The organism is Pseudomonas sp. YuFO20 (assembly GCF_035064975.1).
GTDB classification, from domain to species: Bacteria; Pseudomonadota; Gammaproteobacteria; order Pseudomonadales; family Pseudomonadaceae; genus Aquipseudomonas; species Aquipseudomonas putida_AE.
Window position 1 is genome coordinate 56,987 of the sequence record NZ_JAXDEO010000017.1, and the last position, 56,546, is coordinate 113,532.

Here is a 56,546-nt window from a genome sequence, read left to right on the forward strand (position 1 = left end):
CGATGACTTCCCACACACGACGCTGCAGGTCTACATGGCCAGCACCGGCATTTTCAAGGTTGTTCAGCACCTGGAAGAATCCGCGGGAGCCCTCCTGCGCAAGCAGTGACCGCCATTGGGTCTGCCTGGCCGGGAGCTGCTCAGCGGTCAGGTCTGTGATCCAGCGCTGCAGGGCTGCCGGGTCCTGGGCGTCAGATCCGACTTCCTCTCCTGGCGCCACAGGGGCTTGATACTCGAAGACGCCCGGTCGCCTGTCCCCCCACAAATCAGGTCGCTCGCCTTCGAGGCGAGCCCAGTAGTCGCGCAGTTGTTGCCGGGCCACCTCAGACAAAGGATTGCCACCAATCAGGGTGAGGTTGTTGAGTCGCGCCGCCTGATCAAGTTGCCCGGCAGACGGGGCGATAACCGACTCTGGAAATGCCGTGATCCGGTTGTCTCGCAAATCGATGGCATCCAGCATTGGCTGGGCACCCAGCCCGACTGGCCAGGTCTCAACATCGGTGGAACTCAACGAGAGCGTGCGCAAATCCGTCATCGAGCTGAAGTCAGGCATCATGCCCAAAGGGTTGCGCGACAGGTTCAACGCCCGGAGTGTGCTGCGCCTTGCCAGCAGTTGGGCGGTCTCGGGGGTCAGCCGAATGCGGTTGTCATGCAGAAACAAGCGAGTCAGCCCATGCATTTCATCCAGCGCCGCGGGTATTGCCGTCAGGCGGTTGTTCGACAGATCCAGCCAGCGCACACGTCGGAAATGCGCAAGGAATCCCTCTGGTGACACGCTCAGGCCCATGTTGTTGAGTTTGAGCGAACCCACATGGCTGAAATCAGCCTCAAGATCGGGAACGCTATCGAGTGTCTGGCGACTCAGATCAAGCTCAAAACCCATCGGTGTTCCGTCGTGAGCATTCCTTTGCGGGGCTTGCCGCCTCCAGCACCGGCGAATGCGCTCCGCAGCGATGTATCGATCTGCACGCTCGGACAGCCCCGCAGGAACCTCACCGGCCCGAATGTAACGGCGAAGTGCGCCGCCTCCCGAAAACGCCCAGGCCGACAACTGCCGATTCAAGGTCCCATACTCCCTCTCAAGACGGGCCAGTTCGAACTCTGCCTCGCGCCCATGAGTTTGCAGAAATTCGGCAATCTCGAACTCGTCGAAATCAGGGTACAGTTGACGAATTCTGGCGCTCATCGAGTCGAGCACCTGGAATGCGCCGGGAAGACTCCCTTCCAGTAGTTCAGGCCTCAGCGCTTGCAGCCGCTCTCGATAATCCTTGAGCTGCTCCCAGCCTTGACGAGTAAACGGGTTGCCCTCAAGCAGCGTGACACGATTGACCCTGGCGTTCGCTTCCAGCCGCTCCCCCACCATGGAGAGCATTGCCGGGGGCACTTCAGTCAGCTCGTTGTTTCGCAGGTCAAGCTTTTGCAGGTCGGGCAAATTTTTCGTTCCCTCAGGCCATAGGTCTATACCCGTGCCATTGAGGCTGACCTTCCTCAGCCGAGGCATCGTGCTCAAGTCCGGCGGGAGGCCCAACGGGTTTTTCAACAAATCGAGTTCTTCCAGAGCACTCAATTTTCCGAGCACCGCAGCATTGTGTCGATTGAGCCGAACCCGGCTGCCCCTGAGGCTCAGACGAGTCAGGCCTTTCATCTCACCGATCGCTTCGGGGAGTTCGCTGAGCAAGGACATTCTCTCCAGCTTCAGCGTCTTGAGCCCGGTGAACCCCTTGAGAAAGGCATTGAGGTTGCCAGCACCTGTACTCGTCAGCGCCAGCGTCTCGACATGAGGGAAACGGGAACTCAAGGACGGCAGCTCTATGGAAGAGTCGATGGTCAGCGTCGCACCGCTCTGCCGCCGCCAGCAGCGCTTGATATTGCTGGCGACCTGACGCTCTCGTCCGCCCGGGATTCGCCCTGCGACAGCAGGACTGCTTTGTGCCGCAACACGGGCTTGAACCCAGCTATTCAACTCTTGCTTGAGTGTCGCGTATTCGGCTTCACGTCGAGTCAGCCCGCCTCGAACGTCTTCGCCCAGTGACCGCAGGAAGGCTTCGACCTCGACCTCATTGAAATCGGGATACAGCTTGAGCACCCGCGCCCGCGGCGTTCGGAAAAAGCTGGCCACCTGTTGCCCGGAAGGCAGCGAGGGACCTACGCCACCGAGCAACTTCATGCCCGGTTCGACGCTCGGCTTGAACACTCGGTGCGACTGAAGAACCTCCCTGAACTGATCTCGCGGCAAGGGTGCCTGCTGCACGGCAAGCTTCAATCGATCAGCCTCTTCCAACTTGTAGCCCAATGCTTGCAGCTCTTGTGCCGTCAGGGCCTGCAAGACAGATGCATAAAGATCGGTAGAGGACGAATGGGCGAACCGGCTGTTTTCATCCACAACCAGTACCGCGCGTGTCGGTGTCTCTGGCGCACCAATCACGTCCAGCAATGTCCCTAGCGGCCCATACTCGCGCAGCTCGAAGCGTACATCCTTCGGCCAGCCAGATAACGTCTCAAGACTGCGCAGGGCCAGACGCTCACTGTCGACTCCGGATGAAGTCTCGAGGTAAAGGCCCTCATACGCATGGGCCAAACGCAGATCCAGGCGGGCCCATTCGGCTTGTTGATAAATGCTGCGAGGCAGAGGCCCGGATTTATCCAAAGCCAGCAGATCTTCCTCAGTCGCACCCTCCAATATCTGTTCCACGACGATCGCGGGCAACTGCGGGAAAAAAACTTTGATTCGTTCCACTGAGCTGTCGGCGCTGGCCTCCTGCTCCCGGTACAAGGACTCGAACAATGAGCGTTTTTTATTCTGTACCGTGCGAGCGATTTCCTTGCGCAGCTCAACGGCCCGCTGATCCAGCGTCAGATCCGATGCCCCCGGAACGCTTTCGATGTCGACCTTTTGCGCATTCAACATGTCCAGCAACGAGGTGAGTACGGTGCCCTTCGCCGCCGCCCGATCACTCACAACGAACGTTAGCCTGCGTGTCCCTTCGCTCTGCACTATCGGGTCTTGCCAGAGGATCTGTGACTGACTGTCCAGGACTTTGATCGGGGGTGTAGCGGGCAACAATTGCTGACTGCGCATGACCCTGAACTGCATGCTCAAATCAGCCTTGGCGTAGACCTGGGGGTCATCGCTGCCGATCTGTTTCCGGAAGGCTTCGAGGTCCCGGTCGATTCGAAAGCGCGTGAGGGTATCGGACAGCTGCGCAGTTGGCCGCCCTTGCTCGACATGCAGCTGACGCAGCTGATCGGGCTCCACGCCACTGGTGACCCGTACCTGTTCCAGTTGCGCATCTGTGAACGCCTGCGCACGATAGCCCAGGCGTCGCATCAGGATCGGCCCGTCCCAGCTCAAGGGTTCTTCGGCCTCGTGGGTCCAGGCGCCAGCACCGTTATGTTCAAGCCGTGGTGCATAGGCATCCGGGCGGCTCGGGTGCTGGATACGGTATTGCCCATCGCCCGCGTCCTGCCTGACGACAAAATGATCATCGCCCAGCGCCAGGATGTCCTGATTGTTGTGACGGTGCAGGCCCAGCTCGTTGGGCTTTGAATCCGCCGCCAGCTTGAGGGGCGCTTTGTAAAGCCCGAGGTCAGGCTTCCACAACCGTTGCTTGCCAGTCGGCAATGTAACGGGCTGCAAACCCTCGACCAAAGGGTCGGGCTTGACGGCTGCCAGCTTGCCGAGGCCTTTGCCCGCGCCATGCATCACGGCAATCAGCGCAAGGTTTTCTGCCACGTCGATCAGATGCGCCAGGGCGGCGCGATGATCACCCTCGCTCCATTCGATCAGCCCTTCAAACGTCTCGTTCATGAGCTGAGCGGTCATGACGCCCATCATGACTTCGCCCAGCACCGGAACGAACATCGATACACCGTTCAATAGCAGCATGCCGACCTCCAGCAATACCGCCATTTCCTGCGCCCGTACACTGGCATCCACATCCGCGGAGGGGACCGCGTAGTGACGGGCATCGGCCAGGATCTTGTCACGGCTCTTCTCAAAGAGCTCACCCCATAGGTCACCATTGGGGCCCCACAACCCTCGCTGGGAAAAACTCGAAGTACGCGTGTAGGGGTCTTCAATCGGTTCCTGTTTCGGCGTTTTTTCCGGTGGCAACTCCTTGGGTGCGTACAACACAGAAAACGGATTGATCGCATCAAACCCTTTCAGCCAGGGAGATCGCAGCGCGGCCTGCGGATCCGCCAGCGCGTCTTTGGCCTTATGGGTGAACTGACTGAAGTAATAAGGGCGATCGGCATAGGCCACGAACTGGCTGAAAAAGCGTTGGTATTCAGTCGAACCGTCGTCCCCGGAATTTGAAGCATCCCGGGCCGTGAACTGGCGCTTGAGCTCCGTATCCATCTCATGAGCCTTGTAGCGTTTGAGCGGATGCTCCGGATCATGGGGCACGTAAAGAATCATTTCATCGGAGTATTTGTATTTTTCGCTGATGAGAAAAAGGACACAGCCCGTCATCTTTTTCTTCATCAGCCCCAGGTCACGAAACCACACTGGTTTGCCGTCCACCTCGGGGCTCATCTCCCCGCTGATGACCGACAGGATCATTGCGTAATCCTTGGGCTCAATGTCGTTTTTCAGCAAGGCCAGCTCGGCAGCAGCCCTCATCGCATCTTTTTGGCTGGTCACAAACTGTTCACGCAGATGCGCCACTGCCAGCGGATTTGCCGGTTGCAAAAAGTCCGTCAGGTAAGCCTGATACTTCGCCCCGATATCCAGTTCCCGACACAGCGTCAGAAACTGCACCACCGTCAGGGCGGTGGTCACCTTGGCGAGTTCGCCTGGCGTCGACTCAGCAACAAAACCCGAGGAGGAATGAAAGTGACCGGCCGCACACTCATCCTCTTCGAAGTTGTGCATCGCCGCTTGCAGCAGCGGCAGAGTCAACACCTCGAACGTACCGGCCTCGTATCTGAAAACACCTAGCTCCAGGGGCTTTTTCAGTTGCACAAACGTCTTGCTGACGTCCAGTTCCACAGCGAGCCGGTCCTTGAGCGCATTGACCAACAAGGGTTCGGCGAAGGTGTTGATGTCTTGCATCCCCGACATAGTTTTATCAAGCAGGCTCTGGGACGCCATACTGGTCTCGAAACTCGCGCTCAGGGCCCGACGCTGCGCCTCGGATGCCGCCAGATACCATTGGGGAAACATGACCGGAGCGTTTTTTGCTACCTCTCGCCGCTCAGGCGAGGCGTTCACCAACCAGGCCGGGATGGTCTGGGTGATGAAATCGGCGTGGACACTTTGTTGATCACCAGTCGGTGACTGCACCGCCGTTTCCGGGGTGCTTTGGTGGTTGCTTCGCATGGTACATATCCTTATGTACGACTTGGTGGGCCGGCACGAAGGTCGTCAGTCTTCATGCCGGGACAACCTTCAGGGTTTCACGGTGAAAGGGATTTCGACCCGTTGCAGTTTTGCCCGGTCCATCGCCTGTTGGGTCAGGGTCTTGAGCAACGTCAGCCTCTGCGCATTGAGCAGGTTCATTTCCGTTTCATACTCCTCGGTGGTCATGACGCATCCGGGGGCGATCGCACTTTCCGGCTTGCCGAGTTCTGCCGCAAGCACCCTGATTTCCTCTTTCAACCGGGCTTTTTCCTGCACGGTAAGAGACTCGGTCGCCCGTTTCTCCAGCGCCATGTAAAACTCGGTCGTCGCATCGAGTCGACGCCGGATGACCTTGAATGCAGCGCGATTGGAACCCTGGATGTAAGAGGCCCAGAAGGGCTGTTCGACAATCGAATCGCGCAGCAGATCGCCCTCCTCCAGCGCCAGCACACGGGCGCAGGCATCATCGATCATCGCCTGGGTGACACCCGACAGGGCTCTGAATTGCAAGTCCCGCGACTGCCACGGCAAATCCAGTCGACTGGCGAGATCCGTCATGTACGCCAGGTGAGTCTCGACTTCATCGATGGACCCGGTGACCACTCCTTGCGCATCGAGCCGCATGAAGCTGTCACCGCTCTCCAGTCGCCGGGCAATTTCCTTATGGGCGATGCGGCTCAGCTCATCCAGACGGGATTTGCCCCTGGCCAGCGACACCAGTTCGGCTTCGACCAGGCTCGGATTGGCCAGCTCGTAGGCTTCGTGAATCAGCACTTCAAGGCCCATGGCATTGAACAGCGCCGCCCCGGCGTCGACACAGTTGATCGGCTCTCGCGCCATAGTGAAAATCTGCTTGCGCAGTTCGCTGTTCTTTTCCATGGCCTCCAGCATTCGCCAGAGCTTGGCCGTCAAATCCACCCTGAAGGCTCGGTCATTTTGAAAGTGGCTGGATTGGGTGAGCAGTCTGATGTGATCGAAAAACGGTACTGAACCGATCTCATCTTCCACCTCATTCCATATTGGCTGGCGGTCAACCCATTGCGCTCGCGTCATGCCTGCCTCCCAGTCGAGACTGTCGCGCACGCCACGGGACGGATAAGGCCGATCAGGGTCCAGGCCCACGGAGTGGGTGTAATCCCTGAGCTGATTCAGGTTTTCTGGCGATAGCCACTCCGGCTCTCGGTTCAACAACGTCCTCGCCAGCAACTCCGCCTCCCCGGAACCGGGTACCACCTCAGGCACAACGCTGATGACATTGCGCTGCAGGTTCACGAACAAATGCCGCAAACGCGGCAAGGAAAACAGGCCCGCGGGCCAGGTATTGATCCCGGTGTCCGCCAGGATCAACGTGTGCAGCAAAGGCATACGACCGATGTCCGGCACCCGGCCCAGAGGATTGCCCCGCAGGTCGATGGATTCGAGCCGGATGAGGTCGCGCAGCGCGTTCGCGGCCTCTACCGTCAATTCGATCCGGTTGTGGCCCAGGTACAGCGCGATCAGCGATTGCATGCGACCTACTGCAGTTGGCAGGCGGGTCAGGCCATTGTTGTTCATGTTCAGGGAACGCAGTCTTGGGAAATGCTCGATAAACCCGGCATGGGCATCGGTCAATCCGGTATCAGCCAAATTCAGCTGGGTGACATGCTCAAAACTGGCTTGCAGCCTGGGCATCGTTTCCAGATGCCGCCCCATGGGCATGTTGCTTAGATCAAGGATCCATCCACGCTGGTTTCCCATGGCGTCGAGCTCCACGGGGCAGTTGCGTTGCCAGCAACTTCTGATCGCCCTGTAGACACTATTGCGCGACTGCCATTGTGAAACGCCATCCGCGCTCAGGCTGAACGAGTCGAGGGGTGAATCCAGCCAGCGTCGAAAGCTGCTGTTGAGTTGATTGAACTCGGCTTCAAGAGCCCCCACTCGCTCCTCGGGTGTGCTGCCGCTGTCGCTGTGCTCCAGAAAGGTTTGAATGTCGGTTTCGCTCCAGCCGGGGCGAAGCGACTGGAGCCGTTCTTGCGCAGTCAGGTGGCCGCCGACTCGACGAAGTTGTTGGGAGAAGCCTTGCATACCCCCCCGCAACTTCATGGTATCGGGATCGTACTTCGGTTTTCGCAAAGGATTGTCCGCCAGGATCGACCTGAACCTGTCGTGGCTCAGTGGAGAACGCAGAACGGATTGCTTGAGGGTTTCCCATTGATTGATCTGATAGCCCAGCGCTTCGCGTTCGGCATCGGGCAAGGCATGCAGGGCAGCGGCAAAGAAGTCATCCGGGCCGTGAAGCTCATGATCGTCTGCATTGCGCGCCTCATACAGACCCTCTTCGTTCTTGACCAGCACCTTGCGGATGGGGGCGTCAGCCGCGCCGATACTGTCATCCAGCGCGCCTGTCGCGGTACCGTTGCGCACCTCGATACGCACGTCTGCAGACCAGCCCGGCAGCGACTCAAGCGTTCGCAGAACCAGGCGCTCAGTGTCCGGGTTTTGCAGTTCATCGTGGAAAAGCCCCTCATAAGCGCGGTTCAGCCGCACCTCCAGCAACGCCGCCCGAGCCTGATGTTTGAGATGCAACGGTACGCGCTTGCGCTCGGCCATCACCGCCAGTTCCTCTGGCGAGGCTTGCGCCAACAGCTCCCTGGCGACACTGGTCGGCAGTTGCGGGAATGCGTCCTGAAGCCAGGCCACGTTAGCGTCGGTCCCGACCTCTGCGTGCTTGTAGAATGACTCGAAGAGTCGCTTTTTCTGCTCCTCTGAATACATGGCCAGGCGTTCCTGCAAGGCATCGATTTGCACCTGCCTGTCTTCGCCGATATCCCGACCGAGTACCTGCTGGATCTCCTCTTCGCTGAAAGCGTCCAGCACGCGATCAGATAATTCGCCGGCCTTCAATTGCGCAAAAGTCAGCTTCACGCGGTGTGCAGGCACAGTTTTCTGGTTGCCGTGCACGATGGAATCGCCCCACAACTCCGGCCCGCGGAACAGCTCGATGGCTTTGTACTCGGGCCATCGCGGCAATTCTGTCATCAAGGGTGGCAGGTGATCCGCCCATTGCGGCGCGACCTGATTGAGCCGTATTTGATCCACCAGCGTGCGCACATCGGCATACGCCTTGAAGCGCTTGAGGGTGTCGGCCAACAACGCCGGTGGCGGCTGTGTCTCTACTTGCAGCTTGCGCAGCACATCTTCCTGGACACCGCTGGCGATACGGATCTGTTCCAGCGTCTGATCGGAAAATGCATCGACAGAAGGGCCCAGACGCCGCATCAGTTCGGTCTTGTCCCACTCGACCGGGCGATCGAGCTCGGTGTGCCAGGCACCGGCACCGTTATGTTCCACTCTTGGCTGATAGGCTGTCGGCCGGTTCGGGTGCCTGAGTCGCGGTTGACCGGTCTGCGGATCTTCCTTGACCTCAAGATGCCTGCCACCCAGTGCCAGGATGTCCTGGCCGTTGTGTCGATGCAGTCCTCGTTCGTTGGGTTTGGAGTCGTTGGGCAACGACACTTTGTGGTCGTAGGGACTCAGATCAGGGTTCCACAGACGGGTTTTGCCATCAGGCAGCTCGACCTTTTTCAGTTGGTCGATAAAAGGCGACACTTTGACCGCCACCGGCGTGCCGCCCGGTAGCACATGCCCGGCGCCCATGAGTGCCAGTTGAGCAAAATTGATCAGAACCGCGGTGAGATGAGACGCGGCCTCGTCCTTGTCGCCTTTGCTCCAGTCTTCGATTCCCTCCAGGGTCTCAAGCATCATTTGCCCAACCATTACCGCCAGCACGGCTTCGCCTAATCCCGGCACCAACATGGCGCCGAAGTTGAACAGGTTCCAACCGATGTCCAGGTAACTGGTCAGGCGTTTCCAGCGCGCGGTGGCGTCTTCATCGCCCGTGGGCACGGCGATCTGTCGCGCATCGGCAATCGCCTTGTCTCTGCGCCAGGCACAGAAATGCCCCCAGAAATCGCCTTCGATCAGGTTGGTGATGGGTTCGGCATCCGGGTTCTCGACGGCGGTCTCGCGCCACCACGGGCCCATGTCCAGCGGCTCGCGCTGTGTCCAGGTAAAGGTGCTGAAGCGCTCGTTGACCCGTGCAAAGAAGCGCCCTTTGTCCTTGTGCGGCACGAACCGACTGAAAAACTCCTGGTACTGCGCCGAGCGCAACTGGCTCGTCAGTTCCTTCATGAAGTCGGTGAAAGAGTCGTATTGCCTGAGCGGATGATCCGGGTCGCCGGGGATGTAGGCGATCAATGTCCCGTCCAGCCGACTTTGTTCATGGATATCGTTACGGCGAACCATTTCCTCGACCACCCCGGTCGGGCCATTGGCAAAAAAGGCCTGGAGTGTCTTGAACTGGTCAAATTCATACCCCGGCAAAATTTTCAGGCGACGAGACCAGTCGATCAGGTGTTGCAGCTGCTCCGGAACCAGCTCCTCGATAGCCTGTTTTATTAGCGTGGGATCGGCCAGCGCACTGAACAGCACAATGCCCGTCAGCCGCGCGCCCAACAATGAGAGCCGGTGACAGTGCAATGGCCGGCCCTGGTACAGGATGCTGTCCTGGTCATCCCGCAGCTCGATCAGTTTTCCGAAGGTATAGGAGTCGATATCGTTTTTTAATAGCGCAATGAGCATGGACTCACTGAAAGCAGCCCTTTCATGGGCCATGAACCGTTGTTCAAGTAGTTGTCGATCAGCAGTGACAGCTGGCTTGAGCAGAGACTTGATGTGTTGCTGATACTGCGCGCCGATATCGAGTTTGCGACACAACGCGGTGAACTTTTCGACACTGCATTCATGGCGCTGAAGTTCCCCCTCAGAGTCTTTGATGAAAATGCCTGAACCGTCGCGAAAGGCGCCTTCGAGGGTTTCAGACAACTCGAAGTTATGTAGGGCGGCTTCCAGCAACGACGATTGCCTGAGCCGGCTGGCCTGGGTGTCGATGCCAATGCCGAGCGGGGCGGGAACATAGAGGCGCAATGAAGTCGTGCTGACATCCAGTTCGAAGTTCAGCTCGTCGCTGAGGGCTTGGGTCAGTAAGGGCTTGGCAAACTCATTGATGTCGGTTTGCAGATTACCGACCGCATCAGAAACAACATCCTGTAAACGCCAGCGCTCCTGTATGAGTTGTTGCAAGTATTGACGATCAATCGCCGATGCCTTGATGTACCAGTCCGGGAAACCGGGCTTCAGTTGCGTTATCGACGCCAGCCTTGAAACCGGAGCATTTTTTATCAGGGCTGCCACTTTCTCAGCGAAATAATCCGAATGAAGTACAGTCATTTTCGCAAATCCTTATGCGATTAGTAGTGCCCCAGCTTATTCAACCGCCTCTAAAACAAAAGATTAAAATCCTGCTGGAACAACCCAGAAAAGACCCAGGACAAGATCGAATTCGAGAACCGGAAAAATAAATAGGTACCACCCTATCGCCCCCGGACCTGATCCATCCCTCAGCGGTAGTTTTTGCCCGGCGGTAAAGAGGCTAAGATCCCCCCTACATTCCCAGCAGGAAACCGGTCATGCGCCTCCCCGACTTCATCAGGCAACACGTGGACCGTATCGTTGATGAATGGGAACAGTTCGCCAGTACCATCACGCCGGCGGCCGAAAACATGGACAGTGCAGCCTTGCGCGACCATGCCAAGGCGATTCTGTTGGCCGCCGCGCGTGACATGACCACCGCGCAAACCGCCAGCGAACAGCTGGCCAAGGCCAAGGGTGAAGGCGCCGAGAAAACCCCGAGCCTGGACGAAGCCGGTGCCAGCCATGGCGAGCTACGGCATACCGTGGGTTTCGACCTGGTGCAGATGACCAGCGAATTCCGCCACCTGCGGGCCTGTGTGATTCGCCTGTGGGTCGACAGCCTGGAATCACCGGACCTGACCTATTTCCAGGACATGATCCGCTTCAACGAAGCCATCGATGAAGCACTCGCCGAATCCACGGCCGCCTATGCCGAACAGGTGAACCGCTCGCGGGATATCTTCCTGGCGATACTCGGCCACGACCTGCGCGCGCCGTTGCAAGCGGTGAGCATGTCCACTGAATTGCTGATGCGTAAAACCACGCTGGAAGGCGATGCGCTGACCTGCGCGAACAACATTACGCGCAGTGCCCGGCACATGGCGGTGATGGTCAGCGATCTACTGGAGCTGGTACGCAGTCGACTGGGCAAGAGCCTGCCAATCGATCCCAAGCCCATGGACCTTGCCGATGCCGCACACGCGGCGATTGCCGAAGCCTGCGCCGGTAACCCGGAGTGCGATCCAACGGTCAGGGTAGAGGGAGATACTCGAGGGGTCTGGGATGCCGGGAGGCTGGGTCAGTTGCTGCAAAACCTGATTGGCAATGCGTTGCAGCACGGTGCGAACAAACGTGATGTGACGGTCACGCTCAACGGCGAGCCCGCCGCGGTTCGCATAACGGTCCATAACTACGGAGCGCCGATTCCCGCGAACGCCATCGGCACGATCTTCGATCCACTGGTGCGCAGCGCCGACGAAGAGCTTGGCCAGCCGTCGACCAGCCTGGGCCTGGGGTTATTTATCGTCAAGGAAGTGGTGGATGCGCATCAGGGAACGATAGAAGTCAGTTCCAACGAGGCCGATGGCACGTTATTCACTGTAGTGCTGCCACGCAATCCCCTGTAGGAGCTGCCGCAGGCTGCGATCTTTTGATCTTCAACGTTCTATCAGCCGCCAAAATGCAACGGCAAAATCAAAAGATCGCAGCCTGCGGCAGCTCCTACGGGAGCGGGGCACTATCAGATCTGCCAGTTCCCCATCCCGGTCATAGCGAGTAGAAAGAAGACGAATATCCCTCAAGCGCAACCAGGGAAGGTTTCTTCATGAGCCGCTCAAATCTCGATACCCCCAAACAGCAACGTACCGTCCTGTTAGCCACCGATCAGCAAAACTCGGTGTTCAGCGAAATTGTCAGTGGCAGAAACAATCCCATGGCGTATTCCGCTTATGGGCATCAGTCAGCCGAACATGAGGTTGTGTCGGGCCTGGGGTTTAATGGTGAATTGCGCGAGGCATCCCGTTGGTACTTTCTGGGCAATGGTTATCGGGTCTATAACCCTCGGTTGATGCGCTTTCATAGCCCGGACAGTTGGAGTCCGTTTGGGGCGGGTGGGTTGAATGCGTATATGTATTGTGAAGGGGAACCGGTGATGGGGTCGGATCCGACGGGGCATTTTAACCCCTCGAAGTGGTGGGGAAATATAACAAACTTTTTCGCGGGATCAACCAACCGACTGGTTTTAACACCTCCAAGACGTACGTCTTCTACGGTCGAGCTGATTCCTATAGGTAAATCGCCTCAAGTCCTCACTGAAATTAGCTTGCCGCTGCCCTCAGTCCCTCCCGCCTTGCCTGGTCCCCCCTTAAATAGATCTCTTAAGCCGACGAACCCTGCAACACGGAATGTTCCAATTGATCGTCAAGGACCACTAAACACCTATTTTAACCCTGTCACCCGCCCTCTTCCTACTCCTCCAGATCAAATTGAAAAAGGAGTTGATGTAGGTCGTGATGGTGTGGAGCTAGTGGAGCTAGCGGACCTTAGTAAGCATTTGAAACGCCGGCAGCAACCAGTGAGCCTGCAAAAACTCAGCAAATATTTTAGAAGCCAGAATTAGGAGCAAACAACGAAGACCCCGAAGGCAAACTACTCCACCACCAACCGCCCCAACCGCTGCCTCAACATCCGGTTCTCCGCCCGCAATTGCTGGACCTCCTCGAGCAAATCCAGCGCCAGCGCAACCCCTTCCCATTCCAGTTCCAGATCGCGCCGCAGCTTGGCGGCGCGTCTGGCCAGGGTCAGTTCGTAATCGGTGAAGCGCCAGTCCTTGGGCTGCCCGCCCTGAGGTTCGAGGATGCCGTGTTCGACGATTTCGATCACGTAGACGTCCGACAGGTCGGTCGCCTCACAGAATTCTGCCAGGTCCAGTTGAACGATCAGGGGGCTGCTCATGATGGGCTACTCCGTCGCTGGGTTCAGAAGTTTTCTCGCGGGTTGAAAGCGGCTTTCTTGGCCAGTTCCTGCCACAACGCCTTGACGTCATCGTCTGCGGCCTTGGGCATCACGGCCTTGAACTGGATGAACAGGTAACCGCGTTCGCCGGCCTTGTTCATCAGACCGTGGCCCTTGGCGCGCATGCGTTGGCCGTTCTGGCTGCCCGCCGGGACCTTGAGGTTGATCTTGCCGGTCAGGGTCGGCACGGCGACTTCGGTGCCCAGCGCCAGTTCCCACGGTGCCAAGGGCAAGGTGATGATCAGGTTCTCGCCTTCGACGTCGAATTTCGGGTGTGGCGCAAAGCGAATGGTCAGGTACAGGTCGCCATTGGCACCACCGCCGACTCCCGGAGCGCCCTGGCCCTTGAGGCGAATGCGTTCACCATCGGTCACACCCGCCGGGATCTTCACGTTCAGGCTTTTGCTGGTGTTGCTCACATGCTGGCCGGCCGGGTTGTACTGCGGCACCTGGAAGGTGACCTTCTTCGACTCGGTCGACAGGGTTTCTTCGAGAAAAACGCCCAGTTCCATCTCCACGTCTTGCCCTCGGCGTCCGGTGCTGCGACGTGATTCCGCCCCGCCGAAGCCAGGGCCACGATTACCAAAGATCGAGCTGAAGAAATCCGAGAAGTCACCGGTGTCCTGGCCACCGCCGCCAAAACCGCCACGGCTCTGCCAGCCCGGTGGTCCCTGGAACGGTTGACCATGCTGACCATAGCGGCGCAATTCATCGTATTCGGCGCGTTTGTCAGCGCTTTTCAACGCCTCATAGGCTTCAGAGGCGTCCTTGAACTTGGCTTCGGCGTCCTTTTCCTTGCTGACATCGGGGTGGTATTTACGCGCCAGCTTGCGATAGGCCGCCTTGATCGCCTTGTCGTCTGCTGTCGGCTCCACGCCGAGAATCTTGTAATAGTCTTTGAAGTCCATCGCGGGAATCACCATCCGTTATCGAAATCGCGCCACCTGCCCCAGCATGCACGTGTTTGCAGCACAAGGTTAGACCGATCTCAAGGTTGTGACCGGGCGGCGCGTAAGAAGTTTATCGGCAGCGGGCGGTGCGACTTACGGGTGCTCCGCGGCTACCAGCTTGATGCAGGGTAGTTTGGGGGTGTTGAGCCATCTTTCAAGACATTGTTTCCCGGAATTAGCAGATAGTCGGCCTTCGAATCTGTCGCGCACTGACATACACTGCGCGGCCGTTTTTTAACCGGAACCGCAAAGACATGAACAACGCATCTCCAGCCCGTGCCGTGGGCATCGACTTTGGCACGTCAAACTCCACCGTCGGCTGGCTGCGCCCCGGCATGGAAACGCTGATCGCGCTGGAGGACGACAAGATCACCCTGCCTTCGGTGGTCTTCTTCAACATCGAAGAACGCCGCCCGGTGTACGGCCGGCTGGCGCTGCACGAGTACCTGGAAGGTTATGAAGGGCGGTTGATGCGCTCGCTCAAGAGCTTGCTGGGCTCCAAGCTGATCAAGCACGACACCAGCGTCCTGGGCACGGCGATGCCGTTCAAGGACCTGCTCGGCCTGTTCATCGGCCAGCTCAAGAGCCGTGCCGAAACCGCCGCCGGTCGGGAATTCGAAGAAGTGGTGCTGGGCCGTCCGGTGTTTTTTGTCGACGATGACCCGATGGCCGACAAAGAGGCCGAAGACACCCTGGTGGACGTCGCGCGCAAGATCGGCTTCAAGGAAGTCTCCTTCCAGTACGAACCGATTGCCGCCGCGTTCGACTATGAGTCGACCATCGAGAAGGAAGAGCTGGTACTGATCGTCGACATCGGCGGTGGTACTTCCGACTTCTCGCTGGTGCGTCTGTCGCCGCAGCGTCGGGGCATGGATAACCGCCAGGATGACATCCTCGCCACCGGCGGCGTGCACATCGGCGGGACCGATTTCGACAAGCAACTGAGCCTCCAAGGCCTGATGCCACTGTTCGGCTACGGCAGCCGGATGAAGAGCGGCGCCTACATGCCCACCAGCCACCACATGAACCTGGCGACCTGGCACACCATCAACTCGGTGTATTCGCAGAAGTCACAGCTGGCCCTGGGCAGCATGCGCTACGACATCGAAGACACCGGCGGCATCGATCGCCTGTTCAAGCTGATCGAACAGCGCGCCGGGCACTGGCTGGCCATGGAAGTCGAAGAGACCAAGATCCAGCTGACCCATGCAGACCACCGCCACGTACCGCTGGATCGCATCGAAGCCGGCTTGAGCGTGGAGCTCAGCCGTGCCCTGTTCGAATCGGCCATCGATAACCTGCTCGAACGCGTGCGCAATAGCGTCACCCAGCTGCTGACCGACGCCGATGTGCGGGTCGATCAGGTGGACACGGTGTTTTTTACTGGGGGTTCGAGTGGTATTCCGGCGCTGCGCAACAGCGTCTCGGCGATGTTGCCGAATGCGCGGCATGTGGAAGGGAATATCTTTGGCAGCATCGGCAGTGGTCTGGCGATTGAGGCGGCCAAGCGTTACGGTTCGATGGGCTGATCCAATTTCAGCGGTGCGCCCTTCGCGAGCAAGCCCGCTCCCACATTCAACCGAGTTCCTCCAGACGGAATACGGTTGAATGTGGGAGCGGGCTTGCTCGCGAAGGGGCCAGCTCAGGCAACAAAGATCCAACGGATCAAACCATCCCCACCTGCTTCAACTCGCTCTTCAGGTACGCATAATAAATCGGCCCTGCCACCACCCCCGGCAGGCCGAACGCGGCTTCGAACACCAGCATTGCCAGGAGCAACTCCCACGACTTGGCACTGATCTGCCCACCGACGATCCGCGCGTTGAGAAAATACTCGAGCTTGTGGATGACTATCAGGTAGCCCAGCGCGGCCAGCGCCACCCAGATCGACAGCGACAGGCCGACGATCGTGATCAGGGTGTTGGACATCAGGTTGCCGATCACCGGCAACAGGCCGAGCAGGAAGGTCAGCACGATCAGGGTCTTGGTCAGGGGCAGCTTGATGCCGAACATCGGCAGCACCACCGCGAGGAAAATCCCGGTAAAGAAGGTGTTGAGCAGGGAAATCTTGATCTGCGCGAACACGATGTTGCGAAACGCCTGCACCAGCAGGTGCAGGCGGTCGAACAGGGCCGCGGCCAGCGGTTTGCGTTTGGTCAGGTCCGGGATGCGTTGCAGGGCAATGATCGCCCCGAGCACCATGCCGATCAGCAACGTCACGAACATGTGCGCCGCATCCTTGCCCACCAACTGCAAGTCACTGAGGTGCTTGCTCACCCACTCGCCGATCGCCACGCGAAACTCCGCTGCACTGGCGGGCAGATAGGCATCGATGAACGGCGGCAATTGCCCGCGCGCGCGATCGACCACGCCCATGAACTTGTCGAGGGAAGCCCCGGGGTTTTCCGCTTCGTGCAACAGAAAGCTGATGGCACCGGCGAAAATCAGCGTCAACGCGCTGACCACCAATGTGCCCAGCAACGCCACCGCCAGCCACCGCGCACGCCGGCCTTCGATCAGCCGCTGCAATTGCGGGGTGAGCATGTTGACCAGTTCGAACACCAGCAACCCGGCCAGCAGGCTGGGCAACAACCGCAGCGGGATCACCAGCAGCAGCCCGCCAAAGATGATGACCCAGCTAATGACCAGCAACACATGACGTTGAGAAAACGTTGGCATACAGCCTCAAAACGAACGGCGTAAAAGGATTGGCAGTCTGCCAGCGATCCGATGGCAGCACTAGGGAATGTGTGGGTCGACCTTTGTCGGAGAGTGATCGGTTATTTGCGCTGCTCGCATTCCCGGCCCAGTGTTTATTTTTTCTTCAGGCAATCACTCATGAACGCCTTGCGCTCATCGCCCTTGAGGGCCTTGGTCGTGGCGTCGGCATTGCAGGTTTTCATTTTCTCCTGCTGTGGCGTCAAGGCAGGGACGGCTTCAGTGGCCGCCGGTGTCGCCTTGAGGCAATTGCTCATGAAGAGTTTGCGCTCATCGCCCTTGAGGCTTTTGGCCGTGGCGTCGGCGTTGCAGGTGGTCATCTTGTTCTGTTGGTCAGTGGCGGCAAAACCTTGGGAACACAGGAGCAAACCGATCAGCAGCAAAGGGGCGCGCAACATCGTCATGGAGTGTTCTCCTTGTCACCGCACCGAGGGGGAACGGTCTTGCACTGGAGTGTAGACAACACCTGTAACACCTTCATCCTGTCTCCAGGTGGCTGCGTCGATACTGCTCCGGCGTACACCCGGCCTGGCGCTGGAACATGGCGATGAACGCCGAGCCGGTGCTGTAGCCCAGGTCGAAGGCGACGTCCTGAATGCTGCGGTGACTGTCCAGCGCCTCGATCGCCGTCAGAAAGCGCAGGCGTTGGCGCCACTCACCGAAACTCATGCCCAACTCGCGGACAAACTGCCGCGCCAGCGTGCGTTCGCTGACATGAATCTGCGCGGCCCAGTCCGCCAGTGGCCGGTTATCCCCAGGCTCGGCTTGCAGTGCCTCAAGGACTCCAAGCAATCGGCTACTGCTGGCATAGGGCAGATAACACTCATGCACCGGTGCTTGCTGCAGTTGATCCACCAACACCTGGGCCAGGCGCTGGTCCGCGGCCTGCTTGGGGATCTTCACGTCCCGGGCGGCAAAGTCCTTGAGAATTGCCTTGAGGATGTCGCTGATGGCCAGTGTGCAAGCCTCTTGTGGCAGATCAGCGCAAAGGGTGGGCGCCAGGCAGACTGCGCGATAATTGATCGGCTGGTTGCTGTAGAAGCTGTGCTCGGTCTCGGGGGGCACCCACACGGCGTATTGCGGTGGTGACATGAAGCGACTGCCGCCGATTTCCATGTGCAGTACGCCATGGGCCGAATACTCCAGCGTGCCCCACGGGTGCCGATGCGCCGAGGCAAAGCGATGGGCATCGAAATCGGCGTAGCGGAAGTACACCGGGGCGGGTAACTCGCTGAAATCCAGCAGGTCGATGTGTTTACTGGTCATGCTGTCCGGAATTGGCGGTCGGTTGTCTGTATTGAAGTATAGGCCTGTAACCAGACAAGGGATAATTACCCCTTATCAACGTTCTGGTTTTCCCCATGCAATACGCTTATCCCCTGCTGGCCATTTTCATCTGGGCCGGCAACACCGTCATCACCAAAATGTCGGCCGGGGCGATATTCCCCGCCGAGATCGGATTCTACCGCTGGCTGCTGGCCGGCTTGTTGTTCACGCCCTTCATGCTCAAACCGGTGATTGCCCACTGGCCGGCTATTCGCCCGAACCTGGGAAAGATCTTTGTCCTCGGCGTGCTCGGCATGGCGGTTTACCAAAGCCTGGCGTATTTCGCCGCGAGCCTGACCTCCGCCACCAACATGGGCATCATCCTGTCGTTGATGCCTTTGATGTCGCTGGCCATGGCGATCATCAGCCTCGGCCAACGCCTGACCATCGGCGCATTGGCCGGTGCGGTGCTGTCGTTTGCCGGGGTATTGGTGGTCGTCTCGTCCGGTAGCCTGGGCGTGCTGCTGGAACACGGGGTGAACCTGGGCGACGCGATGATGCTGATCGCCACCCTGGCCTACGCGATCTACAGCACCTTGCTGAAAAAATGGCAGCTGCGCTTGCCGCCATTGGTGCTGCTGTACTTGCAGGTGCTAGTCGCGGTGGTGGTGTTGTTTCCGCTGTTTCTCGCCTCACCGAAAACCGGCCTGACCTTGCAGAACATTCCCTTGGTGCTTTACGCCTGCCTGCTGGCCTCGATGGTCGCACCGCTGGCGTGGATGCAGGCCGTGGTACGTTTGGGGCCGAGCCGGACCACGCTGTTCTTCAATTTACTGCCGTTGATTACCGCGCTGATTGCGGCGGTGGTGTTGCATGAGCAGTTGGCGCTTTATCACCTGGTGGGCGGGATGTTGACGTTGGGCGGGGTGATTCTTTCCGAGCGCTGGACCACCGTGTTAGGCCGCAAGGTCAGCGTTGCCTGAGCCAAAAAGATCGCAGCCTGCGGGAACGCATTCCCCCTGTAGGAGCTGCCGCAGGCTGCGATCTTTTGATTTTGATCTTATAAACCGGCAGCCTTTAACCGAGCCGCATGCTCGACAAACAACCGGATCGGCTCCGCCCCCTTCCCCACCAGCCCCAGCGACTGATTGACGATGTCGAAATGGTCCAGCGGATACTCGTCGCCAATCACCGTCCCCAGGTGCGAGGAATACCGCCCGACCATCCCGTCGCAATGCCCGGCCTCGCGAACGAAGGTCCTGGCAAACAAACGACAACTGCGGTTGGTGCCGTCCAACAGGTTGCGCCCGCGATCGGTCTTGCCCGGCTGCAAGGTCCCGGACCAGGAATAGTAACGCACGCCGTTCACCTGTTCCGGCCCTTGCCCGCCCCAGGTTTCGGGCAGCCCCTGTGGATAACGTTGATTGAACAGCGCCACGCCCTCCGTGGTGAGCGAATGATGAGAGGCATGGATATCCACCGGCAACTTTGGTCCACGGTAACCGGTTTCCAGCAGGCTCATCAGCGCCGCGACGCACCGTATCAAAAAGGTCACCAGCCGCCCCATGGCACTGTCATGCGGATAGTGCTTGTGCAGATAGTCCGCCAGTTCCGAACCATGATTGGGCCCCGCCACCGAGGTCACCGAGGCGATCAGATCCGGGCGTTTGGCTGCTGCGTAGCGGGCGGTCAGCGACCCCTGGCTGTGGCCAATCAGGTTGACCTTCCCGGCACCGGTCTCGCGCAGAATCTCCTCGATCCGCGCCAGCAGTTGCTCACCGCGCACATCATCGGAGTTGAGCGGCGAAACCTGCACCGCAAACACCACCGCACCACCACGGCGCAATGCCTCGGCGATCCCGTACCAGTACGGATAAAGCACCAAACGGATGAACCCGAGCATTCCCGGGACCAGCACCAATGGGTAACGCGTGGCCGAACCTTGCGACATGGGCGAGACATCCTTGTGATCGTGAGGTGATGCATGGCGGATGCAAGACATCCGCCAAGCTTCGCCAGCGAACATGACAAACCGACGACCAGTCTAGGACATCTGCCCTACTTCAGTCCCACCACACCTGCCACGATCAGCCCGACCGACAGCAGCTTGACCGCGGTCAGGCTCTCACCGAGCAAGGCAAAGCCGAGAAACACCGTGCCCAGGGAACCGATGGCGGTCCAGATCGGGTAGGCGATGCTCACCGGCAACTCGCGCATGGCCAGGGTCAAAAAATAAATCCCGCCCACCGCGGCCACGATGGTCATCAGCGAGGGCCAGAGCCGGGTAAAGCCCTCGGCGTACTTCATGCCCATGGCGAAGGTCACTTCGAACCCGGCGGCGATCAGCAAAAACAGCCAGGCCATCTAGAACTCCCTGGCCAGCGCCAGTAAGCGCTGCTCTGCTTCGGCGGCGGAGACCTGGAACGTGCGCGCCTCGGACTCTTCGCCTTCGGCGGCGACCACCGTGACATCGGTGATGCCGATGAATCCCAGTGCCGTGCGCAGCAGCGTATCGGCATGGTTCATCGCCTCCAGCTCGCCGCCCGGACCGAAGCCGAAGCCGCCGCGACTGGTCACGATCAAGGCCTTTTTACCCTGCACCAGTGGCTCGTACTGCGCGATGCCGTTATCCAGGGTGTGATTGAAGGTCAGCCCGAGCCGCACGATCTGGTCGATCCAGGCTTTCAAGCCGCTGGGCACGCTGAAATTGTGCATCGGCGTGGAAATCACCAGCACGTCATGCCCGAGCAACTCGCCGACCAGCGTGTCGCTGAATGCCAGATCCGCTTGCATCGACAGGGGCCGCGCGTCGGGTTCGGGATAGAACGCGGCGGCCACGAACGCTTCGTTGACCGGTGGGATCAACGCTCGGCCGACTTCGCGGCGGGTCAGCTTCGATTGCGGGTGACGGGCCTGCCAGGCCGACAGAAACACTTCCGCCAAACGCCGGGAGTGCGAACGATCCCCTCGTGGACTGGCATGAATCGCAAGAACTGTGCTCATCTGACTCTCCTTGGGACTAAACTCAAATTGCGGGTGGCTTGCAGCTTGTAACTCACTGCTGCCCACTACAACTGAACAAAAGTCAGTCCGGATGAATCTATTTCATCCATGGAGATATCATGTTTGCCTCATTGCCATTGACCGCCCTGCGCGCTTTCGAATCCGCCTCGCGCCTGCTGAGTTTCAAGGCCGCCGCCGAGGAGCTTTCAGTGACACCGACGGCGGTGTCTCACCAGATCCGCTCGCTCGAGAGTTGGCTAGGTGTGGCGCTATTCGAACGCTTGCCACGCCAGGTGCGCCTGACCGAAGGTGGCGAACGGCTGTTCCACAGCCTGCACGGCGCCTTGCTGGAAGTGGCGCAAAGCGTCGACACCCTGCGTCCGCACCGCAGCGGCACGAACCTGACGATCTCCACCACCGCCGCCTTCGCCGCCCTGTGGCTGGTGCCGCGCCTGGGCCGATTCTATGCTCGACACCCCAACATCAGCCTGCGCCTGGACACCCATTGCGAAGTGATCGATCTGCATCAGGACGCGAGTGTCGACCTGGTGGTGCGCTACAGCCTCGATGACTATCCGAACCTGTATGGCCTTTGCCTGTTCGATGAGTCTTTCGGAGTTTACGGCTCGCCGGAACAAGTGGCCTTGGCTACCCATCACACGCCTACGCTGATCAGCGTGCGCTGGCACAACTCCAAGCTCTACGCCCATGGCTGGGAAGCCTGGTGCGCACAGTCCGGCGAGGATTGGTTGGCGGGTCAGCCCACCGTGCGCGAATACGATGAAGAACATTACGCCTTGCAAGCGGCGATTGCCGGTCAGGGCCTGGTGCTGGCCAGCAATATTCTGGTTTCAGAAAGCGTGGCCAGTGGATTGCTGATGGACTATCGGGGGGAAATCCAGGTCGATGGTGCTGGCTACAGCGCACTGTGTGTACCCGGACGCGAGCGTCATCCGCCGGTGCGCGCTTTTTTTGCGTGGTTGCAGGAAGAGGCAACGGTGTCCGGACATATCTTAACGTAAGTATTGTCCGGCGCTGCTGCGAACCGCCCATTACTTAGTTTTATTGCAGCCGCAATTACAAACACCTCCCACACAAACAACCAAAAGTTACAAACACTCGGTAGACTTCAATCAAAACAAACTTATTATAACAACCACAACCAACCGGTTGCTTTAACAAATAAGTAAAGGACTACTGACATGCATCTTGAAGAACGACTTGAATTTATTGATTCCCTGGCGTCGTTGCCGCTGCAAATGGCACCTGCCATACGCGCATTTTCCTCCCCAGAAACTCCACCTCACGACATCGACAAACCGTCTGCCAGCGCCATGCCAAACACAGTCAATGTGTTCATGCCTGGGGTATCGAAACAGATTATAGACGATGTCGATCTTTGCAAACTGATCATGCAGAACGACGCTTCCAAAAAGTTCCCAGAAGATTCGCAACTCTTTGATTGGTACAAACATTACGTTAACGGTCTTGGCAAACTGGGATGGGTCATTCAAAACAGAAATATTCAAGAAATCACCATCCGCAAAACCGGCCTGACGATGGACCAAGTGGCGCTGGATATTGCAGCGGGAATGATTGGCGCCAACGCGGCCAATATTCTGGCTAACGTTGGGAAAAAGGCTGTAGACGCGGTCAAAAACAATCCCGGCGCCATTAAAATCTTTGAGCGCGATAAAAAACTTGGTACACAGGCCAAGTTCGACGTCGCACCCGTTTGGGTTGATGGAAGCGGGAAGGCGAATATGATACTAAACTGCATTTCTCTGGATGCGCGCGAAAGTACCCGTGGCATTTTGTTCTGGAAGTCTACCCGTGCATCCACCACCATTAAATCAGGCGCAGTTCGCGCTTACTTGAACACTTCCATTTTCTCCCTTGTCCGCGAAAAGCTCGCCACAAGGTACAGCAAACAAACCGATGAGTTGATTGAAGACCTGGGCGACTTCGATTAACTTTCGACTGATCACGGCAAGCTTCTGCTAGTTAACCAACGACAATACAAACCAACTTGCACGAAGGCAAATATGAACAAACCATTACTCGACATTTATATTGTCAACGGCAACATTACAATATTCTGCGGCACGCACAGTGACAGATTCAAGAATGACATCCTAAACTCCAGCCTATTCTCTGCATTGGTAGCGGCGAAACCAGGCACTGATCGAGAAAAGTCATGGTCGACTTACACCGATACATTGGGGAAACTTTTCTGGGTGGTTAATAGTCGTAATACCCAACGGCTTGAATTCAAAAACAAAAGTCTGTTAGACATCGTTGACCAAGGTGCTGACGGAGATTTGCCAAACCTTGAACGGCAAGCACTCGCCGACGCATTTTCGGCACTTACCAAACTCCAGAGTGACTCATTGCCCGTTAAAAATTTTGTCGCAAAACTCCAGGCTAACATTTCGACTGCTACCAATAGCGACGTGTCGGTTTCAACGACCGCAATACTGACCATTGTGTGCAACAATAAGTCCGTGATTACTCTGCAGACTGCATTCCGGACTGCTCATCCGATTGCAATAGACTTACTGGACCGACCTGAACTGACCAGCATCAATAATGGTACAAACAACTTCCGCCTAATGCGTTGCTTGCTGGATGAACACCGATACAACGGTATCAGCGCTAAAATCCAAGATAAGCTTGTCAAAAAAATTGAAGCTGAACTACTTCATATTAACTTACCCACTGACAAGTAATTTCTTAATACGCTGTATGCATGACTGCTCTCGACTTTCCAGTCGAGAGCAGTCAAATTTACCGGCACACGTCAGTTCTTGACCGTCTTCGGTGCCTTCCCCGCCTTCATCTGCTCCAGCAAGGGCGCGCACTGGTTCGGTTCTCCACCGCTCGGCGCCACCAACGCCAACAACCCCGCCGCCGGCGCGGCAATCACACCCAGTGCAACCATCCCGGCCCCACGCAACATCAAGGGTACGGCTTTCACGCCAGCGTCTGGCTTGATGAACTTGCCTCGCACATACAGCGGCGAACGCAGTGAGATCAGCCGCCAGCCCTTGGATTCCGGCGTGATGGTCAAGTCCAGCTGCTCGGTGGCCATGTTCGCCGTGCCATCGATGTAAATGATCGCGTTCTCGGTATCGAAGACGAACAACCGCGTAGTGGCCAGACCACTCTTGATATCGAAATCGGCAGCGGCGCAATTGATCTTCACTTCCTTGTCGCCAAAGATCTTGCCAACCACATAGTTGCCTACGTTCAACCCGGCCAACTCCATCAACTCACGACTGATGGCGCCGTCATTGATCAGCATTTTCAGCTTGCCATTGGCACTGCCCAGCAACTTGGCCACCGAGTTGCCGCGCCCGGTAATGTCGGCATCGCCATTGAGTTCGCCGAAGCTGGTTTTCATCGGTTCGAAGGTCGGGAATAACTGCTTGAGCTTGAAGCCCCGGGCGGTCAGTTTTGCCTGGCCTTCCAGCGGTTCGGTGTGCCCGTTCAGGCGAATCTGCGCATCCAGCTTGCCACCGGCCACGCCGAATCGCAGCGGCTCCAGACTGAGTACGCCATCGGTGAGCACCAGGTGCGTGTAGAGGTCGTTGAATGGCAACTTTTCGCTATGGACGATGCGCTTGCCGGTGAATTCTACATCCGCGTCCATGTCGCGCCAGCGATCCGTCTTGAACTCCTCGACCGGCAGTACCTTGTCCGCCGGCTGTTTGCTCTCGCCGCCGCGGGCTTTCTGCTTGGCATTGGAGTCGGCGCCGATCAACGGGGCCAGGTCGGCAAACAACAATTGATTGGATAGCAGCGAACCGCTGAGTTTTGGGCGCGGCTGGCCAGCGACGTAGGTCAGGCTGCCATGGATGTCGCTCGCACCGATCGTGCCGTTGAACGCTTCATAACGGAAAACCGCCCCGCCCGGCTCATGCAGCTTGGCGATCAGATGGCCGTCGGTGGCATAGGGCGGCGTATCCGGCAGGGTCACGCCGGTCAGGGGATAGAGGTTGCCCAGGCTGGCGCCGGCCAGTTTCAGGCGCAGATCCAGGGCGCCCAGATTCAGTGGATCGGTCAGCGTGCCGGCCAGCTCGACGCTGGTATCGGCAATCTTCGCTTGCGCCTGCAGCGGAAACGGCCGGGCCGCGTCCTGCAGCGCCAGCAAGCCGCCGATCTTGCCCTGACCGGTGAGTTTCTGGCCGTGGTACTGGCCTTTGACCTTCAGGGCAAACGCGTAATCCTGCGGTGCGCCGCCTTGCTCGGACGCGGTTTTCGCCGCTTTGTCGCCGACGATTTCGCTGAAGGGAATCGGCTTGCCCAGGGGGTCGATCAGCAGGTCCAGTTGGGTTTTCAGGCTCTGGTCGTCGAGGGTGACATGTCCCTTGTCGAAGCCGATCGCGCCGATATCCAACACCCAGGGTGAGGGCTCGGCGTTCGGGTCTTTCGGGTCGAACTTGAAGGTCCAGTTGGCACGACCGTCGGCCAGGCGTTGCAACTCGGCATTGGGTTCGGTGAGGTCGATGCGGGGGATCACCACGCGCTGCGCCAACAAGGCCAGGGGCGATATGCGCAGCTCGACGCGCTTGAGGCTGGCCATCTGCGGTGCCTTCGACCAGTCCGGGTTGCCCAGGCTCAGGTCTTCCGCCACCACGTGCGGCCAGGGCACCCAGGCCCGCCAGCCACCCTCGTCGGGCTCGCGCTGCCAGACCACCGCCAGATTGCCGTTGATGGCGAAGGGGCGGTGCAGTTCTTCGGACACCTTGGCATTGAGGGGCGGTTTGATCCGGTTCCAGTCGAAGAACACGATGATCAGCACCAGCACGGCCAACAACACAACGAAGCTGGCCAGGGTCCAGGCGAGAATCTTACGGGTGCGCGTCATTGCACAGAGCTCCTGATACGGCTGAGCGCCACGATCGCGATGCTCAGGAGAAACGCAGGGCCAGAACCGGCCCGTCATGCAGTCTACGACTGGAAAATGGCCCGCAGGTTTAATCGAAAAGCCGATTTTGCCGCAATTGACGTGTTCAACGCGGCCCCCTCCTCCCGTCCGGCGTTACCGGCGACGCACTTTTGCGTGGCGTGGGTGAGTCGAAAATACCCACCGCAGTGCTTCGCAAAGGCCCGGTTTACAAGGGCTGCAGAGAACAATCAATTCCGTTGATTATTAACATTGCGTTTATGAACTTTTATATCGACTTATCGAGAGTAGCATTGCCCTCGTACCCAATTTATCGCACTCCTACGGAGCACCCATCATGAAACGCCAACTTCTGCTTAGCCTTACACTTTCAATGCTGGCCAGCACCGCTTTTGCACTGCCAGCCGCTGACCAGGCTACCCCGCAAGTCAAAGACACCCACTCGGTGTTCAGCCAAACCGTCGCCGCTGATGGCTCCGACCGCACTCCAGGTCAAACCATTGCCGAAGGTGGTAACGATCGCCTGAAAGAAAAAGGCCTGATCACTGAAGACGGCTACGATCAAACCCCACAAGGTCAAACTGTTGCAGAGGACGGCTACGACCAGACTCCACAAGGTCAAACCGTTGCCGCTGATGGTTCCGACCGTACCCCAGGTCAAACCGTTGCCGAAGGCGGTGGTGACCGTGTCATCGAACGCAACAGCGCTATGAGCTGAGCCCATGGCGGCCCCGAAAAAAAGCCCAATCACCGGATTGGGCTTTTGACTTTCTGGCTGTTCCGTTTATCGAAGCCGTACCTCCCCGCCTGATTCCCTCTGTCATTCGACGCCGGCAAAGCCGATTTGCTAGAGTGCGCCGCAGTCCTTTTCAGAAAACGCCCTTGCGATGCTGCCCCGCGCCGAACAGAAACAACAAACCCGTAACGCCTTGATGGACGCGGCCCGCCATTTGATGGAGGGTGGCCGAGGATTCGGCAGCCTGAGCCTGCGCGAAGTCGCGAAAACCGCCGGAATCGTCCCCACCGGTTTCTACCGGCATTTTACCGATATGGATGAACTCGGCCTGGTGCTGGTGAGCGAGGTCGGCCAGACCTTCCGTGAAACCATTCGCCTGGTGCGGCACAACGAGTTCGTCATGGGCGGCATCATCGACGCGTCCGTGCGGATTTTTCTGGATGTAGTGTCGGCCAACCGTTCGCAATTCCTGTTCCTGGCCAGGGAACAGTATGGTGGCTCGTTACCGGTACGCCTGGCCATCGGTCGACTGCGCGAAAACATCAGTTCGGACCTGGCCGCCGACCTGTCCCTGATGCCGAAACTGCAACACCTGGACATGGCCGGCCTGAGCGTCATGGCCGACCTGATCGTCAAAAGCGTGTTCGCCACCTTGCCGGACATTATCGATCCGCCGGTCGAGGCGCTGCCCGAGCACTTGACGCCCCAGGCAAAGATTACCCAACAGCTGCGGTTCATCTTTATCGGCCTCAAGCATTGGCAGGGGCTCGGCAGTACCGAGTAAGCACCGCGAAAGAACACCTGACTGGCTTCAACCTGGTGCACATGGAAAAAACCGTGCACCAATTTCAGCCAAAACCCTCGACACCCAGAAACTTTTCCTACGCCTCCTACAGGTATTTCCTACGCATCCCCGGATTGGCAAGCCCCTTGCTCTAGCCTGAGCATTGTCCATTGCTGGAAGCTTTCCGATGCTGGTGATTCATCGCAGAATCGACCCTCAACCCGACTGGGCCGCCGAGCTTCACTTGACCTTCGAAGCCCGGAGCAAAAGCCGTTTGCGCTGTTTCAGTGCCGAGGGCGAAGACGTCGGGTTGTTTTTGGAGCGGGGTCAATCACCCTTGTATGACGGCGAATGTCTGCAAGCCGAGGATGGCCGCGTTGTCCGTGTCTGTGCCCGTCCCGAGCAATTGCTGCACGTCACCTGCGCCAATGCCTTCGAACTGACCCGTGCCGCCTATCACCTGGGCAATCGCCATGTGGCCTTGCAAGTGGGCGACGGCTGGTTGCGCCTGCTCGACGACTACGTGCTCAAGGCCATGCTCGAACAACTCGGCGCCGAGGCCGAGCCCATCGAAGCTGCGTTTCAACCTGAACACGGCGCCTACGGCGGCGGCCATCATCATTCGCGTCACGGTGATGAAGACTTCAACTACCCGCCAAAACTGCACCAGTTCGGCGTGCGCCCATGAACCCTGCATGGGCATTGCTGCGCCTGGCCAGTCCGCAGTTGCCGATTGGCGGCTACAGCTATTCCCAGGGCCTGGAAATGGCCGTGGACAACGGCCGTGTGCACGATCCCGACAGCGCGCGCCGCTGGATCAGCGATCAGCTGTTGCTCAATCTCGCCCGTTTCGAGGCGCCGCTGCTACTCGCCCATTGCGTGGCGGCGGCCGAGGAAAACTGGAGCGAACTGCTGCAGCGTTGCGAAGAACACCGCGCCAGCCGGGAAACCCGCGAGCTGCATCAGGAAAGCCGGCAAATGGGCTACTCCTTGCAGCAGTTGCTCAACGGCCTGCCTGAGCTTGATTCAGCAGCGCGCGCCTTTCTCCAGCAACGACCCGAACCCCACCTGGCCCTGGGCTGGGCGCTGGCCGCTCGCGCCTGGCAGATCAGCCCGCAGGATGCGCTGGCCGCGTGGCTTTGGAGCTGGCTGGAAAACCAACTGGCGGTACTGATGAAAACCCTGCCATTGGGCCAGCAGGCCGCGCAGCGCCTGACCAGTGAACTGCTGCCGCTGCTGCAACAAGCCCAGCAGGACGCTACCCGAATCAACCCCGAACACTCTGGCAGCGCCGCGTTTGGCCTGTCCCTGGCGTGTATGGCCCACGAGCGCCAGTACAGCCGCCTGTTCCGTTCCTAGGGCCTTTCATTTTGGAGAATCACATGAACACCCAACCTTTGCGCGTCGGCATCGGCGGCCCGGTCGGTTCCGGCAAAACCGCCCTGACCCTGGCCCTGTGCCTGGCCCTGCGCGAACGCTACAACCTGGCCGTGGTGACCAACGACATCTACACCCGCGAAGACGCGGATTTCCTGGTGCGCAACGAAGCGTTGGCGCCGGAACGCATCATCGGCGTGGAAACCGGCGGCTGCCCACACACGGCGATCCGCGAAGACGCCTCGATCAACCTCGAAGCCGTGGATCAGTTGAACCGCCGCTTCCCGGGGCTCGACCTGATCCTGGTGGAATCCGGTGGCGACAATCTCTCGGCCACCTTCAGCCCGGAGCTGTCCGACCTGACCATCTACGTGATCGACGTTTCCGCGGGCGACAAGCTGCCACGCAAAGGCGGACCGGGGATCTGCAAATCCGATCTGCTGGTGATCAATAAAATCGACCTGGCGCCGCTAGTGGGTGCGTCGCTGCCCCTGATGGACAGCGACACCACGCGCATGCGCAACGGCAAGCCGTTCGTGTTCAGCAACCAGAAGACCGGCCAGGGCCTGGAAGAGATCATCGCCTTCATCGAACGCCAGGGCCTGCTGACGGCAGCCTGACCATGACTTATCAACAAGGAAGCTTCTGCATGACACTCAAACGCATTCTGGGCGCCATGGCCCTGCTGTTGACACCGGCCATTGCGCTGGCCCACCCGGGGCACGGTGACAATGGCTTGATCGCTGGCATCGGCCACCCGATCGGTGGCCTCGATCATCTGTTGGCGATGCTCGCGGTTGGCTTGTGGGCGGCGCAGCAGCAAGGTGCTGCGCGCTGGGTGCTGCCGTGCACGTTCGTTGGCACCATGCTGATTGGCGGGATGCTGGGGTTTGAAGGGTTGGAGCTGCCGGTAATGGAAGGCGGGATTGCTGCGTCTGTGCTGGCGTTGGGCCTGGCGGTTGCCTTGGCGGTGCGTCCGCCTTTGAGTCTGGCGATGGGTGCCACTGCACTGTTCGCATTGTTCCATGGCGTGGCCCATGGCCTGGAATTGCCGGACATGTCGAGCCCTTGGGCGTATGCGACAGGGTTTGTGGCGGCGACCGCAGCGCTGCATACCGCCGGTTATGTGATGGTGCGGGTGTTGCCTCAGGTGGCGGCGCCGCTGGTTCGACTGGCGGGTGCGGCTTCGGCGGCGACCGGAGTCTGGTTGTTGGCCGGCTAGCTCTCTATCGATTGTGATGGCCTCTTCGCGAGCAAGCCCGCTCCCACATTCGTCCTGTGTACACAGTTCCACTGTGGGAGCGGGCTTGCTCGCGAAGGCGGCCGGACAGACACCACATCCCTCAGGCCTGCTAACATGTCGCGCAATCAACCCTGCCGTGACGACGCCAGCCAATGCCGCCTGTTTCCCGCTCCGCCTCCCAGCCTGAACTGACCGCCCTGTTTGCCTCGGTGCAACAGCACTTCCAGGACGTGATCGTGCCGCTCTGGCAAGGTCCCGGCTGGAATGCCGACATGGCGCTGCCCTATGAGACGCTGGACGCCGAGCACACGCCGCTGCCCCCGCAACGCTACCGGGCCATGGCCTGCGCGCGGCAGTTGTATCTGTTTGCCAGCCTGATCGATCAGGTGCCCGGCGCGCAGGAACGCGCGGCGGCGCTGTTCCGTTCCTTGCAGCGGCACTTCCACGATGCCGAGCACGGGGGCTGGTTCTACAGCATCGACCCCCAGGGCGCGCCGCTGGATCAGCGTAAAGACCTCTACACCCACGCCTTCATTCTGTTCGCCTGCGCCCATTACTGGGACAAAATCCGCGAGCCGCTGGTGGAATCGGTGCTCAACGCCGCCCTGGAAGTGATCGCGCAACGTTTCGCCAGCGGCGACGGCCTCTACGAAGCAAGCCTGGATCGTGACTGGTCATCGCTGAACAGCGGACCGCTGCAGAATCCGCTGATGCACCTGGCTGAAGCTTTTCTAGCCACGCTGGCAGTGCGTGAAGACCTCGCCGTGCAGCAGGCGCTTGTCGACTTATGCACAGGGATGCAGCAGCGTTTTATCGATCCGCAGCACGGCGTGTTGATGGAAAAACCCTTGGGTGCTGTGGATAACTGGTTCGAACCGGGGCATCAGTTCGAGTGGTATTTCCTGCTGGAGTCGTCCGAGTTGCTGCGCGGTTCACCCTTGCACGCTTCGCTGGAGCGCGCCTTTACCTTCACCGAACAACTGGGTGTCGATCCACAGACCGGTGCCGTGCGGGCCATGCTCGACCTGGGGCCGGACGGCGGTTCTCGGGACGCGACGCAGCGAATCTGGGCCCAGGCCGAGTACCTGCGTGCATTGACCCTGCGGCCGGGCAGCGAGGCTGCGGTACTTCGCCAGTTGCAGGCGTTGCAACAGCGCTCGCTGCACGCGGGTGGCTGGTATGAATGCCGGGACGAGCAGGGTGAAGTGAGCCGTCGGGACATGCCGTCGACCACGCCTTATCACTTGGCGACTTGTTACCGTGGGTTGGCTGAGTATCTCGACTGACAGCTAAAAGATCGCAGCCTGCGGCAGCTCCTACAGGATTTACGCGATCCACTTCTTGTCCCCGGTAAAGCTGATGGTCAGCCACCTCGCCGCATCAGGCTTGCCGAGCTTCGCGGAAATTTCCTCTCGCAGCGCATCCAGCTGCACCACGCTGTGCAGCCGGTAATCCGTCGGCAACACGATGTGAATCTCGATAAAACAGGCCCGGCCGTGTTTCTGCACGTAGGAAATGTAGTCGTCGAAACCATGCTCGATCTTTGCCGCCGCCAGCACTTGATTCACCTTGTCGTCCAGCTGATCCGGGGCGATTCCCAGCACATCGCGCAATGCCGGGCCAAGAATCCTGAAGGCCGGCGCGAGCATGCTCAGGGCCAGCAGGATCAGGATCAGCGGATCGACATAAACCGCCCACTCGGCGTAACCCTGGGTTTTGAGCAACAGCGCGGCGAGAAAGCTCACCAGCAAGCCTGCCGACAGCATCGCGTCTACCAGCCAGCTGATGTTGTCGAATTGCAGCAGCGTTGATTTCAGTTTTCGATTGCGATGGCGCACGTAGAAGAAATAGGCGAACTCAACGATGGTAAACACCGCCGCGTAGACGATCACCAGCCCAAGCTCGATCTCGCGGCCACCATTGATGATGCCGAACACACCGTTGAGAAACGCGTAGATGGCGATCAGCAACAGGAAGCTGCCTTCGATCAGCAGCACCATGGGTTCCAGATGCCAGAAACCAAACTGGAAGCGCTGGTTGCTTTCCTTGGCGATCAACTTCGCGGTGATCAGCATCAGCACCTTGATAAAGGTCGCGATCAGCGAGAAGAAACCATCGAACAGGATGGATTGGGCGCCTGAGACAACGCCGGTGACGATACCGGCGATCGCCACGGCCAGCATCAGGAAGGTCGATTGCTTGAGCAGCGCCTGCTCGCCTCGGTTGCTCACATGGTCTCCTCGAACCTTTGAGCCGCAGGGTGCGGCGGGGTGTTGGGTGAGGAGTCTAGCTGATGTCCGGCGCTGTCTGTTTCGCCCCCTTCGCGAGCAAGCCCGCTCCCACAGGGTTAGGCGCAATACCTGTGGGAGCGAGCTTGCTCGCGATTGGCCATAACGCGGTCTTACGCCTTGCCACCACTGCGATCAATCGCAAACCCGGCCCAGGTCTGGCTCACCGGCATCAGCTCCAGGCTGTTGATGTTGATATGCGCTGGCGCATTGAGGACCCAGAAAATGGTGTCGGCAATGTCTTGTGGCTGGATCGGTTCGGCACCGGCGTAGGTGGCGTTGTAGCGCTCTTGGTCTCCGGCGAAACGCACCAGGGAGAACTCGCTCTCACACAGCCCCGGTTCGATGTTGCTGACCCGCACGCCGGTTCCCTGAAGGTCGCAGCGCAGGTTCAGGGAGAACTGTTTGACGAACGCCTTGCTCGCGCCATACACATGGCTGCCCGGGTAAGGGTAGTTGCCGGCGATGGATCCCAGGTTGACGATGCCGGCGCCACGGCCATGGGCGATCAGGCGCGGCAGCAGCAGACGCGTGCTGTACATCAGTCCTTTGATGTTGGTATCGACCATGGTGTCCCAATCGTCCAGGTCGCACTTGGGCGCCGGGTCGACACCCAGGGCCAGGCCTGCGTTGTTGATAAGTCCGCGCAGCTTGGCGAAGGACGGCGGCAGGTTGGCAATGGCTTCCTCCATGGCCTTGCGGTCGCGCACATCGAGCACCAGGCCATGCACCTCGGTCTGCTTCGACAACTCGGCGCACAGGGCGTTGAGGCGCTCTTCACGACGCCCCGTCAGCACCAGTTTCCAGCCGGCTTCGGCAAAACGTCGGGCACAGGCTTCACCAAAACCGGAAGTCGCGCCGGTGATAAACAGGGTGTTGGACATGGTGTTCTCCTTGCTACGGCTGATCGGCAGCCATTGGAATAGAAAATCAGCAGGCAGCATGCCCGGCCTTGCGCACAGCGGCAACCTGCGTGCTATCTGTACAAAAAACGAGCAAAGCTTGCAACGCCTTGCCGGCCGTGGCCTGCAGACATGTGCGCGCACGTTATCCACAAGCCGGTCCACAGTCTCTGGGGGCAAGTGGAAAAGCTGAAAGCCGCTATCCACAAGGCTTTGCGGGCTGATTTGAAACTTTTTTGCTTGACCCACATTGGCCTGCTGTGCAGCCAGGGGTCAATTTCCCGACCGGGCGGTCAAGCCTACGGTGGCGCCAAGCCAGTAACCACGGCCCTCAGCCGAGTCTTTCCAGAGTTTAACCACAGACTTATCCACAGGCTTGTTCACTGCATTGCGCCACACTTTCCTCACCAAGAAAAAGGTTGACAAAGCCGCCTTGAAGGCCAGAAAAAATGCCTGGTCAAAAAACAACCATAGCGCTGCAAGCCACGTATTCAAAGGCGTTCAGCCAGCTACTCCCACGTTATTCACAGCCAGTTCCACAGCAAACGGGGACAAGTCAAAACCGTGACAAAACAACTATTTGCAGCGGCTTTATGTCGCGCTTTCGGAGGTCCTCAATTTTGTTTTCCACAATTTCCCTTTACCTCACACCGCCGCTCTTGTAGGAGCTGCCGAAGGCTGCGATCTTTTGATCTTGATCTTTAAAAACAAGATCAAAAGATCGCAGCCTCGTTCCACGAGACAGCTCCTACAGAATTTGCGCGGGCGAAAAAAAACGCCCTGGTTTCGTCAGGGCGTTTTTATTGGACGCTAAGGCCTAGTGCCCGCCGAGATACGCGTTACGCACATCCTCATTGACCAACAGCTCCTTGCCGGTACCGGTCATGCGAATCTCGCCATTGACCATCACATAGGCCCGGTCCGACAGCCGCAGCGCGTGGTTGGCGTTCTGCTCGACCAGGAAAATGGTCATGCCGGTCTTGGCCAGTTCCCGCAGGGTCGCGAAGATCTGCTTGACCACGATGGGTGCCAGCCCGAGGCTCGGCTCATCGAGCAAGAGCAATTTCGGCCGGCTCATCAGGGCCCGGGCGATGGCCAGCATCTGCTGCTCGCCACCGGACATGGTCATCGCACGCTGGGTGCGCCGCTCTTCGAGCCGCGGGAACAGCTGGAACATGCGCTGCATGTCTTCCTTGGCGTACTTGTCACCGATAGGGATGGTGCCCATCAGCAGGTTTTCCTCGACGGTCATGTCGGGGAACACCCGCCGCCCTTCCGGCGACTGTGCGATGCCGTTGGAGGCGATGTAGTGCGATGATTTGTGGGTGATGTCCACGCCCTGGTAGAGGATCTGCCCGTCCGCCGCCCGCGGCTGACCGAAGATCGACATCAGCAGGGTCGACTTGCCGGCACCATTGGAGCCGATCAGGCTGACGGTTTCCCCTTCGTTGATGTGCAGCGAGACGTTCTTCAGGGCCTGGATCGGCCCGTAGAACACATCCAGGTCCTTGAGTTCGAGGATGGGTTGGCTCATACCACCTCCTCTTCATCGGCGCCGAGGTAGGCGGCAATCACTTTCGGGTCGTTGCGGATGTCGTCGGGACCGCCCTCGGCGATGACGACGCCGTGGTCCAGCACCACGATGTGGTCGGAAATACTCATTACCATGCCCATGTCGTGTTCGATCAGCACCACGGTCAGATCGTGCTCGTCGCGCAGCAGCCGGATCATCGCGCTCAGCGCTTCGGTTTCCTGAGGGTTGAGGCCGGCGGCCGGTTCGTCGAGGCAGATGATCTGCGGACGGGTGCACATGGCCCGGGCGATTTCCAGGCGGCGTTGCTGGCCGTAGGACAGTTCACCGGCCAGGCGGTTGGCGCAGTCCACCAGGTCCACCACTTCCAGCCAGTAGAAGGCGTGGTCCAGCGCATCGCTTTCGGCCTTGCGGTAGCCCTTGGTATTGAGGATGCCGGCCAGCATGTTGCGGTTGACCCACATGTGCTGGGCCACCAGCAGGTTTTCCAGCACCGACATTTCCTTGAACAGGCGAATGTTCTGGAACGTCCGCGCCAGGCCCGCCCGGTTCACCAGGTGGGTGCCGCCGAACATTTTGTAGCGCAGCCGGGTGATGAAGTTTTTTGGCGAGACGAAATCGGTGGGCTTGAACGATTCGCCCAGCAACTGGATGACGTTGGTCCGCTGCCCGCGTACGTTGAGTTCGATCTTGCCGCCCGAGGCCTTGTAGAACCCGGTCAGGCAGTTGAATACCGTGGTCTTGCCGGCACCGTTGGGGCCGATCAGGGCGAAGATCGAGTTGCGCTTGACCTTCAGGCTCACATCATTCAACGCCTTGATGCCGCCGAAGTGCATCATCAACTTCTCTACGGAGAGTACGACTTCGCTCATGGCGCTACTCCTTTACGCGGGGTCACACCGGTACGGCTGATCCGAATCAGGCCACGCGGTCTCCAGATCATCATCAACACCATCAGGATGCCGAACAGCAGCACGCGGTATTCGGCGAAGCCACGCAGCAGTTCCGGGGCCACGGTCAGGACGAAGGCCGCAATGACGACGCCTATGGTCGAACCCATGCCGCCGAGGACCACAATGGCGAGGATCAGGGCCGATTCGAAGAAGGTGAACGAGGTCGGGTTGACGAAGCCCTGGTAGGTGGCGAAGAACACGCCGGCCAGGCCCGCCGTCGATGCGCCGATGGTGAAGGCCGAGAGCTTGACCAGCACGTGGTTCAGGCCCATGGAGCGGCAGGCGATTTCGTCTTCACGCAGGGCTTCCCAGGCGCGACCAACCGGCATCTTGACCAGACGATGCTTGATGTACAGCACGGCCAGTACCACCAGGAACAACACTGCGTAGATGAAGTAGTACTTCACGTCCGGGTTGTAGGCGATGCCGAAGAACTCATGGAACGGCACGCCGCCATCCTTGGCGCGCTTGCCGAATTCCAGGCCGAAGAAGGTCGGCAGGGGTGCCGGCATGCCGTTCGGGCCGCCGGTCAGGGACAGCCAGTTGTTGAGGATCAACCGGATGATTTCACCAAAACCCAGGGTCACGATCGCCAGGTAGTCACCGTGCAGGCGCAGTACCGGGAAACCGAGGATGCAACCAGCCAGCCCGGCGGCGATCGCCGCCAGCGGCAGCACCGTCCAGAAGCCCAACCCCAGGTACTGATAACCGAGCGCCAGGCCGTAGGCACCGATGGCGTAGAACGCCACGTAACCCAGGTCGAGCAGGCCGGCCAGGCCGACCACGATGTTCAGCCCCAGGCCCAGCAGCACGTAGATCAGCCCGAGGATGACCACGCCCAGCAGGTAGGAGTTGGAGAAAAACGGGAACACCACGGCGAGGACGATCATCAGCGGGATGATCCAGCGCAACCGCGACTTGTAGTCGGGTGCCAGTACATGCACCCCGGAACCGGTGCTTTCAAAACCTTCGAGGATGCTCAAGCCCTTGGGGGTCTGCAGGAACATGCTCAAGGCAAAACGACCGGCCATGACGATGGCGACAATCCACGCCACGCGGCTGGTTTCCAGATTGAAGCCATAGCCATCGAGGACAACCCCGACAATCGGCCCGAACACGATCAGGGCGATCAGGCCGGCAAGAATCGCGTCAACCAGACTTTTCTTGAGATCAATGGTTTTTTTAGTGGTTGAGGACATCGCTTACACCTTCGACACAAGAGGACGGCCGAGCAGGCCTTGGGGCCGAAAGACCAGAACGAGAACCAGCAGCGAGAAGCTGAAAACGTCTTTGTAGTCCGAGTTCACCAGGCCCGAGAACAGCGACTCGGAAATCCCGAGGATGATCCCGCCGAGCATGGCGCCTGGCAGTGAACCAATGCCGCCGAGCACTGCGGCGGTGAACGCCTTGATGCCGATGATGAAGCCGGCATAGAAGTCGAACGTGCCGTAGTTCATGGTGATCAGCACGCCGGCCAGGGCTGCCATCGCTGCACCGATGATGAACACATAGGAAATCACTCGGTCGGTGTTGATCCCCAGGATCGAAGCCATCTTGCGGTCTTGCTGGGTCGCACGGCACATGCGGCCGAGCTTGGTGTACTTGATGATGTAGGTCAGCGCGGCCATCCCGACAAACGCGGCGACCAGAATGAACACCTTGGTGTAGGTCAACTGCACAAAACCTGTGCCGACCTCGACACGCCAGGCCCCCGTGAGCAACGTGGGAACGCCCTGTTGCTTGGCGCCCTGGGCGATCTGCGCATAGTTTTGCAGGATCAGCGAGATACCGATGGCGCTGATCAGCGGTGCCAGTCGGGTGGAGTTACGCAGGGGTTTGTAGGCGACGCGCTCGATGACCCAGCCATACACCGCCGTGACGACGATGGTGAAGATCAGGGTGCCGAGCATCAGCAGAGGGAAGGATTCAATCCCGAAATATGCCAGCAGAGCCAGACTGATTGCCGCGAGGTAAGCGGAAATCATGTAAACCTCGCCGTGGGCGAAGTTGATCATGCCGATGATGCCATAGACCATTGTGTAGCCGATGGCGATCAGGCCATAGACCGACCCGAGGGTGAGGCCGTTGACCAGTTGCTGCAGGAAAATACCATCCATAACGCAATCTCACGCAATGAGAACCTGCACATGTGGCTGTGCGGTTCCTCTAAGGAAAATACAGATTTACGTCGGAGCAATGTCAATCACGATCAGGCTGGAGACCACGTCCCCCTGTAGGAGCTGGCTTGCCAGCGAAAGCAGTGTTCCAGCCTACATTGATGTCGACTGAACGGGCGCCTTCGCGGGCAAGCCCGCTCCTACAAAGGATCAGTGGGGTTCAGCTGATCGGGTCAGCCCTTACTTCTGTTTTTCCAGCTGGTGGTATTTGCCATCCTTGTCCCACTGGTAAACCACGTAGTCGGAGACTTTCAGGTCGCCCTTGCTGTCCCAGGACTTATCGCCCATGACGGTCTTGACCGTGTTCTTCTTCAGCCACGCAGCCGCTTCTTCGCCCTTGTTGGACTTGGCGCCGTTGAAGGCCGCCGCGAGGGTCTGGACCGAAGCGTAGGCGTACAGGGTGTAGCCTTCAGGCTCGGTACCGGCCTTGCGGAAGGCGTCTACCACGGTCTTGCTGTCTGGCAGCAGGCGTGGGTCGGCACCGAAGGTCATCAGCACGCCGTCGACGAATTGCGGACCGCCAGCGGTGGTCACCAGCTCGTCGGTCACGATGCCGTCGTCGGACATGAACTTGACGTCTTTCAGGCCTTGTTCACGCAGTTGGCGAACCAGAGGACCGGCTTCCGGGTGCAGGCCACCGAAGTAGACGACGTCGGCGCCGGCACCGCGGATCTTGGTCACGATGGTGCTGAAGTCTTTCTCGCCACGGGTCAGGCCTTCGTACAGCACTGGCGTTACGCCGCGCTTGACCAGCTGGGCCTTGGTGGCATCAGCCAGGCCTTGGCCGTAGGTGTCCTTGTCGTGCAGCACGACAACCTTCTTGCCCTTGAGCACGTCGACGATGTAGTCGCCGGCCACGATGCCTTGCTGGTCGTCACGACCGCACATGCGGAACATGGCGCTCAGGCCGCGTTCGGTTACCTGTGGGTTGGTGGAGCCTGGAGTGATTGCGATGATGCCTGCTTCGTCGTAGATCTCGGAAGCCGGGATGGTCGACGAGGAGCAGAAGTGACCGACCACGCCGGCGACTTTCTGGTTGGTCAGGTCTTTGGCGACCGTCACAGCCTGTTTAGGTTCGCAGGCGTCATCGCCCTTGACCAGTACGATTTTTTCCCCGTTGACGCCGCCCGCTGCGTTCACCGCATCGGCTGCTGCCTGTGCACCCTTCATGTACTGCTCGCCAAATGCCGCGTTGGCGCCCGTCATGGGTCCCGCTACGCCGATCTTGATGTCGGCCTGAGCAAACGCAGAAACACCCAACGCAGCTGCCACTGCGAGGGCCAGAAAACCTTTCTTGTAAAACGTCTGGGACATGAGGTGGTGCTCCATGGTTTTTTTAATTGGCACTGCGACTTCACTGACTGCTCAGAGCAAGGGCCGTGCCATCGGTTTTTTATTCTGAAAAAAGTCGCTGCTTTATTATTATTTCGACTGTCTCGGGCCCATTTTCATTGGGCGTGCAACCGTCTAAACCGCGGAAGGTAAAACCATTATTTTTTTGAGGCGCAACCCGCCTGCGCCATCATTGCAACCGCGGCACTAAACGACGTGCAACCAGCCTGTAACAACGTGCGTCACCGAAGTGCACACTACCGGTGCGGGACTGCTACAACCCGCACCATTACAGGCTAGCTGCTGATCGAAAAAGCGCCGCTTTCGACTACAAAAATCAACATTCAGATCACGATCCGCAAGCACTGGCCCGCGTGATACAGCGAAAATCCCGCCTCGTACAGACAGCTGCGCAACCCCACCCCGGCCAATGGCTGCATGGGCGCGAAGGGAATCGGTAGCGCTTGAGGATTTCCGTTACACAAGTAATCGGCAAAGGCCTTGCCGACCACCGTCCCCGTGGTCACGCCCCGGCCGTTGTAACCGGTGACTGCCACTAAACCGGGCGCCGGTTCGAACAGGCGCATCAGATGATCGGGGGTAAAGGCGATGCAACCGGTCCAGGTGCACTCCCATTCCACCGGTTTGAGGTAGGGGAAGTAATGCTGCTGCACCCGATCGGCCCAGGCCTTGAGAAACCAGGCCGGCTTCTGGTTGCCATTGCCGAGACTGCCGAGCAGCAGGCGCCCGTCTTTGTCCCGGCGGATACTGCTGAGCACCTGGCGGGTGTCCCAGGACCCCTGGCCACCGGGCAGGATTTGTTGCGCGGCGTCTTCGGTCAGAGGCACCGAGGCCACCTGATAGTAATAACCGGGGAAGAAATTGCGCCGCAACTCGGTCCAGTCGCCTTCGGTGTAGGCGTTGGAAGCGATCACCACCTGCTCGGCCAGGACCGAACCCTGCGCGGTTTGCACTGACCAGCGCTGTCCCTGGCGTTCGAGGCGGGTGACCGGGGAATGATCGAACAACTGACCGCCCAGGCCGATGGCCGCCTTGGCCAATCCCGTTGTGTAGGCCATTGGGTTGAGCGTGCCGGCACGGCGATCGAGCAATGCCGCGGCAATTTTTTTGGTCCCCGTCGCTTGCTCGCAAGCTTGCCCGGTCAGCAGCTCGACGGGCGCGCCACGGCGTTTCCATTGTTCTTCACGACTGCGCAAGTCAGCTTCGCCACGGGCGTTGTGCGCCATGTGCAGCGTGCCTTCGCGGCGCAATTGGCAATCGATGTTGTACTTGTCCACAAGGCTGAACACCAGGGATGGCGCCGCCCCCAGCATGCGGTTGAGCTGGCTGCCCACCGCTTCGCCAAACCCGGCTTCGATCTCGTCCGGTGGAATCCACATACCGGCATTGACCAGCCCGACGTTGCGCCCCGAGCCGCCATGCCCGGCGCGATGGGCTTCGAGCACACACACTGTCTTGCCCTGTTCCAGCAGATGCACCGCCGCCGACAGCCCGGTAAAACCGGCGCCTATGACGCAGACATCGACTTTCACTTCACCCTTGAGCGCCGTATTGTCGGGCCTTTGTGGCGTCAATTTTTCCCACAGACACTCTTCGCGTAACGGCATTGCCAGACTCCAACAGAAACCTAACCAACACACAAATCAGTGTGGGAGCGGGCTTGCTCGCGAAAGCGGTATGTCAGCCACCAATAATGTCGACTGACAGATTGCATTCGCGAGCAAGCCCGCTCCCACAGGGGATCATTGTTTGACTCGAGATTCAGTCAAACGTAATACCCTGCGCCAACGGCAACTCCAGCGAATAGTTCACGGTATTGGTCTGCCGGCGCATGTACCCGCGCCAAGCATCCGAGCCCGACTCACGACCACCACCGGTCTCTTTCTCGCCACCAAAGGCACCACCGATTTCCGCCCCGCTCGGGCCGATGTTGACGTTGGCGATGCCGCAGTCACTGCCCACTGCCGACATGAACTGCTCGGCTTCACGCACGTCGGTGGTGAAGATGCACGACGACAGGCCTTGCGGCACGGCGTTGTTCAAGCGAAGGGCTTCGTTGAAATCGCTGTAGCCGACCACGTACAGGATCGGTGCGAAGGTTTCATGGCAGACCACATCGCTCTGCTCCGGCATTTCGACGATGGCCGGCGAAACGTAGTAGGCATTGGGGAATTTGTCTTCCAGCTGACGCTTGCCGCCGAACACCCGGCCGCCTTCGCTCAGTGCCTGCTCCAGCGCGTCCTGCATGTTGTCGAAGCTTTGCTTGTCGATCAGCGGACCGATCAGGTTACCTTCCAGCGGATGGCCGATGCGCACCTTGGAGTAGGCGGCCTTGAGGCGGGTGACGATTTCTTCTTTCACCGACTCGTGGGCGATCAGGCGACGCAGGGTGGTGCAGCGCTGGCCGGCAGTGCCGACGGCGCTGAACAGAATCGCGCGAACGGCCATGTCCAGATCGGCGCTTGGGCCGAGGATCATCGCGTTGTTGCCGCCCAATTCGAGGATGCTGCGAGCGAAACGCGCAGCGATTTTCGGCGCCACTTCACGGCCCATGCGGGTGCTGCCGGTGGCGCTGACCAGTGCGACACGCGGGTCATCGACCAGGGCTTCGCCGGCATCGCGGCCGCCAATGATGACCTGGCTCAGACCCGCCGGCGCATCGCTGAAGTTCTTCAGCACGCGGTCGAACAGCGCCTGGCAGGCCAGTGCGGTCAGCGGAGTCTTTTCCGACGGTTTCCAGATCACCGGGTTGCCGCAAACCAGCGCCAGGGCAGCGTTCCAAGCCCAGACCGCAACCGGGAAGTTGAAGGCGCTGATCACGCCGACGACGCCCAGCGGGTGCCAGGTTTCACGCATGTGGTGGCCAGGACGCTCGGAGGCGATGGTCAAGCCGTACAGTTGACGGGACAGGCCGACGGCGAAGTCGCAGATGTCGATCATTTCCTGAACTTCACCCAGGCCTTCCTGGGTGATCTTGCCCGCTTCCCAGGACACCAGCTCGCCGAGATCGGCCTTGTATTCGCGCAGGATGTCACCCAGTTGACGCACCAGCTCGCCGCGACGCGGTGCCGGCACCTTGCGCCACAGTTCGAATGCATGATCTGCACGACTGATGTGCTGCTCGACTTCAGCGGCACCTTCCCAGTTGACGGTGGCAAGGGTGCTGCCATCGATCGGTGAATGCACCGGCACCTTGCCGTTCTGGTACAGGGCCGGATTTACACCAAGACGATCAAGCAATGCGGCAACCATGGGTCACTCCTCAAGCAAAAAACGGAACGTGTGCAGCCGCCGAATCACGACTGATCAGACCTGTAGTTTTAGCGCTCCCGAGGTTACTCAACAAACGACCATTAAGAGAGATATCATTCCGTTTATTCATGCTGTGCATTGCTGGCAATAAAGAGACAAGCAAAAAGGATCGCCCATGCTGAACAAACGCTATTTGCCCTCGATCGCTGCGCTGCAGTGTTTCGAGGCCGTGACCCGCCACCTGAGCTTCACCCGGGCCGCGGAAGAGCTGAACCTGACCCAGAGCGCCGTCAGTAAACAGGTGGCGCAACTGGAAGAGCTGTTGCAGCACCTGCTGTTTCGCCGGGTTCGCCGACGCCTGCAAATGACGCCAGCCGGTGATCTGTACCTGGTGGAAGTACGAAAAATCCTCACCCAGGTTGAGATGTCGACCCATTACCTGCGTTCCTACGGCGGTGAAACCGAAGTCCTGCGCGTCTCCACACCCTCGACCTTCGGCGCTCGCTGGCTGGTGCCTCGCCTCAAGGGTTGGCGCCTGCGTCATCCGTCGATCCACCTGGACCTGTGCAACGAACAGGAAGCCGACGACCTGCTGCAAGGGCGCAGCGACCTGGCGTTCTACTTCGGCCAGGGTTCACGCCCCGGTACCGAATGCCTGAAACTGTTCAGCGAAGAGCTGGTGCCCGTGTGTGCGCCAGGCAGCCTGCCCGACACGCCGTTCACCGACCCGACGCAACTCACCGACCTGGTCCTGCTGCAAAACGCCTCCCGCCCCCAGGCCTGGCACGACTGGTTTGACAGCCAGGGCTACCACACCGAACACAGCTACCACGGCCCGCGTTTTGAAACTTTCTATATGTGCATCCGCGCGGCGCAGGTCGGCTGCGGGGTAGCGCTGCTGCCACGGTTTCTGGTGGAAGAGGAACTGGCCGACGGCAAACTGGTCATTCCCTGGCAGCATGCAATGCCCAGCACCGACGCCTACTACCTGGCGTATCCCGAACATTCGGCGGAAGTGCCCAAGGTGCGCGATTTCGTGAAGTGGATGCTGGAGCAGGTTGATAGCCCGGAAATTTAGCGTTGCACGCCATCCCTGTGGGAGCGAGCTTGCTCGCGATGACGTCATTACATTCAACACTTTAATTGACTGTCAGTCCGCTATCGCGAGCAAGCTCGCTCCCACTGGGATCCGATGCAGACTAAAAAATTACTGGCAATCCCTATCATCGTTATGCGCCACTAGCCTTATTCCATGTGGAGAACCCCCGTTATGAGCGAGAGTGTGTTTGCCGATCGCATCGTGCAGAACCTGCTCGACACCGACTTCTACAAACTGACGATGATGCAGGCGGTGCTGCACAACTACCCGAACGTAGAAGTCGAATGGGAGTTTCGTTGCCGTAACAGCGAGGATTTGCGCCCCTATCTGGCGGAGATCCGTTTCCAGATCGAACGGCTGGCCGAGCTGAGCCTGAGCGCCGACCAATTGGGTTTTCTGGAGCACATCAGCTTCCTCAAGCCGGACTTCCTGCGTTTTCTCGGGCTGTTTCGCTTCAACCTGCGCTACCTCCACACCGGTATCGAAAACGGTGAACTGTTCATCCGCCTGCGTGGCCCGTGGTTGCATGTGATCCTCTTCGAAGTGCCAATATTGGCGATCGTCAGCGAAGTGCGTAACCGCTATCGCTATCGGGAAATCGTCCTGGAGCAGGCCCGCGAGCAGCTCTATCGCAAGTTCGACTGGCTGACCGCCAACGCCAGCGGCGACGAATTGTCCGAGTTTCAGGTAGCCGACTTCGGCACGCGCCGGCGCTTTTCGTACCGGGTGCAGGAAGAGGTTGTGAACGTGCTCAAGCACGACTTCCCCGGGCGTTTCGTCGGCACCAGCAACGTGCACCTGTCCCGGGAGCTGGACATGAAGCCGCTGGGCACAATGGCCCACGAATGGATCATGGCCCACCAGCAACTCGGCCCGCGGCTGATCGACAGCCAGATTGCCGCCCTCGATTGCTGGGTCCGCGAATACCGCGGCCTGCTGGGGATCGCCCTGACCGACTGCATTACCCTCGATGCCTTCCTCGGCGACTTCGACCTGTTTTTCGCCAAGCTCTTCGACGGTTTGCGCCACGATTCCGGTGATCCGGTGCTCTGGGCGGAAAAGGCCATTGCGCACTACCACAGGCTCGGCATCGACCCGATGAGCAAGACCCTGACCTTCTCCGACAGCCTGACGCTGCCAAGGGCACTGGAAATATTCCGCGCGCTGCGGGGTCGTATCAATGTCAGCTTCGGCATCGGCACCAACCTGACCTGTGACATTCCAGGTGTCGAACCCATGAGCATCGTGCTTAAAATGACCGCCTGCAACGGCGCGCCGGTGGCAAAGATCTCCGACGAGCCCGGCAAGACTCACTGCAAAGACCCGAATTTCGTCGCCTATTTGCGACACGTTTTCCAAGTTCCTGCCCCCTCTAGCAAGGAGTGAATTCATGCAAGCCGTACAGCGTGAGATTGCTGAACAGCTCAAGGTACAACCGCCGTTCGCCGACGAAGCCGCCCTCGAAGCGGAAGTCGCAAGGCGGATTACCTTCATCCAGGATTGCCTGGTCAATTCCGGGCTCAAGACCCTGGTGCTGGGCATCAGTGGCGGTGTCGACTCACTGACCGCCGGCCTGCTGGCCCAACGCGCCATGCGTGAACTGCGCGAGCGTAGCGGTGACGACAGTTACAAGTTCATCGCCGTGCGCCTGCCGTACGAAACCCAGTTCGATGAACATGACGCCCAGGCCTCGGTGGACTTCATCAAACCGGACGAGCGCCACACGGTGAACATCGGCCCGGCAGTCAAATCCCTGGCCAACGAAGTCGCGGCGTTCGAAGGCAAGCACGCGGTGTCGGTGGATTTCGTGCTCGGCAACACCAAGGCGCGCATGCGCATGGTCGCCCAGTACACCATCGCTGGCGCAGCCCATGGCCTGGTGATCGGCACCGACCACGCGGCGGAAGCGGTGATGGGTTTCTTCACCAAATTCGGTGACGGTGCCTGCGACTTGGCACCTTTGAGCGGCCTGGTGAAAAACCAGGTCCGCGCCATCGCCCGCAGCTTCGGTGCGCCGGAATCGCTGGTGGAGAAAATCCCGACGGCCGACCTCGAAGACCTGTCACCGGGCAAACCAGATGAAGCGTCCCATGGCGTGACCTATGCCGAGATTGACGCCTTCCTGCACGGTGAGCCGGTGCGTGAGGAAGCGTTCAAGATCATCGTCGATACGTACAACAAGACTCATCACAAGCGGGTGATGCCGTTTGCGCCGTAAGCTGCCGACACCTGTAGGAGCTGTCGAGTGAAACGAGGCTGCGATCTTTTGACTTTGTTCAAGAGCAAGATCAAAAGATCGCAGCCTTCGGCAGCTCCTACAAGTACAAAAAAAGCGTCCCAGGTGGACGCTTTTTTTGTACGCATTTCGATTACTTCAGGGTAACCGTACCTTTCATCATCGAGATGTGGCCTGGGAACGAGCAGAAGAAACCGTATTTTTCATTGGCATCGAGCTTCGACACATCGAAGGTCACAGAATCGGTTTCCTTGGCGCCGATGACCTTGGTGTGGGCGATAACGCGCGCGTCACCTTCCTTCAGGTAGTTCTTGTCGATGCCCGCGCTCAGGCCGTCGGTGGCGATCGGCTGCATGTCGGCTTCTTTGCTCAACACCCAGTTATGGCCCATGACGTTCTTCGGCAGGTTGCCGGAGTGAGTCAGCTTGACGGTAAAGGTCTTGCAGCTCTTGTCGATTTCCATGGCCTTGGTGCTGAAGGACATTTGATCGGTGGAATCAATGGTGGTCTCGCACTCGGCAGCCATCAATTGGCTGCTGGCCAGTGTCAGCAGGGATACCGCAACAAGTTTGGCAAACATGGTGAATCTCCAAGGCAGGGTGAATGAAAAATGCGAATGAACAGAAGACTGCCTGAAAACTTCGCAAGTTCCTATGACCTGAAGCAAAAATTGTATACAACTTTCGGGCTATGAGACCGATCGAGACAATCTACCAGCCAGGTGTCTGCCCCGGCCCTATCATCAGACCGTCCTCATCTGTCGGAGCGTCTGTCATGTCCATCAACAGCCTGTTGTGCAGCTTGCTCGCCGCCTATGCCTGCGGTGCCAGCGGAACCTGCGAAACGCCCAGGCGCGAAGTTTAGCCCTTGGAGCGCAGCGCGCCTGCCTTTACTCTGTGGCCCTGATCGACCCTGGAGTAAAGCATGTCTTTAGCATCCGTTTGTGTTTTCTGCGGCGCCAGCACTGGCACCAACCCGGCTTATCGTGAAGCAGCCGTGGCCCTCGGCCAGGCACTGGCCGAACGCAAGCTGACCCTGGTCTACGGCGGTGGCGCCGTGGGACTGATGGGCATTGTTGCCGACGCGGCATTGGCGGCCGGCGGCGAAGTGATCGGCATCATCCCGCAGAGTCTCAAGGACAAGGAAATCGGCCACAGCGGCCTGACCCGCCTGGAAGTGGTCGACGGTATGCATGCGCGCAAGGCGCGGATGGCCGAACTCAGCGATGCCTTCATCGCTCTGCCCGGCGGCCTGGGCACCCTGGAAGAATTGTTCGAAGTCTGGACCTGGGGCCAATTGGGCTACCACGGCAAACCGCTGGGTTTGCTGGAAGTGAATGGTTTCTACAGCAAACTCACCGGTTTTCTCGATCACATCGTCGGCGAAGGCTTCGTTCGCGCAGCACACCGTGACATGCTGCAGGTGAGCGAATCGCCGCAGACGCTGCTCGACGCCCTCGATCGCTGGCAGCCGACTGTACCGCCCAAGTGGGTCGAGCAAAAACCCGACTAACGACTTGGCACCGATACAGGGCAGAATACGCGCCGCTCAAACCTCACCTTCGACCCCAGAGGATCGCCCATGGCCAAACCCAATTACTCCTTCGCCAAACGTCAGAGAGACCTGGCCAAGGAACAGAAGAAAGAGGAAAAACTTCAGCGCAAGAAAGCAATGGCTGACGAAGCGGCACTGAACCCTGACGGTGAAGTCGCGGCAGATGACGATGTTGACGCACCGAAAGATCAGGCGCCAGACGCCTGAGTCCCTCCGGGCCGGATGATCTGATCAGGCCCACGGATCTGTGACCGGGGTTGGCAGCTTTGCTGTTGACCCCCGCTCCTACAATGGCATCACTGTGACGCGGACTTCCGGATCATGGTTGCCGCCCCCCAGGATGACCCCACGCAACGGCGACACATCGGAGAAATCCCGGCCCCAGGCCAGGGTGATGTGCTCCAGCGCCGGTTGCACATTGTTGGTCGGATCGAAATCCACCCATCCCGACACCGGGCAATACACCGACACCCAGGCATGGGAAGCATCGGCACCGATCAATCGCGGTTGGCCGGGTGGTGGCTGGGTCAGCAGGTAGCCGCTGATATAACGCGCGGCCAATCCACGGGAGCGCACGCAAGCGAGCATCAGGTGCGCGAAGTCCTGGCACACCCCACGCCGGCGTTCCAGCACTTCCACCAAAGGTGTCGCGACCTGCGTCGCTTCGGCATCGAAAGTAAACTCGCTGAAGATTTTCTCCATCAAGGCCTGGACGCCGAGCAACAGCGGCCTTCCTGCCGGAAAGCAGCTCTCGGAAAACTCGACGAAGTTGCGCTTCAGATGCACATAAGGGGATTCGAACCGGTAACGGCAGGCTTCGAGCATTTCGGGCGCAAGCGGCTGGCTGCTGTAGGTCAGCGCGCTGCGGGTGGCTTCCCACGCTGGAGACCGATTGAAGTCGACCACGGGGCGGGGCAGCACTTCGATCGTCAGGCTGGCGTTGACCAGCAGTTCATCATGGGGACGTTCGAACGCCAGGCGGGTCAGCGGATTGCCGAACACATCCAGTTCATCGCGGCGCGACGTCGGGTCCGGGCTGATCTGCAGTTGCTGATCGGAGCAATGCTGCCACGCACAAGGCCTGGGCCACAGATGCGCCAGCTGCTGGGCCAGGGACACCGGGCTGTCGTAGTGATAATGGGTATCGTGGAAAATCTGGTAGCGAGCGCTCATCAGACGGACACCGTGCGCTGGCTGACATCATCAACGTGGGCAAAGTGACGCAAGGCCAGGCGATCCGAAACCTGCCCGCTGGCATCGGCGATTTCTTGCAGCAGATCGGCCAGCCCTTCGATGGCGGCGCGCACGCTGGTGGCGCCAAACAACGGGTTCTCCAGGCAGGCCAGGTCGAAACGCGCCAGACGCTCCACCAACTGCGCCAGGCCCGCCTCGCGAGGGGTACCAAAATCGTCGCACAGGTGCTTGAGCGTGCGGGTCACCAATTTCAACTGGAACAGTACCGCATGCGGGTTTTGCTCATCGAGCAACAACAGGTCGAGCACCGGGATCAACTGCGCCACCGCGAGGTACCGCGAACGATAGGTGATGCTGCTGTTGCCCAGCTCCAGCAACCATTCCAGCCCCGCCTGATCGAAAGCCCCGGCGCCTCGCAGGAACGCCGCCAGGCTGCCACTGAGAAACTGCAGGCGCTCGATGCGCCGGCCGATCATCAGGAATCGCCAGCCCTCGTCCCGGGTCATGTCGTCCAGGGCAAAACCGGACAGCGCCGCCAGGGACATCACCAGCCGGTTGAGGAAGTCCAGCAGCTCACCGAAGTCCGGCTCCTCGGTCTCGAGTTCCATCGCTTCGCGTTGCAACTCCACCAGCGCCTGCCAGTTTTCCCGCGAGAGCTTGCCCCGCACCTGAGAGGCCGCCCATTGCAAACGCTGCAGGTTGGAACGCAGGCTGAACGGCCAGTCAGCGCCGAGTATCGCGGCCAGCAACCGTTCGGGCAGTTCACCTTCATCGGGTAGCAGGTTCAGTCGCTCGCCAAGATCAACCGCGGCGTCCAGGGCCTGTGGGTCATCGCCGTCGACATACCGCGCCAGCATGATGCGCAGCAACCGTGCACTGTCATCGCAGCGTTCGCAGTAGCGGCCGAACCAGAACAGGTTTTCCACGACCCGCGAGGGCAGATACGGATCGCGACGCACCAGATCATGCACGCCGATGTTGCGTTGGGTTTTCCACTGTTCGCCGCTGGGTGGGCGATTCCCCAGCACCCAGGTGTCTTTGCTTGCACCGCCCCGCTGCATCGACACCACTTCGGCATCCGCCTCGGCGGCCACACGGGTCAAACCACCGGGCAACACCCGATAACCTTCGTGACTGGCCACCGCATACACACGCATGCCGATGGCCCGGGGTTGCAATTGGCCGTCCTCGGCCTGCCAGACAGGCGCCTGCGACAGCTGGGCAAGTTCTTGCGCAACATAGGCATAAGGGCGCGCCTGCATGCGCTCGGAGAGCTCATCGCGCTGTAATTCACTCAAATCCCTACCAAACACCGGTGCAAAGCTCTGGGACGGAAAGGCTGGCTTTATCAGCAGTTCCGGCAGTTTTTCCAGGGCCTGGGCCAGCACCGGTGCTTCACCGCACCACCAGGTGGCAATGGACGGCAGGATCAGCTCTTCACCAAACAGGAACTGATTGATCTTCGGCAGGAAACCCAGCAATCCCGGCGACTCCAACACCCCACTGCCGAGGGCGTTGGCCACCAGCACCCGCCCCTGCCGCACGGCCTCAAGCAGACCCGGTACGCCCAGGGCGGAGTCGGTGCGCAATTCCAGCGGGTCGCAGAAGTCGTCATCGAGCCGGCGCATGATCGCGTGGACCCGACGCAGGCCGCTCAGGGTCTTCAGGTAGACCGTGGCATCACGCACGGTCAGGTCGCCGCCCTCCACCAGCGGATAGCCGAGCTGCCGCGCCAGGTACAGGTGTTCGAAATAGCTTTCGTTGAAACGCCCCGGCGTCAGCAGGACCACCAGGGGCGCCTCTTCATCGCTGGGCGCCTGGCGAGCCAGGGTCTCCTGGAGGGTACGGAAAAATCCGGCCAGATGCTGCACCTTCAAGTCACGGTACAACTCGGGAAAGGCCCGGGACACGATAGTGCGGTTTTCCAGGGCGTAGCCAGCTCCGGACGGCGCCTGAGTGCGGTCCGCCGTTACCCACCAGCGGCCATCGGGCGTACGCGCCAGATCCACGGCGTACAGATGTAAAAAGGCGCCGTCAGGCGGCTGGATGCCCTGACAGGGCCAGAGGAAATTGTTGTGGCCAAAGACCAGCTCGGCCGGCAGCAGCCCCTCGGCGATCAAGCGTTGCGGGCCATAGAGATCGGCCAGCACGGCATTGAGCAAGCGCGCACGCTGGGCGATGCCGGCGGACAATTGCTCCCACTCATCGGCGGCAATCACATGGGGCAGCAAGTCCAGCTCCCAGGGTCGATCGGCGCCCTTGGGATCGGCATAGACATTATAGGTGACGCCGTTTTCCTGGATCTGCCGGGCCAGCAGCGCCTGACGCTGCACCAACTGCGCGGGCGTGCTGCGCTGCAACTGGTCGAACAGCCGACGCCAGTGCGGCCGTACGGCCCCGCTGTCGTCGAGCAATTCGTGATAGGTGCCCGCCGTCAGCGGGTAGCGGTCTAGCAGGTCTGGCATGGAAAGCTCGGCAGACAGCAATGATCGGTCAGACTAACGCACGCTCATGACACCCGGATAGACGAAAAATCCGGGCGTCGCGTACGAATTAGAAACGTCGCAAATCGAGTGTCATCGGCAGCTCGTCGTTAATTTCCATATTCGGTATCGGAAGTTTCCCCGGCGTGTGTCCGATACGGAAAAAACGCGCCATTCGCCGACTCTCGGCTTCATTGGCGTTGACGGGCAAGGTCTCGTAATTGCGCCCGCCCGGATGGGCGACGTGGTACTGGCAACCGCCCAGCGAACGGCCCATCCAGGTGTCGAGCAGGTCGAACACCAGCGGCGCATGGACCGGGATGGTCGGCTGCAGACAGTTGGCCGGTTGCCAGGCACGGAAGCGCACCCCGGCGACGAACTCGCCGACCCGCCCGGTGGGCTGCAACGGCACAGGTATGCCGTTGCAGGTCAGCAGGTAGCGTTGCGGCGGCAGTCCGCTGAGCTTGACCTGCAGGCGCTCCAGGGACGAGTCCACGTAACGCACCGTGCCACCGACCGCGCCCTCCTCGCCCAGCACATGCCACGGCTCAAGGGCCTGGCGCAGTTCCAGCTCGATGCCATTGACGGCGTAGTCGCCGACCTTGGGAAAGCGGAATTGCAGGTGCGCCGCAAACCACTCGGCCCGCACCTGATAACCGGCGGCATTGAGGTCGACGATAACATCGGCGAAATCCTGTTCGATAAAGTGCGGCAACAGGAACCGGTCGTGCAGCTCCGTGCCCCAGCGCGCCAGTTTCGGCGGCGCATAAGGCTCGCGCCAGAACCGTGCGACCAACGCCCGCAGCAATAGCTGCTGGGCCAGGCTCATGCGCGCATGGGGCGGCATTTCAAAGGCCCGCAACTCCAGCAAGCCCAGGCGACCGGTCGCGCCATCCGGCGAATAAAGTTTGTCGATGCAGAACTCGGCGCGATGGGTATTGCCGGTCACGTCGATCAACAGGTTGCGCAGCAATCGATCCACCAGCCAGGGCGCGCACTCCTCGCCCACCTCGGGCATCTGGGCGAAGGCAATTTCCAGTTCATACAAGGCGTCGTTGCGTGCTTCGTCGATACGCGGGGCCTGGGAGGTGGGCCCGATGAACAGCCCGGAAAACAGGTAGGACAGCGACGGATGGTTATGCCAGTAGCTGATCAGGCTGCGCAACAAATCCGGACGCCGCAGAAACGGTGAGTCAGCCGGTGTCGCGCCCCCCAGTACGAAGTGGTTACCCCCACCGGTGCCGGTATGCCGGCCGTCGATCATGAATTTCTCGGTGGTGAGTCGGGTCTGGCGCGCTTCCTCATATAGAAACTCGGTGCGTTCAACCAGTTCGTCCCAGGTCGCCGAAGGCTGCACGTTGACTTCGATCACGCCCGGATCAGGGGTGATGCGAAAGTTGCTCAGGCGCGGATCGCTCGGCGGCTCGTAACCTTCCAGCAACACCGGGCAATGCAGCTCCTCGGCGGTGGCTTCGATGGCTGCGACGAGTTCCAGATAGTCTTCGACCCGCTCCAGCGGCGGCAGGAACAGGTACAACCGGCCTTCCCGCGCTTCGGCGCAGAACGCGGTGCGGGTCAGCCAGTCGGCGGACTCATCGATCTTCGGTGGCCGATCTTCAATCAGCGCCGCCGTGCCCTGGCGCTGCAGTTGCCCGGTGTCAGGCAGCGGCGGGAAATCCTGGTTCGGATCGTTGGGGTGAATGAACGGATACTCCGCCGCCTTCACCCACGGTTGTGAGCCCAGTGGCAGGCGATACCCCAGCGGCGAGTCGCCCGGCACCAGGCGGCAGTGCTCGTCACGCAGATACCAGCGCCCGCTTTGCCATTGATCGCCCTTGGCGGTGCGCGCGAGCGGCAGGACCTGGCCAATCACCTTGTCCAGGCCCTGGCTGAAGACTTTGCGCAACCGCGCGCGCTCCAGGGGCTCCTCGAGTCGCGAGTCTTCGGCGCTGACGTTCTGCGGCAAAGTGCCTTCGCGCCAGAGGTAATAGAAATTGTCTTCGTAGGCGGGAAACACAAAGCGTGTCGGAATTTTTAACCGCTCGGCGACACTCGCCAGGAAACGCCCGGCCAGTTCGCCATTGGCGCCATAATCCTGCTGCTCGTCGGCGATCAGCGCGCTGTTGTGCCAGATCGGCACACCGTCGCGGCGCCAATAGCAATTGAGCGACCAGCGTGGCAGTTGCTCGCCGGGGTACCATTTGCCCTGGCCGAAATGCACCAGGCCTTGCGGGGCATAACGTTTACGCATGCGCTGGAACAGTTCGGCGGACAGCTGGCGCTTGGTCGGCCCCAGTGCCGCGGTGTTCCACTCGGCGCCGTCCGGGTCATCGATGGACACGAACGTCGGCTCACCGCCCATGGTCAGGCGCACATCGCCCGCCAGCAGGTCGGCGTCGATCTGCCGGCCAAGGGCCTGGATCGCCTGCCACTGCTCTTCGGTGTAAGGCTTGGTGACCCGCGGAGCTTCCCAGATCCGTTCCACCGACATTTCGTGGCTGAATTCGCACTCGCAGGGCTCCACCAAGCCACTGATCGGTGCCGCAGAGGACGGATCGGGACTACAGGCCAATGGTATGTGTCCTTCACCGGCAAACAGCCCCGAGGTCGCATCCAGGCCGATCCAGCCGGCACCGGGCAGATACACCTCGCACCAGGCGTGCAGGTCGGTGAAATCCACGTCGGTCCCCGAGGGGCCATCGAGGCTTTTCAGGTCGGCGGTCAGTTGAATCAGGTAACCCGACACAAAACGCGCGGCCAGCCCCAGGTTGCGCAGCAGTTGTACCAGCAGCCATGCCGAATCGCGGCAGGAGCCGGAAGCCTGCTCCAGGGTGTGCTCGGGCGTTTGCACTCCCGGCTCCATGCGGATCAGGTAGTTGATGTCTTCGCTCAGGCGCTGGTTGAGCGCGACGAGGAAATCCACGGCCGGCAAAGGTGTGCGGTCGATGCCGTCCAGGTAGGCCTGGAACTTTGGCGTCAGGGGCAGGGTTTCCAGGTACGGGGCCAATTCCTTGCGCTCGTCGCTGGCGTAGGCGAATGGGATCTTTTCGGCGTAGGGCTCGAGGAAAAAGTCGAACGGATTGAACACCGCCATTTCCGCCAGCAGATCGACTTCGATGCGTAGCTCGTCGGTTTTCTCAGGGAACACCAACCGCGCCAGGTAATTACCCTGTGGGTCCTGCTGCCAGTTGATGAAATGCTGTTCGGGCGAGACTTTCAGCGCATAGGAGAGTATCCGCGTGCGACTGTGGGCGGCCGGACGCAGGCGAACAATCTGCGGACCCAGCTCGACAGCGCGGTCATAGCGATAATGTGTGACGTGATGCAATGCGACATGAATCGACACGGCGTGCCTCCTGCGAGCCCTAAGCGTATTGGAAAGCGCGCAAGACTTATGCCATCGCGCAGTGCTGGCGCTTTCTCCCGTTGCAGGAGGCAGTACAGCACCAAAATCGGGCGATGCGGGAAATTGGTTTGAGAGAGTTGCACGTAAATGTGGCGATCAGGGCAGTCATACTGCTTCAGCGTTGGCTGTACCGGCCTCTTCGCGAGCAAGCCCGCTCCCACAGTGGTTGAGCTTGCCTGCGATTATGTGTTCGCAACAGAACCTGTGGGAGCGGGCTTGCTCGCGAAGAGGCCAGTCGCCCCGACACATTTCAGGGATCAGTGCAGTACGCAATGCAAAACGCCAACCCGAAGGTTGGCGTTTTGTTCAACTCAAACGCGGCTTAGCGCGGCACAACCGGCTTGCGCGCAGGCTTGGGCCCTTTGCCTTTGGCCGCTTCCTTGCGCTCCTTGGCCGCCTGCTGGTTGCGGGCGAATGCCGCCGCCTTGGCTTGCTCACGCTTGTCCCACGGGTTGCCGCCATCGCTGGCGCGTGGTGGCAGACCGGTGTGCTGGGTCAGGATCTTGGTGGTCTTTTCCCCTGCAACCTTGTGGCTGCCGGCCGGCGTCGAGTTCTTGCGACGGGCGCTCTGGTAGCTGTCGGTGGACGGCTGGTGCAGCGGGATCAACTGGTTCTTGCCCGGCCCGATCAGGTCGGCGCGGCCCATGCGGGTCAATGCTTCACGCAGCATCGGCCAGCCCTTCGGGTCGTGATAACGCAGGAACGCCTTGTGCAGACGGCGCTGCTCTTCGCTCTTGACGATGGTCACCGCGTCGCTCTTGTAGGTAACCTTGCGCAGCGGGTTCTTGCCCGAGTGGTACATCGCGGTGGCGGTGGCCATCGGCGACGGATAGAACGCCTGCACCTGGTCGGCACGGAAACCGTTGCCCTTGAGCCACAGCGCCAGGTTCATCATGTCTTCGTCGGTGGTGCCCGGATGGGCAGCGATGAAGTACGGAATCAGGTACTGCTCCTTGCCTGCTTCCTTGGAGTACTTCTCGAACATGCGCTTGAACTTGTCATAGCTGCCGATGCCCGGTTTCATCATCTGGTTGAGCGGACCTTCCTCGGTGTGTTCCGGGGCGATCTTCAGGTAACCACCGACGTGGTGGGTCACCAGCTCTTTAACGTATTCCGGCGACTCGACCGCGAGGTCATAGCGCAGGCCGGAGGCAATCAGGATCTTCTTCACACCTGGCAATTCACGGGCGCTGCGGTACAGCTTGATCAGGGCAGAGTGGTCGGTGTTCAGGTTCGGGCAGATGCCAGGGAACACGCACGATGGCTTGCGGCACGCGGATTCGATTTCCGGGGTCTTGCAGGCGATGCGATACATGTTCGCGGTCGGGCCGCCCAGGTCGGAAATCACGCCGGTAAAACCGGGGACCTTGTCGCGAATTTCTTCGATCTCGCGAATGATCGATTCGTGGGAACGGTTCTGGATGATCCGGCCTTCGTGCTCGGTGATCGAGCAGAAGGTGCAGCCACCGAAGCAGCCACGCATGATGTTCACCGAGAAACGGATCATGTCGTAGGCCGGGATTTTCTCCTTGCCGTACGCCGGGTGCGGAATACGGGCGTAAGGCATGCCGAACACGTAGTCCATTTCTTCAGTGGTCATCGGAATCGGTGGCGGGTTGAACCAGACATCGACTTCGCCATGCTTCTGGACCAGGGCACGGGCGTTGCCCGGGTTGGTTTCCAGGTGCAGCACGCGGTTGGCGTGGGCGTAGAGCACCGCGTCGTTGCGGACCTTTTCCACCGACGGCAGGCGGATCACCGTC

The 56,546-nt window shown here is 59.7% G+C and carries 44 protein-coding genes (1 of these 44 cut by a window edge); 19 read left to right on the plus strand and 25 right to left on the minus strand.

Translation table 11 applies throughout. The features are described 5' to 3' along the window. Both SOP85_RS11735 and SOP85_RS11740 read right to left on the minus strand, forming a co-directional pair. Nucleotides 1-5,323, minus strand: the 5' portion of a protein-coding gene (locus SOP85_RS11735; protein WP_323627027.1) for a dermonecrotic toxin domain-containing protein. 518 nt of this gene lie to the left of the window's left edge; 5,323 of the gene's 5,841 nt are visible here — the first part of the coding sequence; it begins with the start codon at nt 5,321-5,323; its stop codon lies off the left edge, out of view. A gap of 69 nt (nt 5,324-5,392) precedes the next feature. Continuing rightward, complete coding sequence (locus SOP85_RS11740; protein WP_323627028.1) at nt 5,393-10,612, minus strand: NEL-type E3 ubiquitin ligase domain-containing protein; 5,220 nt, start codon at nt 10,610-10,612, stop codon at nt 5,393-5,395. 239 nt (nt 10,613-10,851) lie between these two features. On the opposite strand from SOP85_RS11740, the gene SOP85_RS11745 reads away from it, so the two are divergent. Together SOP85_RS11745 and SOP85_RS11750 are read left to right on the plus strand one after the other, a co-directional pair. Further along, complete coding sequence (locus SOP85_RS11745; RefSeq protein WP_323627029.1) at nt 10,852-11,982, plus strand: sensor histidine kinase; 1,131 nt, start codon at nt 10,852-10,854, stop codon at nt 11,980-11,982. A 197-nt stretch (nt 11,983-12,179) separates the two neighbouring features. After that, nucleotides 12,180-12,974 (plus strand): RHS repeat-associated core domain-containing protein, encoded by a 795-nt coding sequence (locus SOP85_RS11750; RefSeq protein ID WP_323627030.1) that lies wholly within the window; start codon nt 12,180-12,182, stop codon nt 12,972-12,974. A gap of 29 nt (nt 12,975-13,003) precedes the next feature. Here the strand turns inward: SOP85_RS11750 and SOP85_RS11755 are convergent, their stop codons facing one another. Both SOP85_RS11755 and SOP85_RS11760 read right to left on the minus strand, forming a co-directional pair. Then, nucleotides 13,004-13,309 carry a chaperone modulator CbpM gene (locus SOP85_RS11755; RefSeq protein ID WP_274076843.1) on the minus strand — a complete coding sequence of 102 codons (306 nt, stop codon included), beginning with the start codon at nt 13,307-13,309 and terminating at the stop codon, nt 13,004-13,006. A 23-nt stretch (nt 13,310-13,332) separates the two neighbouring features. Then, entirely contained in the window at nt 13,333-14,277 is a 945-nt protein-coding gene (locus SOP85_RS11760) for a DnaJ C-terminal domain-containing protein (RefSeq protein ID WP_274076842.1), read from the minus strand. Nucleotides 14,278-14,573: 296 nt separating this feature from the next. Here SOP85_RS11760 and SOP85_RS11765 point away from each other — a divergent pair, with 296 nt between their 5' ends. Further along, a complete protein-coding gene (locus SOP85_RS11765; RefSeq protein WP_274076841.1) occupies nt 14,574-15,848 on the plus strand; it encodes an Hsp70 family protein in 1,275 nt (424 codons plus the stop codon). Between the two features lie 136 nt (nt 15,849-15,984). On the opposite strand, the gene SOP85_RS11770 is transcribed toward SOP85_RS11765, so the two are convergent. The 3 genes from SOP85_RS11770 to SOP85_RS11780 all read right to left on the minus strand — a co-directional run bounded on the left by SOP85_RS11770 (nt 15,985) and on the right by SOP85_RS11780 (nt 18,303). After that, nucleotides 15,985-16,998, minus strand: a complete 1,014-nt coding sequence (locus tag SOP85_RS11770) for an AI-2E family transporter (RefSeq protein WP_274076840.1) — start codon at nt 16,996-16,998, stop codon at nt 15,985-15,987. A 134-nt stretch (nt 16,999-17,132) separates the two neighbouring features. Then, a complete protein-coding gene (locus tag SOP85_RS11775; protein WP_323607438.1) occupies nt 17,133-17,441 on the minus strand; it encodes a PsiF family protein in 309 nt (102 codons plus the stop codon). A gap of 73 nt (nt 17,442-17,514) precedes the next feature. Then, the gene (locus tag SOP85_RS11780; RefSeq protein ID WP_274076838.1) at nt 17,515-18,303 is read right to left on the minus strand and encodes an AraC family transcriptional regulator; all 789 of its coding nucleotides are present in this window, start codon (nt 18,301-18,303) and stop codon (nt 17,515-17,517) included. A gap of 95 nt (nt 18,304-18,398) precedes the next feature. Between SOP85_RS11780 and SOP85_RS11785 the strand changes: the two genes are divergently transcribed. Next, on the plus strand, nt 18,399-19,286 hold the full coding sequence (locus SOP85_RS11785) for a DMT family transporter (RefSeq protein ID WP_323627031.1): 888 nt from the start codon (nt 18,399-18,401) through the stop codon (nt 19,284-19,286). A gap of 77 nt (nt 19,287-19,363) precedes the next feature. On the opposite strand, the gene SOP85_RS11790 is transcribed toward SOP85_RS11785, so the two are convergent. The 3 genes from SOP85_RS11790 to SOP85_RS11800 form a co-directional block, all read right to left on the minus strand. Next, nucleotides 19,364-20,254 (minus strand): esterase/lipase family protein, encoded by an 891-nt coding sequence (locus tag SOP85_RS11790; protein WP_323627032.1) that lies wholly within the window; start codon nt 20,252-20,254, stop codon nt 19,364-19,366. A gap of 107 nt (nt 20,255-20,361) precedes the next feature. Then, on the minus strand, nt 20,362-20,667 hold the full coding sequence (locus tag SOP85_RS11795) for a DMT family transporter (protein ID WP_046819737.1): 306 nt from the start codon (nt 20,665-20,667) through the stop codon (nt 20,362-20,364). Beyond that, complete coding sequence (locus SOP85_RS11800) at nt 20,668-21,306, minus strand: FMN-dependent NADH-azoreductase (RefSeq protein WP_323607441.1); 639 nt, start codon at nt 21,304-21,306, stop codon at nt 20,668-20,670. A 119-nt stretch (nt 21,307-21,425) separates the two neighbouring features. Here SOP85_RS11800 and SOP85_RS11805 point away from each other — a divergent pair, with 119 nt between their 5' ends. The 3 genes from SOP85_RS11805 (at nt 21,426) to SOP85_RS11815 (ending at nt 24,035) form a co-directional block, all read left to right on the plus strand. Beyond that, nucleotides 21,426-22,328 carry a LysR substrate-binding domain-containing protein gene (locus tag SOP85_RS11805; RefSeq protein WP_323627033.1) on the plus strand — a complete coding sequence of 301 codons (903 nt, stop codon included), beginning with the start codon at nt 21,426-21,428 and terminating at the stop codon, nt 22,326-22,328. A gap of 180 nt (nt 22,329-22,508) precedes the next feature. Beyond that, a complete protein-coding gene (locus tag SOP85_RS11810) occupies nt 22,509-23,279 on the plus strand; it encodes a hypothetical protein (protein ID WP_323627034.1) in 771 nt (256 codons plus the stop codon). Between the two features lie 72 nt (nt 23,280-23,351). Then, on the plus strand, nt 23,352-24,035 hold the full coding sequence (locus SOP85_RS11815) for a hypothetical protein (protein WP_323627035.1): 684 nt from the start codon (nt 23,352-23,354) through the stop codon (nt 24,033-24,035). 71 nt (nt 24,036-24,106) lie between these two features. Here the strand turns inward: SOP85_RS11815 and SOP85_RS11820 are convergent, their stop codons facing one another. Then, the gene (locus SOP85_RS11820) at nt 24,107-26,176 is read right to left on the minus strand and encodes an AsmA family protein (RefSeq protein WP_323627036.1); all 2,070 of its coding nucleotides are present in this window, start codon (nt 26,174-26,176) and stop codon (nt 24,107-24,109) included. Nucleotides 26,177-26,552: 376 nt separating this feature from the next. On the opposite strand from SOP85_RS11820, the gene SOP85_RS11825 reads away from it, so the two are divergent. The 7 genes from SOP85_RS11825 (at nt 26,553) to SOP85_RS11855 (ending at nt 31,641) form a co-directional block, all read left to right on the plus strand. Beyond that, the gene (locus SOP85_RS11825) at nt 26,553-26,933 is read left to right on the plus strand and encodes a hypothetical protein (RefSeq protein ID WP_274076830.1); all 381 of its coding nucleotides are present in this window, start codon (nt 26,553-26,555) and stop codon (nt 26,931-26,933) included. A 169-nt stretch (nt 26,934-27,102) separates the two neighbouring features. After that, nucleotides 27,103-27,735, plus strand: a complete 633-nt coding sequence (locus tag SOP85_RS11830; RefSeq protein WP_274076829.1) for a TetR family transcriptional regulator — start codon at nt 27,103-27,105, stop codon at nt 27,733-27,735. Between the two features lie 187 nt (nt 27,736-27,922). Next, complete coding sequence (gene ureE / locus SOP85_RS11835; RefSeq protein WP_274076828.1) at nt 27,923-28,423, plus strand: urease accessory protein UreE; 501 nt, start codon at nt 27,923-27,925, stop codon at nt 28,421-28,423. After that, nucleotides 28,420-29,094: an urease accessory protein UreF gene (locus SOP85_RS11840; RefSeq protein WP_323627037.1), complete on the plus strand. Its 675-nt coding sequence runs from the start codon at nt 28,420-28,422 to the stop codon at nt 29,092-29,094. The genes ureE and SOP85_RS11840 overlap by 4 nt, the downstream gene beginning before the upstream one ends. 23 nt (nt 29,095-29,117) lie before the next feature. Next, nucleotides 29,118-29,732, plus strand: a complete 615-nt coding sequence (gene ureG, locus SOP85_RS11845; RefSeq protein ID WP_323627038.1) for an urease accessory protein UreG — start codon at nt 29,118-29,120, stop codon at nt 29,730-29,732. Between the two features lie 29 nt (nt 29,733-29,761). Continuing rightward, a complete protein-coding gene (locus tag SOP85_RS11850; RefSeq protein ID WP_323627039.1) occupies nt 29,762-30,334 on the plus strand; it encodes a HupE/UreJ family protein in 573 nt (190 codons plus the stop codon). 173 nt (nt 30,335-30,507) lie between these two features. Further along, nucleotides 30,508-31,641: an AGE family epimerase/isomerase gene (locus SOP85_RS11855; RefSeq protein WP_323627040.1), complete on the plus strand. Its 1,134-nt coding sequence runs from the start codon at nt 30,508-30,510 to the stop codon at nt 31,639-31,641. Between the two features lie 39 nt (nt 31,642-31,680). On the opposite strand, the gene SOP85_RS11860 is transcribed toward SOP85_RS11855, so the two are convergent. From SOP85_RS11860 to amaB, 9 genes are all read right to left on the minus strand, one after another. After that, on the minus strand, nt 31,681-32,586 hold the full coding sequence (locus tag SOP85_RS11860; RefSeq protein ID WP_323627041.1) for a cation diffusion facilitator family transporter: 906 nt from the start codon (nt 32,584-32,586) through the stop codon (nt 31,681-31,683). A gap of 170 nt (nt 32,587-32,756) precedes the next feature. Continuing rightward, nucleotides 32,757-33,527 (minus strand): SDR family oxidoreductase, encoded by a 771-nt coding sequence (locus tag SOP85_RS11865; protein WP_274076822.1) that lies wholly within the window; start codon nt 33,525-33,527, stop codon nt 32,757-32,759. An 835-nt stretch (nt 33,528-34,362) separates the two neighbouring features. Further along, the gene (locus SOP85_RS11870) at nt 34,363-35,079 is read right to left on the minus strand and encodes an ABC transporter ATP-binding protein (RefSeq protein WP_274076821.1); all 717 of its coding nucleotides are present in this window, start codon (nt 35,077-35,079) and stop codon (nt 34,363-34,365) included. Next, entirely contained in the window at nt 35,076-35,948 is an 873-nt protein-coding gene (locus SOP85_RS11875; RefSeq protein ID WP_274076820.1) for an ABC transporter ATP-binding protein, read from the minus strand. Before SOP85_RS11875 ends, SOP85_RS11870 begins: the two co-directional genes overlap by 4 nt. Further along, a complete protein-coding gene (gene livM, locus SOP85_RS11880; protein WP_274076819.1) occupies nt 35,945-37,228 on the minus strand; it encodes a high-affinity branched-chain amino acid ABC transporter permease LivM in 1,284 nt (427 codons plus the stop codon). The genes SOP85_RS11875 and livM overlap by 4 nt, the downstream gene beginning before the upstream one ends. Before the next feature lie 3 nt (nt 37,229-37,231). Beyond that, nucleotides 37,232-38,146, minus strand: coding sequence for an ABC transporter permease subunit (locus SOP85_RS11885; protein WP_046819754.1), 915 nt, complete (start codon nt 38,144-38,146; stop codon nt 37,232-37,234). A 240-nt stretch (nt 38,147-38,386) separates the two neighbouring features. Then, a complete protein-coding gene (locus SOP85_RS11890) occupies nt 38,387-39,520 on the minus strand; it encodes a branched-chain amino acid ABC transporter substrate-binding protein (RefSeq protein WP_323627042.1) in 1,134 nt (377 codons plus the stop codon). A gap of 362 nt (nt 39,521-39,882) precedes the next feature. Next, entirely contained in the window at nt 39,883-41,166 is a 1,284-nt protein-coding gene (amaA, locus tag SOP85_RS11895) for an L-pipecolate oxidase (RefSeq protein ID WP_274076817.1), read from the minus strand. Nucleotides 41,167-41,320: 154 nt separating this feature from the next. Next, nucleotides 41,321-42,811 (minus strand): L-piperidine-6-carboxylate dehydrogenase, encoded by a 1,491-nt coding sequence (amaB, locus tag SOP85_RS11900; RefSeq protein ID WP_274076816.1) that lies wholly within the window; start codon nt 42,809-42,811, stop codon nt 41,321-41,323. Nucleotides 42,812-42,986: 175 nt separating this feature from the next. Here amaB and SOP85_RS11905 point away from each other — a divergent pair, with 175 nt between their 5' ends. From SOP85_RS11905 to nadE, 3 genes are all read left to right on the plus strand, one after another. After that, nucleotides 42,987-43,889 (plus strand): LysR family transcriptional regulator, encoded by a 903-nt coding sequence (locus tag SOP85_RS11905; RefSeq protein WP_274076815.1) that lies wholly within the window; start codon nt 42,987-42,989, stop codon nt 43,887-43,889. Nucleotides 43,890-44,081: 192 nt separating this feature from the next. Beyond that, nucleotides 44,082-45,296, plus strand: a complete 1,215-nt coding sequence (gene pncB, locus SOP85_RS11910) for a nicotinate phosphoribosyltransferase (RefSeq protein WP_323627043.1) — start codon at nt 44,082-44,084, stop codon at nt 45,294-45,296. Nucleotides 45,297-45,300: 4 nt separating this feature from the next. Beyond that, on the plus strand, nt 45,301-46,128 hold the full coding sequence (nadE, locus tag SOP85_RS11915) for an ammonia-dependent NAD(+) synthetase (protein ID WP_274076813.1): 828 nt from the start codon (nt 45,301-45,303) through the stop codon (nt 46,126-46,128). 151 nt (nt 46,129-46,279) lie between these two features. Here nadE and azu read toward each other — a convergent pair whose 3' ends face one another. Further along, nucleotides 46,280-46,726: an azurin gene (gene azu, locus SOP85_RS11920; protein ID WP_274076812.1), complete on the minus strand. Its 447-nt coding sequence runs from the start codon at nt 46,724-46,726 to the stop codon at nt 46,280-46,282. Nucleotides 46,727-47,070: 344 nt separating this feature from the next. Between azu and SOP85_RS11925 the strand changes: the two genes are divergently transcribed. After that, on the plus strand, nt 47,071-47,658 hold the full coding sequence (locus tag SOP85_RS11925) for a TIGR00730 family Rossman fold protein (protein WP_274076811.1): 588 nt from the start codon (nt 47,071-47,073) through the stop codon (nt 47,656-47,658). A gap of 69 nt (nt 47,659-47,727) precedes the next feature. Next, a complete protein-coding gene (locus SOP85_RS11930; RefSeq protein ID WP_046819824.1) occupies nt 47,728-47,907 on the plus strand; it encodes a hypothetical protein in 180 nt (59 codons plus the stop codon). Nucleotides 47,908-47,985: 78 nt separating this feature from the next. On the opposite strand, the gene SOP85_RS11935 is transcribed toward SOP85_RS11930, so the two are convergent. The 4 genes from SOP85_RS11935 to SOP85_RS11950 all read right to left on the minus strand — a co-directional run. Beyond that, nucleotides 47,986-48,873: a transglutaminase family protein gene (locus SOP85_RS11935; RefSeq protein ID WP_323607455.1), complete on the minus strand. Its 888-nt coding sequence runs from the start codon at nt 48,871-48,873 to the stop codon at nt 47,986-47,988. Then, nucleotides 48,873-51,359: a circularly permuted type 2 ATP-grasp protein gene (locus SOP85_RS11940; protein ID WP_323627044.1), complete on the minus strand. Its 2,487-nt coding sequence runs from the start codon at nt 51,357-51,359 to the stop codon at nt 48,873-48,875. Before SOP85_RS11940 ends, SOP85_RS11935 begins: the two co-directional genes overlap by 1 nt. 88 nt (nt 51,360-51,447) lie before the next feature. Further along, complete coding sequence (locus SOP85_RS11945) at nt 51,448-54,723, minus strand: transglutaminase family protein (protein WP_323627045.1); 3,276 nt, start codon at nt 54,721-54,723, stop codon at nt 51,448-51,450. 382 nt (nt 54,724-55,105) lie between these two features. Then, nucleotides 55,106-56,546 (minus strand): YgiQ family radical SAM protein (locus tag SOP85_RS11950; protein ID WP_323627046.1); only part of this gene is annotated, 1,441 nt, incomplete at its 5' end.

Bases quoted from the DNA above. Each gene is read 5' to 3' on its own strand.
- SOP85_RS11935 (WP_323607455.1), bottom strand. From the start codon at position 48,873: ATGAGCGCTCGCTACCAGATTTTCCACGATACCCATTATCACTACGAC.
- SOP85_RS11930 (WP_046819824.1), top strand. From the start codon at position 47,728: ATGGCCAAACCCAATTACTCCTTCGCCAAACGTCAGAGAGACCTGGCC.
- SOP85_RS11890 (WP_323627042.1), bottom strand. From the start codon at position 39,520: ATGTCCCAGACGTTTTACAAGAAAGGTTTTCTGGCCCTCGCAGTGGCA.
- SOP85_RS11840 (WP_323627037.1), top strand. From the start codon at position 28,420: ATGAACCCTGCATGGGCATTGCTGCGCCTGGCCAGTCCGCAGTTGCCG.
- SOP85_RS11785 (WP_323627031.1), top strand. From the start codon at position 18,399: ATGCAATACGCTTATCCCCTGCTGGCCATTTTCATCTGGGCCGGCAAC.
- SOP85_RS11745 (WP_323627029.1), top strand. From the start codon at position 10,852: ATGCGCCTCCCCGACTTCATCAGGCAACACGTGGACCGTATCGTTGAT.
- livM (WP_274076819.1), bottom strand. From the start codon at position 37,228: ATGTCCTCAACCACTAAAAAAACCATTGATCTCAAGAAAAGTCTGGTT.
- SOP85_RS11795 (WP_046819737.1), bottom strand. From the start codon at position 20,667: ATGGCCTGGCTGTTTTTGCTGATCGCCGCCGGGTTCGAAGTGACCTTC.
- amaA (WP_274076817.1), bottom strand. From the start codon at position 41,166: ATGCCGTTACGCGAAGAGTGTCTGTGGGAAAAATTGACGCCACAAAGG.
- SOP85_RS11820 (WP_323627036.1), bottom strand. From the start codon at position 26,176: ATGACGCGCACCCGTAAGATTCTCGCCTGGACCCTGGCCAGCTTCGTT.
- ureE (WP_274076828.1), top strand. From the start codon at position 27,923: ATGCTGGTGATTCATCGCAGAATCGACCCTCAACCCGACTGGGCCGCC.
- SOP85_RS11815 (WP_323627035.1), top strand. From the start codon at position 23,352: ATGAACAAACCATTACTCGACATTTATATTGTCAACGGCAACATTACA.
- SOP85_RS11800 (WP_323607441.1), bottom strand. From the start codon at position 21,306: ATGAGCACAGTTCTTGCGATTCATGCCAGTCCACGAGGGGATCGTTCG.
- SOP85_RS11870 (WP_274076821.1), bottom strand. From the start codon at position 35,079: ATGAGCCAACCCATCCTCGAACTCAAGGACCTGGATGTGTTCTACGGG.
- SOP85_RS11905 (WP_274076815.1), top strand. From the start codon at position 42,987: ATGCTGAACAAACGCTATTTGCCCTCGATCGCTGCGCTGCAGTGTTTC.
- SOP85_RS11775 (WP_323607438.1), bottom strand. From the start codon at position 17,441: ATGACGATGTTGCGCGCCCCTTTGCTGCTGATCGGTTTGCTCCTGTGT.
- SOP85_RS11925 (WP_274076811.1), top strand. From the start codon at position 47,071: ATGTCTTTAGCATCCGTTTGTGTTTTCTGCGGCGCCAGCACTGGCACC.
- SOP85_RS11850 (WP_323627039.1), top strand. From the start codon at position 29,762: ATGACACTCAAACGCATTCTGGGCGCCATGGCCCTGCTGTTGACACCG.
- SOP85_RS11760 (WP_274076842.1), bottom strand. From the start codon at position 14,277: ATGGACTTCAAAGACTATTACAAGATTCTCGGCGTGGAGCCGACAGCA.
- azu (WP_274076812.1), bottom strand. From the start codon at position 46,726: ATGTTTGCCAAACTTGTTGCGGTATCCCTGCTGACACTGGCCAGCAGC.
- SOP85_RS11765 (WP_274076841.1), top strand. From the start codon at position 14,574: ATGAACAACGCATCTCCAGCCCGTGCCGTGGGCATCGACTTTGGCACG.
- SOP85_RS11865 (WP_274076822.1), bottom strand. From the start codon at position 33,527: ATGTCCAACACCCTGTTTATCACCGGCGCGACTTCCGGTTTTGGTGAA.
- pncB (WP_323627043.1), top strand. From the start codon at position 44,082: ATGAGCGAGAGTGTGTTTGCCGATCGCATCGTGCAGAACCTGCTCGAC.
- SOP85_RS11750 (WP_323627030.1), top strand. From the start codon at position 12,180: ATGAGCCGCTCAAATCTCGATACCCCCAAACAGCAACGTACCGTCCTG.
- SOP85_RS11755 (WP_274076843.1), bottom strand. From the start codon at position 13,309: ATGAGCAGCCCCCTGATCGTTCAACTGGACCTGGCAGAATTCTGTGAG.
- amaB (WP_274076816.1), bottom strand. From the start codon at position 42,811: ATGGTTGCCGCATTGCTTGATCGTCTTGGTGTAAATCCGGCCCTGTAC.
- SOP85_RS11770 (WP_274076840.1), bottom strand. From the start codon at position 16,998: ATGCCAACGTTTTCTCAACGTCATGTGTTGCTGGTCATTAGCTGGGTC.
- SOP85_RS11740 (WP_323627028.1), bottom strand. From the start codon at position 10,612: ATGACTGTACTTCATTCGGATTATTTCGCTGAGAAAGTGGCAGCCCTG.
- SOP85_RS11875 (WP_274076820.1), bottom strand. From the start codon at position 35,948: ATGAGCGAAGTCGTACTCTCCGTAGAGAAGTTGATGATGCACTTCGGC.
- nadE (WP_274076813.1), top strand. From the start codon at position 45,301: ATGCAAGCCGTACAGCGTGAGATTGCTGAACAGCTCAAGGTACAACCG.
- ureG (WP_323627038.1), top strand. From the start codon at position 29,118: ATGAACACCCAACCTTTGCGCGTCGGCATCGGCGGCCCGGTCGGTTCC.
- SOP85_RS11940 (WP_323627044.1), bottom strand. From the start codon at position 51,359: ATGCCAGACCTGCTAGACCGCTACCCGCTGACGGCGGGCACCTATCAC.
- SOP85_RS11885 (WP_046819754.1), bottom strand. From the start codon at position 38,146: ATGGATGGTATTTTCCTGCAGCAACTGGTCAACGGCCTCACCCTCGGG.
- SOP85_RS11830 (WP_274076829.1), top strand. From the start codon at position 27,103: ATGCTGCCCCGCGCCGAACAGAAACAACAAACCCGTAACGCCTTGATG.
- SOP85_RS11855 (WP_323627040.1), top strand. From the start codon at position 30,508: ATGCCGCCTGTTTCCCGCTCCGCCTCCCAGCCTGAACTGACCGCCCTG.
- SOP85_RS11780 (WP_274076838.1), bottom strand. From the start codon at position 18,303: ATGACCAGTAAACACATCGACCTGCTGGATTTCAGCGAGTTACCCGCC.
- SOP85_RS11810 (WP_323627034.1), top strand. From the start codon at position 22,509: ATGCATCTTGAAGAACGACTTGAATTTATTGATTCCCTGGCGTCGTTG.
- SOP85_RS11805 (WP_323627033.1), top strand. From the start codon at position 21,426: ATGTTTGCCTCATTGCCATTGACCGCCCTGCGCGCTTTCGAATCCGCC.
- SOP85_RS11825 (WP_274076830.1), top strand. From the start codon at position 26,553: ATGAAACGCCAACTTCTGCTTAGCCTTACACTTTCAATGCTGGCCAGC.
- SOP85_RS11790 (WP_323627032.1), bottom strand. From the start codon at position 20,254: ATGTCGCAAGGTTCGGCCACGCGTTACCCATTGGTGCTGGTCCCGGGA.